Origin of the sequence: Sporolactobacillus sp. THM19-2 (assembly GCF_004153195.1) — a bacterium.
Classification (GTDB): domain Bacteria; phylum Bacillota; class Bacilli; order Bacillales; family Sporolactobacillaceae; genus Sporolactobacillus.
Genome location: NZ_SEMC01000002.1, coordinates 173,015 through 230,685 on the forward strand (window position 1 = coordinate 173,015; position 57,671 = coordinate 230,685).

General features: G+C 48.8%; 47 protein-coding genes (1 of these 47 cut by a window edge). 14 read left to right on the forward strand and 33 right to left on the reverse strand.

What is annotated here, in order from left to right; translation table 11 throughout:
- Nucleotides 1-528, forward strand: partial view of a PH domain-containing protein gene (locus tag EWH91_RS02685; protein WP_165364218.1) — the final stretch only. 912 nt of this gene lie to the left of the window's left edge; only the last 528 of its 1,440 coding nucleotides appear in the window; the start codon falls outside the window, past its left edge; it ends in the stop codon at nt 526-528.
- A 201-nt stretch (nt 529-729) separates the two neighbouring features.
- On the opposite strand, the gene EWH91_RS02690 is transcribed toward EWH91_RS02685, so the two are convergent.
- Together EWH91_RS02690 and EWH91_RS02695 are read right to left on the reverse strand one after the other, a co-directional pair.
- On the reverse strand, nt 730-1,431 hold the full coding sequence (locus EWH91_RS02690) for a uracil-DNA glycosylase (protein WP_129928479.1): 702 nt from the start codon (nt 1,429-1,431) through the stop codon (nt 730-732).
- Between the two features lie 28 nt (nt 1,432-1,459).
- A complete protein-coding gene (locus EWH91_RS02695) occupies nt 1,460-3,028 on the reverse strand; it encodes a bifunctional metallophosphatase/5'-nucleotidase (RefSeq protein WP_129928480.1) in 1,569 nt (522 codons plus the stop codon).
- 257 nt (nt 3,029-3,285) lie between these two features.
- On the opposite strand from EWH91_RS02695, the gene EWH91_RS02700 reads away from it, so the two are divergent.
- On the forward strand, nt 3,286-5,304 hold the full coding sequence (locus EWH91_RS02700; protein WP_129928481.1) for a penicillin-binding transpeptidase domain-containing protein: 2,019 nt from the start codon (nt 3,286-3,288) through the stop codon (nt 5,302-5,304).
- Nucleotides 5,305-5,541: 237 nt separating this feature from the next.
- Here the strand turns inward: EWH91_RS02700 and ptsP are convergent, their stop codons facing one another.
- From ptsP to msrA, 15 genes are all read right to left on the reverse strand, one after another.
- Nucleotides 5,542-7,260 carry a phosphoenolpyruvate--protein phosphotransferase gene (gene ptsP / locus EWH91_RS02705; RefSeq protein ID WP_129928482.1) on the reverse strand — a complete coding sequence of 573 codons (1,719 nt, stop codon included), beginning with the start codon at nt 7,258-7,260 and terminating at the stop codon, nt 5,542-5,544.
- Nucleotides 7,257-7,529 carry a phosphocarrier protein HPr gene (locus EWH91_RS02710; protein WP_129928483.1) on the reverse strand — a complete coding sequence of 91 codons (273 nt, stop codon included), beginning with the start codon at nt 7,527-7,529 and terminating at the stop codon, nt 7,257-7,259. The genes ptsP and EWH91_RS02710 overlap by 4 nt, the downstream gene beginning before the upstream one ends.
- Before the next feature lie 182 nt (nt 7,530-7,711).
- The gene (locus EWH91_RS02715; protein ID WP_129928484.1) at nt 7,712-9,628 is read right to left on the reverse strand and encodes a PTS fructose transporter subunit IIABC; all 1,917 of its coding nucleotides are present in this window, start codon (nt 9,626-9,628) and stop codon (nt 7,712-7,714) included.
- Nucleotides 9,629-9,688: 60 nt separating this feature from the next.
- The gene (gene pfkB, locus EWH91_RS02720) at nt 9,689-10,600 is read right to left on the reverse strand and encodes a 1-phosphofructokinase (RefSeq protein WP_129928485.1); all 912 of its coding nucleotides are present in this window, start codon (nt 10,598-10,600) and stop codon (nt 9,689-9,691) included.
- Nucleotides 10,601-10,873: 273 nt separating this feature from the next.
- Nucleotides 10,874-11,191: a cytochrome aa3 quinol oxidase subunit IV gene (gene qoxD / locus EWH91_RS02725; RefSeq protein ID WP_129928486.1), complete on the reverse strand. Its 318-nt coding sequence runs from the start codon at nt 11,189-11,191 to the stop codon at nt 10,874-10,876.
- A 1-nt stretch (nt 11,192) separates the two neighbouring features.
- A complete protein-coding gene (qoxC, locus tag EWH91_RS02730) occupies nt 11,193-11,822 on the reverse strand; it encodes a cytochrome aa3 quinol oxidase subunit III (RefSeq protein WP_129928487.1) in 630 nt (209 codons plus the stop codon).
- Nucleotides 11,822-13,789, reverse strand: coding sequence for a cytochrome aa3 quinol oxidase subunit I (gene qoxB / locus EWH91_RS02735; protein WP_165364219.1), 1,968 nt, complete (start codon nt 13,787-13,789; stop codon nt 11,822-11,824). Before qoxB ends, qoxC begins: the two co-directional genes overlap by 1 nt.
- A complete protein-coding gene (gene qoxA, locus EWH91_RS02740; RefSeq protein WP_129928488.1) occupies nt 13,782-14,726 on the reverse strand; it encodes a cytochrome aa3 quinol oxidase subunit II in 945 nt (314 codons plus the stop codon). The genes qoxB and qoxA overlap by 8 nt, the downstream gene beginning before the upstream one ends.
- Before the next feature lie 317 nt (nt 14,727-15,043).
- Nucleotides 15,044-16,342 carry a WxL domain-containing protein gene (locus EWH91_RS02745; RefSeq protein ID WP_129928489.1) on the reverse strand — a complete coding sequence of 433 codons (1,299 nt, stop codon included), beginning with the start codon at nt 16,340-16,342 and terminating at the stop codon, nt 15,044-15,046.
- Nucleotides 16,339-17,361 (reverse strand): WxLIP family cell surface protein, encoded by a 1,023-nt coding sequence (locus tag EWH91_RS02750; RefSeq protein ID WP_129928490.1) that lies wholly within the window; start codon nt 17,359-17,361, stop codon nt 16,339-16,341. The genes EWH91_RS02745 and EWH91_RS02750 overlap by 4 nt, the downstream gene beginning before the upstream one ends.
- A 46-nt stretch (nt 17,362-17,407) precedes the next feature.
- Complete coding sequence (locus EWH91_RS02755) at nt 17,408-18,052, reverse strand: WxL domain-containing protein (RefSeq protein ID WP_129928491.1); 645 nt, start codon at nt 18,050-18,052, stop codon at nt 17,408-17,410.
- 614 nt (nt 18,053-18,666) lie between these two features.
- Complete coding sequence (locus tag EWH91_RS02760; protein ID WP_240697236.1) at nt 18,667-19,311, reverse strand: SdpI family protein; 645 nt, start codon at nt 19,309-19,311, stop codon at nt 18,667-18,669.
- Between the two features lie 2 nt (nt 19,312-19,313).
- On the reverse strand, nt 19,314-19,580 hold the full coding sequence (locus tag EWH91_RS02765; RefSeq protein ID WP_129928493.1) for an autorepressor SdpR family transcription factor: 267 nt from the start codon (nt 19,578-19,580) through the stop codon (nt 19,314-19,316).
- Nucleotides 19,581-19,940: 360 nt separating this feature from the next.
- Complete coding sequence (locus EWH91_RS02770; protein WP_129928494.1) at nt 19,941-21,017, reverse strand: LysM peptidoglycan-binding domain-containing protein; 1,077 nt, start codon at nt 21,015-21,017, stop codon at nt 19,941-19,943.
- A 207-nt stretch (nt 21,018-21,224) separates the two neighbouring features.
- A complete protein-coding gene (gene msrA / locus EWH91_RS02775; RefSeq protein ID WP_129928495.1) occupies nt 21,225-22,172 on the reverse strand; it encodes a peptide-methionine (S)-S-oxide reductase MsrA in 948 nt (315 codons plus the stop codon).
- A 206-nt stretch (nt 22,173-22,378) separates the two neighbouring features.
- Here msrA and EWH91_RS02780 point away from each other — a divergent pair, with 206 nt between their 5' ends.
- The 5 genes from EWH91_RS02780 to EWH91_RS02800 all read left to right on the forward strand — a co-directional run bounded on the left by EWH91_RS02780 (nt 22,379) and on the right by EWH91_RS02800 (nt 28,945).
- Entirely contained in the window at nt 22,379-22,828 is a 450-nt protein-coding gene (locus tag EWH91_RS02780) for a MarR family winged helix-turn-helix transcriptional regulator (RefSeq protein ID WP_129928496.1), read from the forward strand.
- Nucleotides 22,825-26,106, forward strand: a complete 3,282-nt coding sequence (locus EWH91_RS02785; RefSeq protein ID WP_129928497.1) for an MMPL family transporter — start codon at nt 22,825-22,827, stop codon at nt 26,104-26,106. Before EWH91_RS02780 ends, EWH91_RS02785 begins: the two co-directional genes overlap by 4 nt.
- A gap of 299 nt (nt 26,107-26,405) precedes the next feature.
- Nucleotides 26,406-27,248 (forward strand): pyridoxine/pyridoxal/pyridoxamine kinase, encoded by an 843-nt coding sequence (gene pdxK / locus EWH91_RS02790; RefSeq protein ID WP_483315815.1) that lies wholly within the window; start codon nt 26,406-26,408, stop codon nt 27,246-27,248.
- A 412-nt stretch (nt 27,249-27,660) separates the two neighbouring features.
- Nucleotides 27,661-28,191 carry an isochorismatase family protein gene (locus EWH91_RS02795; protein WP_129928498.1) on the forward strand — a complete coding sequence of 177 codons (531 nt, stop codon included), beginning with the start codon at nt 27,661-27,663 and terminating at the stop codon, nt 28,189-28,191.
- A 127-nt stretch (nt 28,192-28,318) separates the two neighbouring features.
- Entirely contained in the window at nt 28,319-28,945 is a 627-nt protein-coding gene (locus EWH91_RS02800) for a fumarylacetoacetate hydrolase family protein (protein WP_129928499.1), read from the forward strand.
- Between the two features lie 16 nt (nt 28,946-28,961).
- Here the strand turns inward: EWH91_RS02800 and EWH91_RS02805 are convergent, their stop codons facing one another.
- Nucleotides 28,962-29,588 carry a TetR/AcrR family transcriptional regulator gene (locus EWH91_RS02805; protein WP_129928500.1) on the reverse strand — a complete coding sequence of 209 codons (627 nt, stop codon included), beginning with the start codon at nt 29,586-29,588 and terminating at the stop codon, nt 28,962-28,964.
- Nucleotides 29,589-29,734: 146 nt separating this feature from the next.
- Here EWH91_RS02805 and EWH91_RS02810 point away from each other — a divergent pair, with 146 nt between their 5' ends.
- From EWH91_RS02810 to EWH91_RS02820, 3 genes are all read left to right on the forward strand, one after another.
- Nucleotides 29,735-30,454 (forward strand): ABC transporter ATP-binding protein, encoded by a 720-nt coding sequence (locus EWH91_RS02810; RefSeq protein WP_129928501.1) that lies wholly within the window; start codon nt 29,735-29,737, stop codon nt 30,452-30,454.
- Nucleotides 30,451-31,656 (forward strand): ABC transporter permease, encoded by a 1,206-nt coding sequence (locus EWH91_RS02815; protein ID WP_129928502.1) that lies wholly within the window; start codon nt 30,451-30,453, stop codon nt 31,654-31,656. Before EWH91_RS02810 ends, EWH91_RS02815 begins: the two co-directional genes overlap by 4 nt.
- Before the next feature lie 365 nt (nt 31,657-32,021).
- Nucleotides 32,022-32,909 (forward strand): pentapeptide repeat-containing protein, encoded by an 888-nt coding sequence (locus EWH91_RS02820; protein ID WP_206184262.1) that lies wholly within the window; start codon nt 32,022-32,024, stop codon nt 32,907-32,909.
- A 278-nt stretch (nt 32,910-33,187) separates the two neighbouring features.
- Here EWH91_RS02820 and EWH91_RS14950 read toward each other — a convergent pair whose 3' ends face one another.
- Together EWH91_RS14950 and EWH91_RS02830 are read right to left on the reverse strand one after the other, a co-directional pair.
- Entirely contained in the window at nt 33,188-33,388 is a 201-nt protein-coding gene (locus EWH91_RS14950; protein ID WP_129928504.1) for a DUF4017 family protein, read from the reverse strand.
- A gap of 121 nt (nt 33,389-33,509) precedes the next feature.
- Complete coding sequence (locus EWH91_RS02830; RefSeq protein WP_129928505.1) at nt 33,510-34,016, reverse strand: PTS sugar transporter subunit IIA; 507 nt, start codon at nt 34,014-34,016, stop codon at nt 33,510-33,512.
- A gap of 104 nt (nt 34,017-34,120) precedes the next feature.
- On the opposite strand from EWH91_RS02830, the gene EWH91_RS02835 reads away from it, so the two are divergent.
- The gene (locus EWH91_RS02835; RefSeq protein WP_129928506.1) at nt 34,121-36,307 is read left to right on the forward strand and encodes an alpha-galactosidase; all 2,187 of its coding nucleotides are present in this window, start codon (nt 34,121-34,123) and stop codon (nt 36,305-36,307) included.
- A gap of 172 nt (nt 36,308-36,479) precedes the next feature.
- Here EWH91_RS02835 and EWH91_RS02840 read toward each other — a convergent pair whose 3' ends face one another.
- The 3 genes from EWH91_RS02840 to helD form a co-directional block, all read right to left on the reverse strand.
- Nucleotides 36,480-38,324, reverse strand: a complete 1,845-nt coding sequence (locus EWH91_RS02840; RefSeq protein ID WP_483315817.1) for an ABC-F family ATP-binding cassette domain-containing protein — start codon at nt 38,322-38,324, stop codon at nt 36,480-36,482.
- Nucleotides 38,325-38,445: 121 nt separating this feature from the next.
- Complete coding sequence (locus EWH91_RS02845; RefSeq protein ID WP_129928622.1) at nt 38,446-39,090, reverse strand: class A sortase; 645 nt, start codon at nt 39,088-39,090, stop codon at nt 38,446-38,448.
- Between the two features lie 176 nt (nt 39,091-39,266).
- Nucleotides 39,267-41,597: an RNA polymerase recycling motor HelD gene (gene helD / locus EWH91_RS02850; RefSeq protein WP_129928508.1), complete on the reverse strand. Its 2,331-nt coding sequence runs from the start codon at nt 41,595-41,597 to the stop codon at nt 39,267-39,269.
- A gap of 444 nt (nt 41,598-42,041) precedes the next feature.
- Between helD and EWH91_RS02855 the strand changes: the two genes are divergently transcribed.
- The gene (locus EWH91_RS02855; RefSeq protein ID WP_129928509.1) at nt 42,042-42,431 is read left to right on the forward strand and encodes a hypothetical protein; all 390 of its coding nucleotides are present in this window, start codon (nt 42,042-42,044) and stop codon (nt 42,429-42,431) included.
- Nucleotides 42,432-42,489: 58 nt separating this feature from the next.
- Here EWH91_RS02855 and EWH91_RS02860 read toward each other — a convergent pair whose 3' ends face one another.
- The 9 genes from EWH91_RS02860 to EWH91_RS02900 all read right to left on the reverse strand — a co-directional run bounded on the left by EWH91_RS02860 (nt 42,490) and on the right by EWH91_RS02900 (nt 53,028).
- On the reverse strand, nt 42,490-42,819 hold the full coding sequence (locus EWH91_RS02860; protein WP_129928510.1) for a CHY zinc finger protein: 330 nt from the start codon (nt 42,817-42,819) through the stop codon (nt 42,490-42,492).
- 102 nt (nt 42,820-42,921) lie between these two features.
- The gene (locus EWH91_RS02865; protein ID WP_129928511.1) at nt 42,922-44,718 is read right to left on the reverse strand and encodes a carbon starvation CstA family protein; all 1,797 of its coding nucleotides are present in this window, start codon (nt 44,716-44,718) and stop codon (nt 42,922-42,924) included.
- Between the two features lie 579 nt (nt 44,719-45,297).
- On the reverse strand, nt 45,298-45,789 hold the full coding sequence (gene ybaK / locus EWH91_RS02870; RefSeq protein WP_129928512.1) for a Cys-tRNA(Pro) deacylase: 492 nt from the start codon (nt 45,787-45,789) through the stop codon (nt 45,298-45,300).
- A 998-nt stretch (nt 45,790-46,787) separates the two neighbouring features.
- A complete protein-coding gene (locus EWH91_RS02875; protein ID WP_240697241.1) occupies nt 46,788-48,131 on the reverse strand; it encodes an aspartate aminotransferase family protein in 1,344 nt (447 codons plus the stop codon).
- A 32-nt stretch (nt 48,132-48,163) separates the two neighbouring features.
- Complete coding sequence (locus tag EWH91_RS02880; protein ID WP_129928513.1) at nt 48,164-49,633, reverse strand: APC family permease; 1,470 nt, start codon at nt 49,631-49,633, stop codon at nt 48,164-48,166.
- Between the two features lie 292 nt (nt 49,634-49,925).
- Entirely contained in the window at nt 49,926-50,954 is a 1,029-nt protein-coding gene (locus EWH91_RS02885; RefSeq protein ID WP_240697242.1) for a PTS sugar transporter subunit IIC, read from the reverse strand.
- Nucleotides 50,955-51,514: 560 nt separating this feature from the next.
- Nucleotides 51,515-51,766 (reverse strand): M15 family metallopeptidase, encoded by a 252-nt coding sequence (locus tag EWH91_RS02890; RefSeq protein ID WP_129928515.1) that lies wholly within the window; start codon nt 51,764-51,766, stop codon nt 51,515-51,517.
- Nucleotide 51,767: 1 nt separating this feature from the next.
- Complete coding sequence (locus EWH91_RS02895) at nt 51,768-51,971, reverse strand: hypothetical protein (protein ID WP_129928516.1); 204 nt, start codon at nt 51,969-51,971, stop codon at nt 51,768-51,770.
- 103 nt (nt 51,972-52,074) lie between these two features.
- The gene (locus EWH91_RS02900) at nt 52,075-53,028 is read right to left on the reverse strand and encodes a TerB family tellurite resistance protein (RefSeq protein ID WP_240697237.1); all 954 of its coding nucleotides are present in this window, start codon (nt 53,026-53,028) and stop codon (nt 52,075-52,077) included.
- Between the two features lie 225 nt (nt 53,029-53,253).
- Between EWH91_RS02900 and pepT the strand changes: the two genes are divergently transcribed.
- The gene (pepT, locus tag EWH91_RS02905; protein WP_129928518.1) at nt 53,254-54,489 is read left to right on the forward strand and encodes a peptidase T; all 1,236 of its coding nucleotides are present in this window, start codon (nt 53,254-53,256) and stop codon (nt 54,487-54,489) included.
- A gap of 97 nt (nt 54,490-54,586) precedes the next feature.
- Here pepT and EWH91_RS02910 read toward each other — a convergent pair whose 3' ends face one another.
- Nucleotides 54,587-55,984 (reverse strand): MFS transporter, encoded by a 1,398-nt coding sequence (locus EWH91_RS02910; RefSeq protein ID WP_129928519.1) that lies wholly within the window; start codon nt 55,982-55,984, stop codon nt 54,587-54,589.
- A 198-nt stretch (nt 55,985-56,182) separates the two neighbouring features.
- On the opposite strand from EWH91_RS02910, the gene EWH91_RS02915 reads away from it, so the two are divergent.
- Nucleotides 56,183-57,370 (forward strand): MGDG synthase family glycosyltransferase, encoded by a 1,188-nt coding sequence (locus EWH91_RS02915; RefSeq protein ID WP_129928520.1) that lies wholly within the window; start codon nt 56,183-56,185, stop codon nt 57,368-57,370.
- Nucleotides 57,371-57,671 lie beyond the last annotated feature (301 nt).

The following is a 57,671-nucleotide window of genomic DNA, read 5'->3' on the forward strand; positions in this document are numbered from 1 at the left end:
GACGGGGAAAACCGTGATGAGGGTTCGGTACTGGTCTATCCGTTCGTATGTATTAAACAGCTGCCGGATTTTCTGGAGGAGATCATTCCCCGGTTTGCGGGTCAAATGGATGTCAGGCGGATCCCTCTGCGGGGTATACTGTACGGGACAGCCCGGCCGCTGCTGTTTCTTACCGTTGCTGCCGGCGTCCTCACCTGGTTCTTCTCATGGGGTAAATGGCTCTGGCTGATCCTGCCGCCCATTGCCGGATGGATTTATTCCTGCTATTATTCCAGGGGCTGCCGGCTGAGGAATAACCGGTTCGTCCTGACCGGGCGCTTTTTATCGAAATCAACGGTCATTACATTGACCCGGCATCTGCAGACCTTCTCACGAAAGCGTTCCCCTCTCCAGCGACAAATCGGACTCGGTAATTTCCGGGTGATGATCCGTTCTTCTGCGCCGCGCGCCTATCGTGTGAACCAAATGGCGTCAGAAGATACTGAATCTCTTATGAACCGCCTTAGAAATCATTCTGTGAAAGACTAAAAGGCACGATTGTCCGTCTAAAGGACAAACCGTGCCTTTAGTATGTTTCGTCCTGCGATTGATTCCGGGCGCGTCTTCTCCAGTCAGAAAGAACACCCTCAGCTGCTTTAAGCCCCTCTTCAATAACAACAAAGGCGAAAGGGGTGAAAGGCCTGATCCGGACAGGATTGTACCGCCTGATCATATGTACTCCCTCGCGCCTTATCGTTTCAGCGGCACACTCGGCTCATCCATGAAGATCTGCCAGTTAATTGGTTCTTCTCCCGCCGACTCCAGGTACCTGTTTGCCCGTGAAAACGGGCGGCTGCCGAAGAAACCGTAATGTGCAGAAAACGGGCTCGGGTGCGAAGATTTGATGATGAAATGGCGTTCATTGGTAATCAGCTCCTGCTTCGCCTGGGCGTTGCGTCCCCAAAGTATGAACACAATGGGTTTCTCGCGTTCGTTCAGGTCGCGGATGACCGCATCAGTAAACTGCTCCCACCCCATACCTTTATGTGAATTAGCCGCGCCCCGCCGGACCGAAAGTACCGTATTCAGCAGCAGGACGCCCTGCCTCGCCCATTCAATCAGACAGCCATGGTGCGGAATCGGGCAGCCCAGATCATCATGCAATTCCTTGAAAATATTCCGGAGCGACGGTGGCTGAGGGACACCCGGCTTGACAGAGAAACTGAGCCCGTGCGCCTGGCCCGGTTCATGATAAGGATCCTGGCCGAGAATCACCACCTTTACTTTCTCATAAGGGGTATATTTCAGCGCGTTAAACAGATCATACATATCCGGATAAATGGTGCGTGTGCTGTATTCTTTTTTCAGAAATGACCTCAGTTTCAGATAGTAATCTTTATGAAATTCAGACTCGAGAAGAGCTTCCCAGTCATTATTTAGAATATGTTTCAACTTCCCATGCCTCCCTGAATTCAAAAGATCAGTAGATTAATTTCCAGTTATGATTCACCGTTGCCCGGACGGTTTTGCGGGCTATGATGTCATTGGCCATCAGTTCCGACACATCAATCGGGATATCCCTGACCACTGGTTTGTTCCGGAACATGAAATAATCTCCACCGCCGCCGGACCGGTAATTATTCATAACGACGTTGTAGTGGCTGTCCATCTGCACCGGTGCGCCATGGTAATCCAGTTTCACGACCCGACTGCCGGCCGGCTTTGAGATATCGATCACGTAATCGATACCTTCCCACATATCATAATTGTAATGCTGCGGTTTCGGAGTAGTAAAGCCTTCGCTGACTTCAATCGGCCCGTTACCCTGATACCTTTTAAAATAGGAAGCCGACTTCTCAAGCGCCTCCCGCATATCGCGTCCGCTGATCCGGATCACTTTCAGTGTGTTCGGATAAATGTAGTTGGCGCAAATATCACGCATGGACACATCGCGCGGGAGACCGGGCGAATCATTACGAAACAGCGCGGTCGATGAAATATCAGCACCCGAAGCCTTCATTTGCAGTTTATTAATGAATTCAATTAATGGATGATCATGTGTCCGAACGTCCATCGGATCGCGAACAAGCATATCCCCTTCAATCCGGCCGAGCGGACGGTCAAGCCAGGTTTGTGTGGCTTTTTCAAAGGGATCTGTCTGTTTCAACAGTTCTTTGTCTTCCGGGACACCGGTGACCGGCAGCAGTTCCGACTTTTTCCCGGTGACTTGCCAGCCGTCATCTCTTTTTTCCAGATCAACGGTTACTTTTCCTAAAAAAGTTCCGTTGCAGCCGGGCTGGACAATCGTTACACCATTCACTTCAGCCCCGCTGATTTTCCGGTGCTGGTGACCGGTCAAAAGCACATCAATACCGGGCACTTCCATGCACAGCTGATAACCCTGGTTTTCCCCGGTCAGTGCTTCCGTCTCTTCACCGGACGCCGGATCCCGCTCGAATCCACCGTGATAGGAGACAACGACAAGATCTGCCTTTTTCTCCCGGCGCAACCAGGGCACCCATTTCTTTGCCGCCTCCACCGGATCAGTAAAAGTCATGCCGGTGATATTTTCCGGTTTCTCCCAGTTGGGGATGTACTGGGTGATCAGTCCAAGAACGGCCACTTTACATCCATTCTGAAAAGTCCTGATGATATACGGTTTCCCGAAATAAGGCTCTTTTGTATCTGTCCTGAGCATGTTTGCTGCAAGCCAGGGAAAGGCCGAATGACGGACAGCTTCAGCCAGAACTTTTTTCCCAAAATTGAATTCATGATTCCCGACAACAGCACAGTCATAGGCCATCTGATTTTCAAGAATCACCATCGGATTCACGCGTTTTCCGTCAAAACGGGCATAATAATAAACCAGCGGCGTCCCCTGAATCAGATCGCCGTTATCAACCAGCAGCACATGCTCATGCTCTGTCCTTTCTTTTTGCACACGTGTTGCGATTTTCCCCAGTCCTGCTTCCCGGCGAGTGTTATCTGCATAATTGACCGGATAAATGCTGCCGTGTATATCACTTGTTTCAAGGATCACCAGTTCCATGTTGATTGTCGCGCCTCCATCTCAATACTTACATACTATCATTTCACGGCCGTTCTGTCGGCAGAAAATCTTATTTTCCATGCAGAAAGACGGCGTGATGAAAACAGGTCCTTGAACGTTGTGAAAAAATTGCCTGCATGTCTCTTGATTTTGCCTGCAATCATGTATCACGTATAATAGAAAAAGACGCATGTCTCTTTTGTGTGAATAAATACGACGTTTCTTTATCACCTGAGAATCTACGGAGGTGTCTCACTATGTTTCGAAGATATGCTGTCCTTGCCGCCCTGCTGTTTTCCTCATTGCTTCTGCTTTCCGGTTGTGGCGGGAATCAGCCGACGGCCCAGGACAGATTTAAGAGTTTCACCAAGGCCTGGCAGAAACAGGACTTTTCAACAATGTACCAGTTTCTTTCCAGTAAATCACAGAAATCCGTCAGTAAAAGTGCATTTGTTGATCGTTATGAACGAATATACAGTGGGATCGAAGCCGGAAAACTGAACGTCACGATCAGAAAATCGGATGATAAAGAAAAAAAGTCAGTTCCTTTTACGGCAACGCTGGAGACGGTCGCCGGTCCGGTCCGTTTCAGTCAGAAGGCATCGATGACGCAGGAGCCACGGAATGACAAGGAAAACTGGTATCTGAACTGGACGCCTTCCCTGATTCTTCCCGGGATGACCGGTGACGATAAGGTGCGCGTTCATACCTCACCGGCAAAGCGCGGTGAAATTGCCGACCGGAACGGCAGACCGCTGGCCATGAACGGAAACGCCGCACGGATCGATATCGTCCCGGGGCAGCTCCCGACAGGTGCGGACAGAGAGAAAACGCTGAATCAGCTAAGCAAGCTGCTCGGCGTTCCCCGGGAACAAATAGACAGCGCATTGAAGCAATCGTGGGTCAAGGCGGACAGTCTTGTCCCGGTCCGGACGGTCAATGCCTCGGATCTCGACCTGATTAAAAAAGCGACACAGCTGCCGGGGATCTACAAGACAAATACAGCCAGCAGAATTTATCCGGACAAACAGGCAAGCGCCCATTTAACGGGGTATGTCGGAAAGATCACGGCCGAACTGCTGAAGGCACATCCGAATGAAGGCTACAGCGAAAACTCTTACATCGGCCGGACCGGTCTTGAGCTGCTCTTTGAAAAACAGCTTCGTCAGCAGGACGGCGCTGAAATTGTCCTGACCGATGCGGCGGGTAATGAAAAAGCAACGATAGCATCAAAAGAAGCGAAAGATGGACAGAATATCCAGCTGACGATTGATAAAGACGTTCAGGACAGTCTCTACAGTCAGCTGCAGAAAGAATCAGGCACCGCAACGGCTATCAATCCGAAGACAGGTGATATTCTCGGGCTTGTCAGTGCCCCTTCCTACGATCCAAACGACTTTGTGCTCGGCATATCGCCGGACGCTTATAACAAGCTGCAGAAGGATCCGAAAAAACCGCTTCTCAACCGGTTTACTGCCGCATCTGCACCCGGGTCGACTTTTAAACCTTTTACGGCCGCGGTCGCTCTGAGCCATCAGGCCATCGATCCGAACCAGAGTGTCGCCATCAGCGGCTCGCGCTGGCAAAAAGATAAGAGCTGGGGAGATTACTATGTGACCCGGCTGGATCACGATCCGAACGTCAATCTGCGGGAAGCGCTCTTCCGTTCAGATAATATTTATTTTGCTCAGACTGCACTGAAGATCGGCGCAAAGAACTTTGCCGCCGACAGTAAAAAATACGGATTCGGCGAATCGCTGCCCATCCCTTATGCATTCAGGAAATCCACCCTGTCCGGCGACGGGAAACTGGCAAGCGAAACACTTTTGGCGAACTCCGGTTACGGCCAGGGTGAAGTCAGTGTGAATCCGCTGCATATGTCACTGATTTACTCTGCCTTTGTGAACAACGGAAGCCTGATCAAACCACGCCTCCTGATGAGTGATGAAGCACCGGAGATGTGGAAGAAAAATGTCATGTCACCGGACACCGCAAAATTAATCCATAATGATCTGATTCAGGTGATCGACAATCCGGCAGGAACAGCACGGGATGCGAAAATTAACGGACTGCCTCTTGCCGGAAAAACGGGAACACCTGAATTCAAACAGAAACAGGGTGAAAACGGACGCGAGAACGGGTGGTTTGTCGCTTACAATACCGATGATCCAAAACTCCTCGTCACAATGATCGTGGAGAATACGCAGGACCGCGGGGGCAGCCACGCCGTGACGCCAAAAGTCAAAGCTGTATTCCAGAAATACTTTAATAAATAGAAAGGGCATGAAAAATCCCCGGACAAAGTTCCGGGGATTTTTTGCAGGATGAGAAAATATAAAAATCTACGCTGCGGCCCGACCGGCACGTGACAGGCGCCGCCAGAGTCTTCTTTTTTCTCAGGCCCATTTCCCTTACAGAAAAACAAACAGGCGGCAGATCCATTGAAAAAGATCTGCCGCCTGTTTTACATACCGTTTTATCTAGCTGCCCACAAGCAGCCCGATGGGTACTTTTTATTTCATTTTTGTTTTGACATATTCAAGCACTTCGTCTGCTGTGCTCAGGTTCAGGAAGGCTTCCTTATGTTTCGCCAGCTCTTCCTGCGACAGCGTCAGAAGCTGACTTCTGGCCGGCAGTATCGACGTTGCACTCATGCTGAATTCATCAAGGCCAAGTGCAAGGAGGAGCGGAATGGCTGTGGCGTCTCCTGCCATTTCACCACACATGCCGGCCCAGTGTCCCTCTTTATGTGCCGCATCAATCACATGGCTGACCAGGCGAAGAATCGACGGGTTACACGGCTGATAGAGATAGGAGACGTGTTCGTTCATTCGGTCAGCTGCCATGGTGTACTGAATCAAGTCGTTGGTCCCAATGCTGAAGAAATCAGCTTCTTTAGCAAACTGATCGGCCAGCACGGCGGCAGCAGGGATTTCCATCATCATGCCAACCTGAAGGTCGTCAGACACTTTCGTTCCTGCAGCAACGAGCTTGTCCTTCTCTTCAAGCAGAATCTTCTTTGCCTCACGGAATTCATTGATTGTTGCAATCATCGGGAACATGATCCGCAGCTTGCCAAATGCACTGGCGCGAAGCAGGGCACGCAGCTGTGTACGGAAGATATCCTGCCGTTCAAGACAGAGACGAATGGCACGAAAGCCAAGAAACGGATTCATTTCTTCCGGCAGCGGCAAATACTTCAGTTTCTTATCCCCGCCGATGTCCAGTGTCCGGATGACAACCGGCTTGCCCTTCATTTTTTCAACAACTTCTTTGTAAGCATCGAACTGCTCATCTTCAGTCGGAAGCTGATCGCGTCCCATGTAAAGGAATTCCGTCCGATAGAGGCCAATCGCTTCACCGCCATTATTGACCACCCCGGTGACGTCCCCGGGGTTTCCGATGTTTGCCCCGAGAATGACGTGAGCGCCATCCTTCGTTTTTGTCGGTTCATTAACGAGCTTCTTCCACTCCGCCTGCTGTTCTTTATAGGCGGCAGCTTTCTGGCTGTATGCTTTGATCTCTTCATCCGTCGGATCGAGAATTACTTCGCCGTTCAGGCCGTCGACAATGGCCGTCTCACCATCTTTTGCCTTCTCAAGAACGATTTTCGTGCCGACAACGGCCGGAATTTCCATTGAACGCGACATGATCGCCGAATGCGAAGTCCGGCCGCCGACATTTGTTGCAAAGCCCTTGACGTATTTCCGGTTCAGCTGTGCGGTATCAGAAGGCGTCAGATCCTCAGCAATAATGACGGTTTCTTCTGTGATGGACGCCGGAGAAGTGAAGGATACGCCAAGCAGATGAGCGAGCAGCCGTTTCGACACATCCCGAACATCAGCGGCTCTTTCCCTCATATAGGCATTATCGCTCATGCTTTCAAAAGTCTGAATAAAGAAGGTGGATACATCCTGAAGTGCCGACTCGGCACTCAGAGAGTCGCTGTCGATTTTACTTTCAATCTGACCAACAAATTCAGGGTCACTCAGGAACATCAGATGTGCGGAAAAAACTTCTGCTTTATCCTTCCCCAGTTCCCGTTCGGCCGTAGCCTTGATTTCATTCAGTTCTTTCTTTGATATATCCAGTGCATCGTTCAGTTTTTTCTTTTCAGCTTCTTTATCTTCGACTGTCTTTCTTTCGAAGGACAGATCCGGATTTCTCAGGATAAATGTTTTGGCAATGGCGATTCCCGCTGAAGCGGCAATCCCTTTAATCTTCTCTGTCATTGTTTTTCACCCAACCCTTCAGAAATAAAAACTTCAGCAATTCCGGTCAATGCATCTTCTTCATCAGATCCTCTGGCTGTGACTTTGACGACCGCCCCCTGCTGAATACCCATAGCCATGACACCCATAATCGACTTCAGATTTGCATGCTTTCCATTACTCTCTATCGTTAAATCCGAGCTGTACTGACTGGCTTTATTTATCAGTTTCGTTGCGGGGCGCGCATGAACGCCGGATTCACTTGTTACTTTTAACAGCTGTTCTGCCATTTTTTAAAATCCCCTTTTTTGTTCGAAAAATCCGGAACAGAAGTTCTTCCGGATGTCGAACAGCTATAATCATCAAACTGTAACCGCAACAGTATTATTATAGCAACTGATCGAACGCTTTGAAAGCGAGTACATGAACTATTCCGGAATTCGTCACAATTTATGGTAAAACCGGTGAAACATCAGGCTCCGGCTGCTGCCTCTTTTTCAGAAAGTGGTTTTTTCCAGAATCCATAAATGACGGCAGTAACAACTGCACCCAGGATAATAGCCAGCAGGTACAGGAACGGGTTGCCGCTGCTGACGAGCGGAATGACAAAAATACCCCCATGTGGCGGACGCAGACCGATACCAAACAGAAGGGTCAGACCACCGGCCAGTGCAGAACCAATTGTTGAAGAGACGATGACCCGCAGGGGATCTGCCGCCCCGAACGGAATGGCTCCTTCAGAAATAAAAGCTGCACCCAGGACATAAGCGACTTTTCCCGCATCACGCTGCGTCTTCGTAAATTTACGGGCAAACAGTGTCGTCGCAAGCGCCATGCCCAATGGAGGCACCATCCCGCCGGCCATCACGGCCGCCTGCGGATAGAAATTTCCAGCGCTGATCATGGCGATGCCGAATGTGAAGGCGATCTTGTTAAAAGGTCCGCCCAGATCCACACCCATCATGCCACCAAGAAGCAGGCCGAGAATAACCAGGTTACCTGTACCCATCCCGCCGAGCCACTGGGTCATCGCTGTAACGAACAGGCTGATCGGCTGATTAATCAGGAACATCAGGCTGCCTGTGACAAAGATACCAAGCAGCGGAAAAATCAGCACCGGCTTCAGACCGTCAAGTGACTGCGGCCATTTTCTGAACAGCCACTTAATCAGCTGAACAACATATCCGGCAAGAAAACCGGCAATCAGGCCGCCGAGAAAGCCGGCATTGCTGGTAAAGGCCATCAAGCCGCCAACCATGCCTGGAGCAAGGCCGGGACGGTCGGCGATGCTCATCGCAATGAATCCGGCCAGGATCGGGATCATCAGGAACAGGGCGTTGCCATTTCCAATATAACTGAGTAAATCAGCAAAATTGTGTACGTCTGTGGCGTGGGCAATCGGCTGAAGACGGATACCCGTAAACGTAGCGATCATATAAGAAATGGCGATCAGAATCCCGCCGCCGACGACGAACGGCAGCATATACGTAATCCCGTTCATCAGATTCCTGTAAATACTTGACTGCTTCGGCTCCTCTGAAGCCACTTTTTCAGAGTGGCTCCCGTCGCCCTGATAAACCGGTGCTTTGCCTTCAAGAACGTCCTGAATCAACTCTTCCGGTTTCCGGATACCGTCTGTCACCGGTGCCTGAACAAGGGGCTTCCCTTTAAACGGTTCAATATCAATCTTGATACTGGCCGCAACAATGATCCCCTTTGCTTTGGCAATTTCATCCGGCTGCAGTTTATTCTTGATTCCTGTCGAACCATTTGTCTGCACCTTAATGGAGACGCCCATCTCCCTTGCTTTCTGCTTCAGCGCATCGGCTGCCATGTATGTATGGGCAATACCGGTCGGGCACCCTGTCACGGCAAGAATCTGATAACCCTCTTCTTTTTGCGCCGGTGCTTCTTCAGCGGCCACGTTCTTGCTCTTTGCTTCCTGGTCGTCGAACAGTCCGACGATCTCATCGGCAGTCTGCGCCTTCATCAGTTTCTCTCTGAACTCCGGACGGATGAGGAACGTGGACAGAGTCGACAGAGCTTCCAGATGGGTCGCGTTTGCTCCCTCTCCGGCAGCAATCATAAAAAAGAGATGCGCCGGTTTTCCGTCCAGCGACTGGAAGTCAATTCCTTCCTTCGATCGTCCAAAGGCTATTGCCGCTTCTTTTACAGCAGGTGTCTTTGAGTGCGGAATAGCTACCCCGTCTCCGACGCCTGTTGTACTTTGTTCTTCGCGCTTGTCAATCGCTGCACGGTAAGCCGCCGGATCATTCAGCTTCCCCGCTTTATTCAATGTTTCCGCAAGTTCGTCCAGTACATCTTTCTTCGTCGTACTTTTCAAATCCAGATTGACAGTTGCTGCCGTCAACAGATCTGTTACCTTCATACTTGTTTTTCCTTCCTCTCTTTTCTTTCTTTTATTCTCCCGTCCCGGCAAAGCCGGCGATCAGATTTTACTGATCGTAATCTGGGGCAGCACTTCATCGACTTTTTCTTTTGTTGCCAGATCGACTGAAAAAGCCGTTGCACTTCCAGTTGCCGCGCCCTTGCGAAAGGCTTTTTTAAAGTCTCCGCTGACCACATATTCCGAAAGGAAACCGGCTACAAGAGAGTCTCCTGCTCCAACGGAATTTTTCAAAACGCCTTTAGCTGGCGGGGCATACAGATACTGATCTTTGTCTATATAGATGGCCCCTTTGCCCCCCATAGACACAATCACGTGATCAATGCCCTCTTCAACCAGTTTTCTTCCATATTTCTTCACATCTTCGAATGTTTCAACTGTCACGCCGTAATATTCACCCAACTCATGGTGATTCGGTTTAACGAGAAAAGGCCGGGCTTCGACAGCCTTCCGGAACGCTTCACCGCTTGTATCAGCAACAACTTTGACCCCGCTTCTTCTTACCTTTTCCATCATTTCTTTATAGATGGTGACCGGAAGCGTTGCAGGGCGACTGCCTGAAAGAACCAGAATATCCTGATCGGTCAGCTTTTCCAGTTTTGAGAACAGGGCCGCAAGCTGCGCATCTGTGATCTCCGGAGCCACACCGTTGATTTCTGTTTCTGTGTCGCTTTTCAGTTTGACATTGATCCGCGTATCCCCGTCAACAGGGACAAAATCGGCATCGATTCCTTCATCGGCCAGTTTTTCTATGATAAATTCGCCGGTAAAGCCGCCGATAAAGCCCAGACATTCCGATGCCTCGCCTAAATGCTTCAGGACACGTGACACATTGATGCCCTTTCCTCCGGCCATCTTCCGGTCCGATATGACATGATTCAGTTCACCGGCTTTAAAATGATCAACCTGAACAAAGTAATCGATTGCCGGATTGAGCGTTACTGTATAAATCATCTGTGGATCAACCTTTCTTTTTTTCTTACCGTTAGAGAACGGATACATTTTCTATTATTATCTGCAAGTAGAGATACAGTAAACCTCATATATATCTTTTTTCATTATAGAGTTGGAAGACTTCATAATCAATCAAAAAAGATCAGATTCTGTCATAACCTGTCTGCATATAATGGAATACGCACATGTAAGACGCCCGGAAGGCCTGTTTTCAGATATAAAAAAAGAGCTGTCCCGAAGGCAACTCTTTTTCAGTATGCTTATGATCAAATTTTACAGGGCATAGGCCAGAATCCAGATTGTTCCTGCAACCACAGCGAAGGCAACAAAGAGTCCGAAAAGAAGCCCGATCAGCTGATGCACAGGCTCCGTGCCTTCTGTAACATGCATGAACATGAACAACTGGATAAAGGCCTGGAGAATAGCAAGGGCAACGATAATTGTGAGCGTCATGTAAACCGGCAGGGACAGCCCGACAGCCACCCACAGTGCGAGAAACGTCAGCGCCAGGGAAAGAATCAGACCGATTACCTGTTTCCAGGGAAAACCCGCATGTTTGTTTACTGCAGCATGATTTTCATTTTCCTGCATGTTATATCACCAGCCCCGTTAAATATACTGCCGTGAAGATGAAGATCCAGACCACATCAAGAAAGTGCCAGTACAGACCGACCATGAATGCCTTACGTGCGGTCACCGCTGTGATACCGCGCTGAGCCAGCTGGATCAGAATGCCCGTGACCCAGACAATACCCAGTGCCACGTGGCATCCGTGCGTGCCAAGCAGGACAAAGAATCCCGAAAGGAAAGCACTTGTGGAGAGGGTCGCCCCTTCGTGTACGGCGTAAACATAAAATTCGTTTGCTTCAAGGCCGATGAATACGAGACCAAGCAGGACCGTTACGGTCAGCCAGAAGATCAGGCCTTTGTTATTATGCCGCCGCAGTTCCATTGTACTCAGGCTGCAGGTAAAACTGCTGACCAGAAGAACGATGGTCTCGGCCATAACCGGTCCGATTTCGAACAGATCCTTCGCCGTCGGTCCGCCGGCCGTATGGCTCTGAAGCACGATATAGGAACCGAACAGCGTCCCAAACAGAACCAGTTCGGCCGCAAGAAACATCCAGAAGCCGACGATTCGAAGATCTCCTTCTTCCGTCGTGTATTCCAGGGGCATTTTTTTTCTGTCTTTTGCGTCTAAACTCAGAGGTGATTCACTCATCAGGATAACCTCCCCGCAGCACGTTCGGTACGTTCAATCTCATCGACCGGGATAATATGATGGTCGTTATAGACAAACGAACGTACGATCATGCAGATGATGACAGCGATCGTTCCCGGAATCGCCATCCAGTACCATTCAAAGACGAGCCCGAAGCCGGCGACAAACATAAACGCCGACATGATGAACGGTATGCCGGTATTGTTCGGCATGTGAATCGGCCTGATCGGCCGCTGTTTCGGCGCCCTGCCTGCTCTTTTATCTTCCTTCATGGCTTCAAACGGGTCACGCGTGGACACCGTTGGAATATGAACAAAGTTATATTCCGGAGCAGGCGAAGAAGTGGACCACTCGAGCGTGCGACCGTCCCATGGATCGCCTGTTGTATCCCTTTTTCCCTTAATAGCGCTAGATACAATATTCCAGGCCATCAGGATGAAGCCAAGGCCCATTCCAAATGCGCCAATTGTGATAATGAAGTTAATCGGCGCCCATCCGAGTCCCCAGGGATAGGTGTACATCCGCCGTGTCATGCCCATCAGGCCGAGGAAGTACATCGGCATGAAACAGATATTAAAGGAAATCATAAAGACCCAGAAGGACCATTTACCCTTTTTTTCATCCAGAAGATAACCGAATATCTTCGGCCACCAGTAATGCAGCGCGCAGAAAATACCGAAGACTGTACCGGCAATCAGTGTACTGTGGAAGTGAGCCACAAGGAAGTAGCTGTTGTGATATTGATAGTCGGCAGGAGCCATCGCCAGCATGACACCGGTCACTCCGCCGATCGTGAAATTCGGGATAAAGGCCAGTGCCCAGAGCATGGGTGTTGTAAATTGTATTCGCCCTTTGTTCAGGGTAAACAGCCAGTTGAATATTTTCACACCAGTTGGTATGGCAATCAGCATCGTTGATATTGAGAAGAAGGCGTTGACCGGTGCCGTATTCCCCATCGTGAAAAAGTGGTGCAGCCAGGTCAGGAAGCTCAGGATTGAAATGGCAACCATTGACCAGACCATGACCGCATAGCCGAACAATGTCTTGTGTGCAAACGTCGCTATGACTTCTGAGAATATGCCGAACACCGGCAGGAGCACGATGTAAACTTCAGGGTGCCCCCAGAACCAGAACAGATTCGCCCAGAGCATGGGCGAGCCGCCGCTGGCAATAGTAAAGAAGTGTGCCCCGAAAAGCCGGTCGATCGTCATCAGCGCGAGGGCAACGGTAAATGCCGGGAAGGCAAACATAATGATGACCGATGTAATCAGGATCGACCAGGTGAACATGGGCATTTTAAACAGAGTCATGCCCGGTGCCCTCATTTTCAGGATCGTGACCAGGAAGTTAATCCCGGTCGCAAGTGACCCGATACCGGAGATCTGCACCCCGATCAGATAATAGTTCTGTCCGACCCCCGGGTTCAGCTCCGACCCGGCATAAGGTGCATAACTTGACCATCCGGCATCCGGAGAGCCCCCAATAACAAAGGACAGGTTGAACAACATGGCCCCAAAGAAGAAGAGCCAGAAGCTCAGGGCGTTCAGAAAAGGATACGCCACATCACGGGCACCGATCTGAAGCGGCACGGCGATGTTCATCAATCCGAAAATAAACGGCATGGCAACAAAAATAATCATGATCGTCCCGTGTGTGGTAAAGACCTGATTATAGTGATCCGCGCTAAGAAAATTCATGCCCGGAAGTGCAAGCTGCGTCCGCATCATCAAAGCGTCCACACCGCCGCGGAACAGCATCAGCAGCGAGGCAATAATATACATGATGCCGATTTTCTTATGATCGACTGTGGTCAGCCATTCGTTCCACAGCCATTTCCACTTTTTAAAATATGTCAGTACAACCACGATAGCGATTGAAGCCAGAGCAATGGAGACGTCTGCCCCGTAGATCATTGGATCGCCGGTGACGAAGAACCATCCGAGAAATTCTTTAATTGATTCAATCATGGGAATGCCCACCTCCTTCGCCGTCATTCATGTCCATTCCGGGCATCGCATGATCAGCCGGTGATTTGCCGGCATCCAGCGCTTCCATCTGTGCTTTATTGTAATTTTTTTCGGCAATTGCCGGGTATGAAGAGAATTCCTGCGGCTTGACCGTATTCGGCTCAAGCAGCTGTCTGAACTTCTCCTCAGTGAGCGCCGGTTTGTATTCCTTTGTATCGCTGACCCATTTATCAAACTCGGAAGCCGACCGCGCACTGACGGTAAAGGACATGTGTGAAAATCCCCGTCCGGAGTAATTTGAGCTTCGGCCTTCATAATTGCCCGGCTTGTCGGCCTGCAGCCAGAGTTTCATCGGCATATCCGTCATGGTATACTGCTGACCGCCAAGCTCCGGCACCCAGAATGCATTCATCGCGTCATAAGCGTGCAGTCTGAATTTCACAGGTGTTCCGGCGGGAATGACCACATAGTTCACTGTCTCGATTTTCTGATTCGGATAACGGAACAGCCATTTCCACTGAACAGACATCACGTCGATAGTCAGCGCTTTGTTCTCTACTGTCTGCGGCGCAGCGGCTGTTGCTTTCGGCGCTTTGTCCAGGTCCCAGAGTGTTTTAATTGTCGGAACCGCCAGAAGGGTACAGATCACAACGGGCACAATCAGCCAGATGATTTCCAGTTTCCGGTTTCCTGTGTCGTTGGGATCATATCCCTTGCCTGATTTTCGGCCGAACCGAACCAGTACATAAATAAAGATAATAAGAACCACAGCCAGTACCAGACCCATCAAAATCAGCGACCAGACAATCAGGTGATACTGCTGACGTGCAACGGGTCCCTGAGGATTCAGTACAGCGATTTTTTCCGAACATCCGCCAAGGAGAATCAAAAGAGGTGCAAGTGCAGCCATTATCTTTAATTTGAAGGTCCTCTTCATTGTCTCTACCTTCCCCCTTCCACAATGCAAAACCATTTACTACGACCTATATATTTTGTCGATAAACATTCACATTATAGCATAAACTTTTTATGATAGTTTAATTGAATATTTATTGCAGTGATATATTTAACATTGACAAGCCATATAGGGTCAGCAGTATTAATGTTCACATATTAATCACACATTTATTATATAAGAACCATCTCAAAATATAAAGCGTTTTCATTCATCCGGACAGAACTGTTTCCTGAACAGGCCTCTGTTCCCTTTCCCCTTTCTGAACCCTGTCCGTATAAAAAAAGCTCCCCTGATCATCAGGGGGCATCAATCAACGTCCAGGTCAAAACAGAATGATAGGTTCCCGTATAGGCGTCTCCCGGGGACACATGCAGCAGCGGCCCGCTGTCATGATCCCAGGTCACCTTTTTATGCCCATGATCGACCGGACGGGTCGTCCCGCCAGCGACTTTATGGCTTTCACCATCCCCTGACCGAGCCGTTATTTGAGATGAATCACCGGCCAGCCCATAAACAGATAATGTCCCGGGCTTCAGGGATTGACCCGATGCATTCATGAGCGGGGTGGCACTTACCCAAATGGACCACTGACCTGCCGCCTCGCCGCGTAAATCCTCTAGCTCAATGACCCAGTCGGATGGGCTTTCTCTTGTAATCCACTGCGGTTCGGATGAAATCACAGTCGTTGCGAAGGTTAGCTGAGCGGGGACGTTTACAAACGACAATCCGCCGGGAACGATGCGTACGGTAACGGTCCGGGTGGCAGTGATACCGTAGCTGTCCGTTGCCTGCCAGGTGACCCGGTAATCGCCGGCCAGCCACAAGTGATCATCACTGTTCACCGTGTCTTCCGTTACGGTCACCGTCGCATCCGGAACGACATCGCCCGTCTCTTCATCAATGACCCTGACTTGCCTTAAAGGCTCGAAGGGTTCCCCATGGTTTCCGACCGGAAGAACCAGGACATGATTAGCGTCTGCGATCGAATCGATTAAATGGATCCCCATTTGGCGATACCATGTCGGCAGTGAAGCGGAGGAGGTCTGATCAAGGATCCTGCCTGTAAACATCAATTCTTTTGCCGGATTCGGCGGCAATTTTGATACGCCCATTTGATCGAGATGAATGGTCAGTGAATGCGAAATATTCACTGTACCGATTAAATTCAACAGACTGACATGTGCATAGCTCACGGAAAAGGAAACATCTCCCGTACTTTCGTCGATCTGTATCTCATCGCTGTCTACCGTTTGCGTTCCGTAACCGGTTATGAGTCCAAGCAGATTAATAATGGGATACTGATAGGACGCAGATAGATGATTTCTGAACCTGTCCGCATCATGCATCAGGTAGCGTAATTCTTCAGGAATAGTAAAATGGACCGTATAACTTATATTGGATAAATCAAGGAGGATGGCCACGTTGGCTGTTCCATCCCAGCGCAGCATGACCGTCCCTCCCGAAAAGTCATTTGGCTGGTGCGTCAGGGAAAGGGGATTCATGGCCACAGGGGAGGCGGCCGCATAACTGCTGTGTATATTCAGCGTAAAAAAAGAGAACACGGTCAGCAGAAAAAGCAAAAGAAATCTTCTCATTTATTCGTCCGTCCTTTTTTCTCTCTTTTACTCTTTCTCTGCCGTTTGCCAAGCAGGTAAAAAATGACTGCAATACATACGATGAAAACTGCGCCTCCCAGCCATTTATAGAAGGGGGCACCGGGTGACAGGCGATGCGGGGGCGCCGCTTCATCTCCCTTAATGACAAACGTCCTGTCAGCCTTCCAGCTTTGCCCGTTCGCTTCAGCGGACAGGTGTACGACATATTTTCCGGGGTGGAGACTGGCAAGATTCCGGATAATCGGCAGATCGAAATTTGAATTCGGTGCCATGCGCATATTCTTCCTGATACTGGACTGCAGGATTTTTTCAGACCCTGCCTTCATGAGCCGAGTCTTCACAGACAGGTCATGAACAATGACAGGTCTGCTGTTTTGAATGTTCACCGACACAATTTTTTGATTGTTCAGCGTTTGCTTTTTGATTGAATTGAAATGAAGGTCAGGCTGAACTGCCGTTCCCTCAGTCAGTTTCAGCCCGATGACATAAGCATATTGGTTTTGAACCAAAACGGCCGGGTGCTTTTGCGTCTCTACCGTCGAATTGTTCTTTTCAATAAAATGAATGCTTCCCAGTATCACGCCATTTTGCTTTTCTTCCGGCATAACCAGCTTAAGAGGAAGCAGTCTGGACTCCCGGCCGTTTAGAGTGACAGGCCTCACCTGCTTCACGATTGACGTCAGCGGGAATTTCATGCTTTCATCCATTTTTGCATGCTTGTCCGTATAATTGATATCGCCGTAAAGCGTGGTTGTTGCATTGATGATCGATGGAATGACCGTAATTTTCTGGTCGGATATATTGTCGATTCTCACCTGAATCGTCTGAGTCTGCTTCGGTACCATTCTTAAGTCAAAATAAGTCTGACGTTTATCTATTTGATTGTTCGGAATGATGGCAGTCACTGAAAAATGTGTTGGCGCCGCATGGGCCATATTTCCTGTAACCAGACCGATGGCAAAACAGGCAAGAACAGACAGCCATTTAATCATTTTCATCTGACGAACACCTCGTTCCCGTTTGTGACAAAACATACCCTCGGTGTTACTCAACCGGAGTATTGTTCAACGTCCAGGTGATCGTCGTCGTATAGGGTTCCCCGCTGAACGCTTCACCAGGGTTGATTTTCAGATGAACCTGATTGTATTCCCAGTTGATCGCCCAGGTTCCCATTCCCTGATGCTGATCTGCCCCGGCGCCTGCGATAACGACAGGAACCGGATTGCCGCTCGCATCCACGGTATCTGCTGTAACGGACGGGGAAACGATCGGTGGCTGCGATACGCTTCCATTCCCGTTGAGATTCTGCGACTGATCAATGACGATATTCCCCCCGTCCAATGTTTTTCCGGACGGAGTCTGCAATTTAGGGGCCTGCACCGTGACTTCCCAGCCGGTGCCCGTTCCCCGGTTATCCGTTACGGTTAAAGTCGGATGGCTTTCCGTGTTTAGCGTATAATCCTGCGGCTGTGAGGAGAGGGTCTGTGTCCCGAAGTTAAAGATATCCGGCACCTTGTCCAGCCTTAACGCTCCGGTATTTTCTCCCGAACCCCCGTTATCCTCCGGTTGGAAGGTGACTGTCGCCTGTGTGGCGGACGACTGCGGCTCTGCTGCGAAAGCCCGAGGACTAATCCCGATCACCAGGCCTGCCAGTAGTAATCCCGTGAGTATCATTTTTAGATAGCGCATCTTAAATTCCTCCTTTTGAAATCCTTTGCCCGGCATGACTCCACAGAAAGAATACACATCGGCCAAATCAAATTGTTGAGAAATGCAGATGAATTAAAGCGCTTTCATTTACTGGTTGACACTTAGGAAAAGAAGACCACACGTCTCATGAAAGGGACTGGTCATCTTTACCTAAGACTATTTTATCAATACAACATCTGATAATTATGCCCTTTTTACAAAAAGTTATGACAATTTGTTTACGCGCCTTACCATGCGCTTCTCTTACCGTATACCCTCCTTGGATCAGCAGATTTTAGACCGGGGGAGGGCATGCTGACCTGAGAGGCCGCCTGTTTCACCCGCAGCCATTTTCAGTGAAGTGGAGCTGCAATCCGTTGGGGATTTTTCGGGCGCACAGGCGTGCCCGTGCAGGCGTTGCAACGGGGTGCCCTCATTTTTCAGTCTGGGTGGCATCCCCAAATGATTGTTCGTTGATCTATCGGGTTTTTTGCAGGCGTTTATCCCCCACCCGGGCCTGTTCGTTTACCTTCATGACCTGAGGGGTACTACCCGTTCACGCGAAATAAAATGCGGTTTGTACTGAACATCTTTTGAAATCGTGCACGTGGACATCATTTGGCGGATTTCATCAGTTTCCGATAAATCCAGTAAGAATACACCAGTGGAAGAACCGCCAGGATAATCAATAACGCGATCGTCAGAATGATCGGCCATGGATCTGGCAGAAATCCAGCAATAATCAGCAGAACCCCGGCAATAATCATCACTTTTGCTCCAACGCGATGTGTCTTTTTCCAGACTGTTTCATTACTCAGTGTCCAGGGCGTCCGGATACCCAGGAAAAAATTGGGCTTCACCGATTGCGTAAAGTTACCCAGAATAATAAAAATGGCACCCAGGAGAAACTGCATCAGATGGGAAACCGGTACATCGTAGCCCATACCGCTGATCACCGCCATGACATTGATAGCAGCAAAAAACAGCATAATGGACGTCTGAATCCAGTCATAGCTTCGTGTAAAGTACTTATAATTGTGTCGATGCGGATCCACTTTCGGCAGGATAACAAAGAGCAGGTACAGTAAAACCATTGGGACCGTCAGACTGACCATCCCACTGAATTTTGAAGTGTATCGGTCAACCTGACCCGCCGCATTCCAGTGAATCGGTATCTGATTTCCAAGCTTCGGATAAAAAATCAGCCAGATAACCAAAGTAGCTGTAATGACTGCCAGTGGCAGCACATGTTTTCTCATTATTATGGCTCCTTTTTCAGAAAGTGTATTGCCCAGCCGATAAATTCCTGAAATACCGTCGTGTTCAGTGAATAGACGACAAACTGTCCCTTTTTGACAGCGTTGACCAGGCCGGCATTCTTCAACAGTTTCAAATGCTGAGAGATACTGGGCTTTGACATGTCAAAGTGACTGGAGATTTCGCCCGCTGTCAGTTCTTTTTCCTTCAGCAGATTGAGAATTTTTCGACGTGTTGGATCTGAAAGTGCCTTGAATGTTTCATTTTTCACATCTCATGCCTCACATGTTTCCTGACTTTTCTATTTATATATTTAACTATTTAGCTAAATAATAAAATAAAAAACAGCATTGCACAACTGTCATGTCGTTTTTCGGAACAGGCCTGGTGACTATTTCCCTGTACCTGCCTCCCGCGGGGAGACCGTTCAATAAAGCGAAGCTTCAACCAGTGGAAGTTTTTTGCATCCCCCGCGGATTGTTCGTTGCATCCATCGGGATTTTTGCAGGCGTTTATCCCCCACCCGGGCCTGTTCGTTTACCCTCATGACCTGAGAGGTACTGCCCGTTCATGCGGGATAAAAAAAGAGCGGTTTTTCCGCTCCTGGGTTCTATTCAATTGAACAGTTCTGTTATCCCGGGATGATCAGATGCTGCCCGGGGTAAATAACGGTCGCTGAAAGGTTATTCGCACGCATCAGACGATTTACCGTAATGCCATGCGCAGTCGCAATTTCCCACAGACTGTCCCCGCTGACAACTGTATATCGGCTGTCTGAAGTACCCGTAGTTGGACGGGCCTGGTCCGTCTGAGCAGCCGGTGCCGCACTGCCGGACAGCTTCAGTTTCTGTCCGGGGAAAATCAGATCTGTTCGCAGGCCGTTCACTGACTTGATCGCACTGACCGTCGTCCCTTTTGCGATGGCAATTGCCCACAGACTGTCTCCGCTCTTTACCGTATAGGTTGCTTCAGACGCTGAAGAAGCTTTCGCCGGCTGTGATGACGCCGGTCCGGCCTGTGAAGACGGTGCGGTGGCGCCGGATGAAGCGGTCAGCTTCAGCTTTTGTCCAGGGAAAATCAGATCCGTTCCCAGACCGTTTGCTGACTTGATCGCACCGACCGATGTTCCGTGGCTCCGGGCAATTGCCCAAAGGCTGTCCCCACTCTTAACCGTGTAGTCCGATGATGTGCTGTTTCCCGGCTTCTGATTCTGTTCGGGAGTAGAAACAGGCGTTGACGGCGCCGCGACACGGCGCGCTGTCACAAATTTCTCTTCCCAGTAATTCTGCGACCCGCCCCCGCTGAATACATTTGTTATATGTACGCCGACCGTTTCTTCGGAGCTGATCATCTGTCCGCCGCCGATGTAAATACCAACATGGTGAATCCTTCCATCACCCAGCGTATCAAAGAAGAGGAGGTCACCCGGCTGAAGAGCGGATCGATCGACTGCCGCCCCCGTTCCTGCCTGCAGCGCCGAATTTCGCGGCAGCTTCATCCCCATAACTTCCCTGAAAATGAACTGAGTAAATGATGAACAATCAAAGGCATCCGTTGAATAGGCCGGAGCAGCATACTTATAGGGTTTCCCCTGAAATTGTTCCGCTTTTCTGACAATGTCCTGGCCACTTGCAGCAAAGGCTTCCTGAGCCGTAAGTGACAGGAAAAGACCGCCTGCAAGAGCAGCAGGAACGACCAGTTTTTTCATCTGTGACTCCCTCCAGACTGACACAGTATCTGTGTGGTATAGGTTGATTAAGGCAAATGTATGATCTGCCTGATCTATCGGTTTCTGATATGAATATTTTACCACAGAATTCCATCATCCGGTCAGCCCTGGGTGGAGAAAATTCAATGGGCTCCTGAACATAAGACATGCAAACAGCAGGCAGTTGCCCGGGCATCTGCCTGATGTTCAATGAAACAGTCCCTTATATTCCCCGTATCCTGCCTCATCGAGACGTTCTTTCGGGATAAAGCGCAACGCGGCAGAATTGATGCAGTAGCGCTGGCCGCCAGGGGCCGGACCGTCATCAAAGACATGCCCGAGATGAGAGTTGCCATCCCGGCTCCGTACCTCTGTCCGTACCATCCCGAGACGCGTATCTGTTTCCGACGTCAGCCGGCTGTCACTGATTGGCCGGGTAAAACTCGGCCAGCCGCAGCCCGCATCATACTGATCGGTGCTGGAGAACAGGGGTTCCCCCGACACGATATCCACATAAATGCCTTCCCGTTTATTATTCCAGTACGCGTTTTGAAACGGCGGCTCTGTGCCTTTCTCCTGCGTCACGTGGTATTGGACCTCATTCAGCTTTTCACGAAGTTTCTGTTCATCTTTCTTCAGACTCCAGTGGTTCCGGATAAAATCCTCGCGTCCCGATCCCTGACGGTACATCCGGTAATGAAAAGGACTTTTCCGATAATAATCCTGATGCTTCTCCTCAGCCGGATAGAAAGGGCCGGCGGGGATGATTTCCGTGACAATCGGTTTGCTGAAACGTCCGCTCTCCGCAAGTTCTTTTTTTGAGCTTTCAGCTGCTTTCCGCTGCGCTTCAGAATGATAGAAAATGGCCGTTCGATAGGAGGAGCCGCGGTCGTGGAACTGTCCGCCCGGATCTGTCGGATCAATCTGCTGCCAGTAAAGTGCCAGAAGTTTCCGGTACGGATAAATATCGGAATCAAAAGTGATCTCAACTGCTTCCCGGTGCCCGGTTGTTCCTGAACAGACCTCTTCATAAGTCGGATTGACCGTTGATCCGCCTGTATAACCTGAAACGACCTTCAAGATCCCCGGTTCCTGATCAAAAGGATGCACCATACACCAGAAACAGCCGCCTGCGAACGTCGCTTTTTCAATCATATCCATCACCTCTGTATGCTTAATGTACACCTTCCCGGCCGGGTGTGCGAATGTTTTCCCTTGGTAAAGCCTGTCTTTAGCATACCCCAGGTCCGCCATTCCCTATCAAATATTAACAGTTGACACTATTAACTGCCTGCTGTTATTCTGTTTATTGTTCATACTGTTAACTATTGATATTTATTTTCATAAATGGCGGTGAGCAGATGGAACTACATTCCATAGATACACTCATTAACGAATATGAGGAACTGTCAGTTTATACGGAGAGCCGCGTCAGAGAAGCTGTCGATGACGTCATTCGAAAATACGGAATTACATTTGAACAGCTCTGCATTCTCAGGATGCTCTGCACCCGGCCCGGTATGAATTCGATCAGTATCGCCGAACGGCTGCATATTAACAAGAGCGGAGTCAGCATCCGGATCAACCGTCTGATCAACCGGAAACTGATTGAGAAAAAGAAAATTGATAATCGAAGTTTCGGCCTGTATCAGACGAATGCCGGCAAGGAGATCTATGAAAAAGCACAGGAGAAAATCCGGGCTCTGGTCAGTCATTGGATCAAAATGGTCGGTGAAAAGGATGCGGCAACATTTATTCGGATCTATCGAAAAATCAACGAAATCATTATACAATCGGGGGCTGGATCATGAAAACAATATTTAAATTGAGATGGATTCTGATCACAGTTTGGGTGGCAGCACTTGTCGCCCTCGTCCTGACTGCTCCGGACATGGGGCAACTTGTCCGTGATAAAGCAAACTACGATTTGCCGGACGAATACTCATCCAGCGTCGCTGCAGATCTGCAGAAAGAACTGGAAGGGGCAGACAGCGGGGATACCTATATTGCCGTATTCCACCGTGATCAGCCGCTGACAGAAAAAAACATGTCGGCTATTGAAAACACGATGAACCGGGTCAGGGATCAGCAGGACAGGCTTCACATTACAGGGATCACCGACAGTTTTGAAAACGGGGATCTGGAAAAGCGGCTGCTGTCGGAAAATAAGCATACCCTGATTGCTATGCTGCGGATTGATCAGGTAAAAGGCCAGACCACAGGCGATTTGCGCAAACCGATTGACCGGGAAATTCAGACTGACGGAATAGAGACTTATCTTACGGGCAGTCCTCTGATTGTCGATGATATGAGTCAGGCCGCCCAGGATGGTCTGCATAAAACAGAGGGCATCACGGTCATCTTTATCCTCGTCGTTCTTGTCCTGGTCTTTCGCTCAGCGATTGCGCCATTTGTTCCGCTGGTTACCGTCGGGGCAAGTTATGTCGCGGCTCAGGCTGTTGTTTCCTTTATGGTCAGGTATTTCAATTTTCCTGTTTCTAATTTTACACAGATTTTTATGGTCGTCGTGATGTTTGGCATCGGGACAGACTATTGTATTTTACTGATGAGCCGGTTTAAGGAAGAGCTGGCAGCAACCGGGTACGATAAACGGCAGGCGACAATGAACACGTTCAGGACGGCCGGTAAAACCGTACTCCAGAGTGGAACTCCCGTTTTTATCGCTTTCATGGCTCTGTCCTTTGTCCAGTTCTCGGTATACAAAAGTGCGGTTGCTGTCGGGGTGGGCATCATTTTCCTGCTGCTTGCCATCTTTACCCTTCTTCCGGTATTCATGATTTCCCTTGGAAGCAAACTTTTCTGGCCGATGAACAGCAGGATCAGGCAATCGAAGAGCCGGATCTGGGCGTCAGCCGGTCATCTTGCTTTTACGCGCCCGATCATCGCCCTTTTAATTATCGGCATTTTCACCATTCCGCCGATTATCGCTTACGGCGGTCAGCTGTCGTTTAACTCGCCGGAGGATATTCCCGACAAATATATGTCCAAGCAGGGCTTTAACGTCGTTTCAAAAGATTTCGGCCCGGGCAATATTTCGCCGACAACGATCTATCTGAAAAACGATGATAATATGCGCACCACCGACTACGTGGCCCTGATGGAAAAAATATCGGCGGATCTGAGTACGGTGCCGCATGTCGACAGTGTTCTGAGTGTCTCCCGGCCGTTAGGCGACAGGCTGAATGACATCTATGTGAACAATCAGGCAGACAAGATGAAGAATGGACTGAACCGGGCTTCCAGCGGGCTGGGAACCATTGGCCATGACCTGAACGACGCTTCCCGGCAGATCGACGCCTCTCAGCCGAAACTGGATTCAGCCATTTCTGACGTGGACAGGCTGCAGTCGGGCACGCAGCAAACCGCAGACGGCGTTGGCAGAATGCAGGATGCGCTGAAGCAGATTACAGATGGCATCCACTCCGGTTCTGCCGGTACGGCTGAAATCAGAAACCATGTCGCTGCAGCCAGAGGGCAGCTGAAGGAGCTGCAATCCGGTGAAGCGCAAATTCAGCAGGGCTACCAGGAGATCGCTGCCAATCTGGAGAAGATATCAGATCAGCTGAATCAGTTCTCTTCTGCCGGCCAAACACATCCGGCGATTGATACAAGTCAACTGGAAAAGCTTATGGGGTCCATTCAGACGACGATGAAGACGCTCAATGACCAGGATATTCCCGGATATATGGCAACCCATACCGACTGGAAGCAGGATCCGGCTTTTCTAAAAATTTTATCGGATCTGCAACAACTTGAAAAGTTAAACCAGCTTCCTGCTACACTGCAGGATATTGAAAAAGAGGCTCAGAGTCAGATCCTTCAACAGACAAAAAACGCTGAAACACAAATCAACGAACTGAATCATGGTATTCGCCAGCTGGCCGATGCGATGAACCGGCTGAATGCAGAGTCAGAGAAAGTCAGCGGCGGACTGGATCAGTTTCATAAGGGTCTCTCGCAGCTTGATACCGGACTCAGTCAGCTGGAGTCCGGGCTGAACCGGGCCGGCGACGGGCAGGATCAGGTGATTGCCGGGATACCTCAGGTCACCGGTGCACTGGATCAGATTGCTTCCGGCCAGGATCAGATCAAAGCCGGCTTTGGCCAGGTGCGGGGGCAGATGGGTACTCTGTCTGATGGCTTATCTCAGGGTTCAGAAGGGGCCGGCAAAATCCGTAATGGCATTAACTCGGCAAATCAGGTCGTCACCGACTGGTCGAAGCTCTCCTACAGCCAGTCAGGGATCTATGTCCCTCAGAGCATTTTTGACAACTCTGATTTCAACAAATCGCTGGATACGTACATCAGTGAGGATGGAAAAGTCGCCTCGATACAGGTGATTTCAACCCTTGATCCTTACGCTAATCAGAGTTTTGGCTATTTTAATGAACTCAAAGATGAGATTTCATCCAGCCTTAAGGGCACGAAACTGGAAAATGCCAAAATTGGCATCGGCGGTGTAGCAAGTGGCAATGCGGATACACAGCAGATGTCGGAAGAGGACTATACGCGTGTCGTGATCTTTGTTTTGATTGGTGTCTTTATGGCACTCGTGGTCGTCCTCCGATCACTCACGATGCCGCTGTATTTGATGGCTTCGCTGCTCCTGACTTATTTTGCATCACTCGGATTCGGTGAACTGATCTTCACGAAGATCTTCGATTACTCCGGTCTTAGCTGGGTCGCCCCGTTCTTTACTTTCATTGTCCTGATGGCACTCGGCATCGATTATTCGATCTTCCTGATGACGCGGTTCAACGAGTACGCGCAGCGCTCCATCAGAGAGCGTATGCTGCTCACCCTGTGGCATATGGGTGGTGTCATTTTCTCCGCAGTCATTATTTTAGGCGGAACATTCGCGGCCATGCTGCCATCCGGCATGCTTTCACTGATCGAGATTGCATCGATCGTCGTCATCGGACTGCTGCTGTACGCCTTTATCGTGCTGCCCCTCTTTGTTCCTGTTATGGTTAAACTGTTCGGGCGCGGTAACTGGTGGCCATTTTACTCCGGCAGGTCTGAAAAAATGCTGCACAGCGATACACATTCGGTAACATCCGACAACTGACAGGTCAACATGCCACCCCGATGAAAAACAGCGGGGTGGTTTTTTTTTACACGCGCCATTTAATCGGCCAATGCGCTGAAGGATTCAGCCGGAACGGGGAAGAATTCAGCCGATTGACCCCTTTTTTCAGCCGAACCGGTGATCAATTCGGCCGATTGACTCCTTTTTTCAGCCGATCCAGTGATCAATTCAGCCGATCCGCCCATTCATTCGGCCGGGTAAAGAGATCCGGCAAATTGGTTTTTCAATTTTTTTCTACTATAATAATAAAAAGAAGAGGTTTCAGGAGGTAGAAAAAAATGGTGGCACATTATAAAGCACTGACCATCGCCGGTTCGGACTCAAGCGGCGGTGCGGGTATGCAGGCAGACCTGAAGACTTTTCAGGAGCTCGGCGTATACGGCATGACGGCGCTGACCTGCGTGGTAACGATGGATCCCTTCCATCACTGGGCCCATTCGGTCACCATGCTTGATACAGATTTGCTGAAAAAGCAGCTCGATACGATTGTCTCCGGTATTGGCGTGGATGCGATGAAGACAGGCATGCTTGGGTCTCCGGAAGTGATCCGAATAGCTTCTGATACGATCGAAAAAAATCAGCTGAAAAACGTGGTTATTGATCCGGTAATGGTCTGCAAGGGCGCAGAAGAGGCCCTTCAGCCAGAACTGCAGCCGGAAAATACGTCGGCCATCCGTGACCTGCTGCTTCCTAAAGCATTGATTACCACGCCGAATCTTTATGAGGCGGCAAAACTGGCGGGAACGAAGTGGATCAGTTCGGTTGATCAAATGAAAGAAGCGGCAGCAAAACTGGTTGATCTCGGTGCAAAAAATGCACTGGTTAAGGGCGGTGCCCGTTTGCACGATACAGACCAGGCGATTGATGTCCTCTACGACGGAAAAGATTTTCATATCATTTCCGCTGAAAAAGTGGACACGCCGAATATTCACGGCGCAGGCTGTACATATGCAGCGGCGATCACTGCCGGGCTGGCACAGGGAAAATCTGTCCTTGATGCTGTAAAACTGGCCAAGGATTTTGTGACAGCCGGCATTCGTGAATCCTTCCGGCTGAACGATTATACCGGACCAACCGACCACAGTGCCTATAAAAGATCACTGAGTAAACGTGGCTTGTGAAAAAACGATTGATGAGGTTTGACGGCAAACTTGCGAGATGCCTTACTGCATGATGACGACCAGAGTATTACGTCTGACACGATAACAACCAGTGCGCTTATGGTCCGCAAGTTGCCAGTCGGACTTACGGAGTCTGGCACAGGCCAGGCTCTTTTCTTTTAGTTAAAGCTTTATTTCATTAAATTCAGAAGTTTGAAAAAGGAACAGCTGCTGAGTAAAACCGGCGGTTAAACAGGCACGTGTCACCTGTCCGATTTGATGCAGCCGGCACCGCAGGCGGGCTTTGCCAGTTTATACTGCCGGACCGACACAACGAGGCAGTTTTTGAGTTGCGGCTGACTGCTTTAATCACGAGTAACGTCAAGTATCACTTAAAGATAGCGTTAATTCATAGAAAAGCCGGTGATTATAGATGCGTGCCCTGCTTGTTATTGATGTTCAGAAAGGCTTTACTGAAAAAAGTGATGCTCAGGCAATGATGGATTGTATCAAAAAATTGATCCGTCACTTCCAGTCCAACCATGAGCCCGTGTTTTTTATTCGCCATATTGATGAGACGGAAGGAAGCCCCATTCAGGCAGGCACTCCCGGTGCTGACATTGACGCGCAACTGGCCCCCTGTGTTTTTGAATGTATCGAAAAAAAGATACCCAGTGCTTTTTACCGAACAGAATTAAACGACAAGTTGCAGGCTGCACAGGTTGACGAGGTTGTCCTCACAGGCTTTAACAGCGAATATTGCATTTTCTTTAATTCGGCAGCCGCTTTTGAACACGGCTATCGCGTGACGGTGATTGAGGAAGCCTGTTCCTCGGTAAATACCGGTAAGGATTATGGTATGGATGATTTGGATATCCCCGAATTCATTTACTCTATCCTTGATAATTCTGGTGAAGTAAACGTCATTGAGTTAGAAGATTTTCTCACGAGTTCAAAAGCGTAATTTTTCAACAGATTGATCAGGGAGAACTCGAAACTAAACGCAGGGTGGGGAGAAATACTAAGCCACTGGGGCGCCTGCAGCCTGCCAGTCGGCAAATTTTTCTCACCATGCAGAAAGAAGGCTGTTGATGAATCACATTCGCAATATCTATTGTGTCGGCCGAAACTATGTCCTTCATGCCAAGGAACTGAATAATACCGTTCCCGGATCCCCCATGTTTTTTTCTAAGCCGACACACGCTGCCGTCACGGCGGTCGGACAAACCATCACCTTACCCGGAGATCAGGGCAGTGTACACTACGAAGCCGAATGGGTCATCCGAATCGGCAAGGCTTACTCATCCGGCATGCACGCCGACGACCTGATCGACGGCATGGCGCTCGGTGTCGACTTTACACTGCGTGACGTGCAGACGGCATTGAAAAAGAAGGGTTATCCCTGGCTCGCCGCCAAGGGCTTCCTTCATTCAGCCGTACTGACACCTTTTACAGACTTTCCCGGGTTAGCTGAAAGTGCACAGACTGATTTTTCCCTGGAGATCAATGGATTGAACGTCCAGCGCGGGAATATCGGTCAGATGATTTTTGACCCGCAGACCCTGATTGATTTCTGCGGCACGCAGTATGGTCTTAGCGAAGGAGACATTCTGTTTACCGGGACTCCCGCCGGTGTCGGGAAAGTGAAAAGCGGGGACGCCTTCTGCCTCAGGTGGGGAAAAGATGTCCTCGGAACCTTTAAAATCGCACTGACGTGAGGCATAAGCAGACGATTCACTGTTCATGTTCGATCTGAAAGCCCATACTCTGCAGGGGACCCCGGGTCATCACCATAAAAATTCGGCCGGCCATATCTTCTGCGGAAATACACATATGATGCTGAAACCACCAGCCGATCAGGCCGATCATACCTGATGAAATAAATACAGGAAGAATTTCGAGTGTCGTCTGATCCGTCTCTTTGTTTTTCAATATCATTCCCTGTACTTCAGCCTGAAATTTTTTTATAAATCGCTGCTGCATCCGGTTGCGAAAGTTCGGAATTCCTTCATTGAACATCATCGCACGGAAAAAGCGCTCATTTTTTTGGAAATAATCGAAGATACTCCGGGCAAAACGAATGATCCTTTCCGGCACAATTTTCCCATTGGAAAAATAGTGCACTGGCTGAAAGTTGCTGAGTGTTTCCGTGAGTCCTTCTTCGATTACTTTATCCAGCAGATCATACTTATCCTGATAGTGCAGATAAAATGTCCCGCGTCCGATGTTTGCCGCCGCGGTAATATCTTTGACCGTGATCTGATTAAAATTTTTCTGCAGCAGAAGATCAAGAAAATGTGAACGGATCGCGGCTCTTGTCTTTATGGCCCGCCTGTCCTTTGATTCAATTGACAGAATCATCACCCCTTTACAGGACTTATTTTGCAGAAGTGTCTACTAATGATCATTTTATCCAAAATAGGTCATTGAACGTTCCTTACAAACATTTTATCATAGTTATTGAACATCGTGTTCAGTAACCAGGATTACTTAAAGGATGTGATGGTATGACCTACCCGGTCAAAGGTGAACATCTGTTCAAACATTATAAAAAACAGGTCGTCCTCGATGATGTGTCGTTGACTCTCCAGGAGGGTGAGATATATGGACTGATTGGTCCGTCGGGCGCAGGAAAAACGACACTGGTGCGTATTCTGCTTGGCCTTGAAAAAGCAGATAAAGGCGCAGTGGAACTGTTCGAACAGCGTCCGACACTTGGCGCGTTCCGTTCACTCGGCTATATGGCACAGTCAGACGCACTGTATAATGAACTGAATGCCTGGCAGAATCTGGATTTTTTTGCTTCCATTCAGGGCATGCACGGTAAAGAGAAGAAGCGAAGAATTCTTGAAGTCGCAAAACAGGTCGGGCTGAGTCAGGACCTGAAGAAGACCGTCGGGGACTTTTCCGGCGGGATGAAACGGCGTCTGTCACTGGCTGCCGCACTCGTTCATCAGCCGCGGCTCTATCTGCTTGATGAACCGACCGTCGGGCTCGATCCGATGATCCGGCGCGACATCTGGACCCTTTTCCATTACCTTCGCAGTAAAGGGGCCACGATGATTGTCACCACGCATGTGATGGATGAGGTCTCCCAGTGCGATCGGGTCGGCCTGCTGAGCGGTGGGCATCTGATCGCTGAAGGAGCGCCGAAAGAACTGACCGCCCGATACGGCGTAAAAACTGTTGAGGACGTCTTTCTGGCAGAGGAGGGGGCAAAAAAATGAATAACCTGATCGCTATGTCCAGAAGAATCATCCGGCAGATCATGCGTGACAAAAGGACACTCGCCCTGCTGATTCTGGCTCCGCTCCTGATTCTGACGCTTGTCTGGTTCATCTTCGGAGCAAAAACATCCGAACCGAATCTTGCGATCATTAACTATCATTCATCCGATCTGCTTCCCGCCTTCAAGGAAGCAGATTACGAGAGGATGAGCCCGCTCGAAGCCCGCCAGGCACTGGCTGATAAAAAGATTGATGCCTATGTCGACCTGAAACATCCGGTGGCCGTCCATCTCGAGGGAAGTGATCCATCCCGCAACGGGCTTGCCATGAGCCAAATTCGGAAGTCGATGCAGGAGGTGCAGAAAATCACTGTGCAATCCATGCAGGACCAGCTGACTCAGATCATTCAGAGCCAGCAACAGGGCATTCAGGCACAACAGCAGGTAATCAGGCAGATGACGATAGCCCTGCAGCAACGGGCACCTTCCGTACTGGCACGTATCCAGCAGGAAGCCCCGCAGCCGGATCAGCCGGCCAAAGCGGATGCCCCGGAAAAAGCCAGTCTCGATATCACTTACCTGCATGGCAGTGAGGATCTGAACACCTTCGATTCTTTCGGCCCGGCCATGGTCGGTATCTTTGTCTTTTTGTTCATCTTCATGATCGGCGGCGTCTCCTTTCTGCGCGAACGAACAACCGGTACTCTGGACCGTCTGATGGCTTCACCCATCAAAAACTACCAGATTATCTGGGGTTATATGATTGGATTCGGCCTGTTCGTCATCATTCAGTCTTTCATTCTGACCGCTTTTCTGGTCTATGTATTGAAAATCTATAACATCGGGAGCCTGACAGATGTCCTGATTATTGTATTTATCCTGTCGTTCAGTGCCCTTTCGCTCAGTATTTTGCTTTCAACTGCAGCAAAGAACGAGCTGCAGATGTTCCAGTTTATTCCACTTGTGATTGTCCCGCAGGTATTTTTGTCCGGCCTGTTTCCGATTGATACCCTTCCAGGCTGGGTTCAGGCGATCGGTGCGTTGATGCCGGTCACCTATTCCACTCGGGCACTCAGAAACATCATGATCCGCGGAACCGGATTCGATGGCTGGTGGCTCGACGGGCTGGTACTGGTTGCTTTTTCCGTGGTCTTCATTACACTCAATATTTTCGCCATGCGTCGATCACGGCCCCTGGCATGAAGAAAAACCTGCCAGCTGAACCATCGTTCTATTCGCCATAAGTGAAAGAAAAACCGGGCAAAAAATGTCCGGTCCTTTTTAGGTTAGAGGAAATCCCTTATTTTGTACTCCTGGCCATGTATCCCTCGGATGATATAAAGGCGTTGATTTCTCACGACTGTGAATCACCGTCTCTCCCCACCTGGCATCTTGTATGAAACAACCGAAGATTCAACCTTGACGGGCTGCTCTCATGCAGATAAACAATTAATTGTAGTGAGATACAACCAACAGTTGCGGTATGTATATTAAGTTCAAGAAAGATATTGGCTATAATAGTCACATAAAATCAAGCCAAGAACTTGAGAGGCAAGGTGGACCATATGGTGACAACAAACGAAATCGGCGAGAAAATCGCCGTAGCAAGAAAGCTGAAGAACTTCTCGCAGGCGCAGCTTTCCGAGCAACTGGCAGTAAGCGCACAAGCGGTCGGTAAATGGGAACGCGGTGAATCCATGCCGGATATCATGACATTCCAGCGCATGGCAACGATTCTTGGCACTGACCTTAATTACTTTGTCAGGGAGAACGATTCCGTCCCCGAAACCGAGCCGATTTTATCGACCATAGCTGCGGAAGAAAAGGATACTCCTGAAAAGCCGGACTGGAATCTGTCCGGAGGGAATTGGATTGACGCGGACTTTTCCGGACTACACGGACTCGCCGAAAAGTTCAACGGGTCTAATATTGAAAAGTGCCGCTTTCTCAAGTCTGACTTAGCCGGGCTGGTCTTAAAAGGTAACAACATCAGGGGCAGCGATTTTTCCCGCTCCGACCTCAGCGGTTGCAAATTTGCCCACACAAACATTAATCAAGATACATTCATTGGCTGTGATTTTACTCGGAGCTCTTTTTTCCATAGTAAAGTATCTGACTGCGACTTTTCCATGGCGAATTTGACGGGCGTTGTAAGCAAGTGGAGTCATTTCAAGAAAGTAAATCTAAATGGCACGGTCCTGTACAGAACCAAATTCGAATATAGCCAACTGACCGACAACACATTCACTGGAGAGATAACTGAATGTTCCTTCGAAAACTGCGATTTCGCACGGGTCATCTTTGATGGCGCGATTCTTCGCCAGTGCTTTTTTAAAAATGCCAAACTTAAGCGAGCAACATTTGTCAACTGCCAGGTAGATCGACTGACCTATGCATTCATGAAAACCTGCAAAGCGGATTTGACCGATGTAACGGTTACAGAAGATAAAAAATAACAGAAACTTTTTCGGTAAACACCTCCGCTTTCTGAAGGCTTTTTTACTGACATTTATTAATGTCCGGAAAATAATGGCCGCAAAAGTCCGTCGTTTGACGGGAACTGTGTCTATCCACAAATCTTTTGAGTGAAGCAGATCGGATGACGCTGCCAAAAATAGTCCTGGGCAAAAACTGTTCACGACCAGCACTCTGATATTCGCCATTACATCAATGAAAAACCTTTGAGGTACCCCAAAATTCAACCCTTTTTATCTTGAAAAAAAGTCCGCTCGGATCAGGCGGATTTTTTGCCGTTCCTTATTTTTATGATTAAGGATACACCCAGCATGATGGCTAGCAGAGGAAGTGCGTATATCTGGAAAACAACTAATTTCCAGGTATATATGTTGTTCTCGGGACTTGTACCAATCGAAGAAAGCGGGCACAATAACGAAACGGCAATATAAATAACAAGGGGGATTAGCCAGTACTTCATGAGGACAACACCTCTGGTTACAGTATAAAGGAAATGCTATCCGGGCGGAAACGCATAAATGATGCGCGATCACGCATATTTTATGCGGGGTCACGCATCATTTCCGCATCTATAAAGAGCATTATGAACGAATGAAGATGCGTCCCTGATCGATGACCACCTTTTCCTCTTTCTTTAAATTCGTAAAAACAACCGGTGAAATGGGTGACAGACCGCGTTTTTCGATGAGATGGAAGTCGACATGCATCAGCGGATCGCCAGTGAGGACCCGGGAACCGTCGTGCACCAGAGGGTCAAATCCTTCCCCTTTCAGAGTAACCGTTTCCAGGCCGACATGAATCAGCAGTTCATGCCCATCATTTGCTCTGAGTGAAAGCGCATGCCGGGTAGGAAACAGACTGGTCACGACGCCGTTAACCGGTGAACGGACAATATCCTCCTCCGGAATGATCGCAAACCCATCCCCCATCATTTTTTGTGCAAAGGCCGGATCAGGCACCTCCGTAATGGGTATGACTTTGCCCGACAAAGGGGGAAGAACATCACCTGCATGGGCGATTTCCTCCTGCAGAACGGCGCTTTTTTTCCGTTGCCGTTTTGTTTGAAACAGCTTCTTCCATAGTGACATGCGGCTCACCTCATCGACCTGTTTTTTTCAGTTAAGCGCTTAACATTCTATATTCATCATAATAATATTTAGAGAACAGTTCAAGAAAAATTGCGGGTGATCAAATGATCCAATACGATGGAGAAACCATGCGCTTTCATCTGCAGGGAAGAGGCAGCAGTTATGTTCTGCAGATTGTGAACGGCTGCCTGCTTCACCTGTACTGGGGAAGGAGATTACAGGCTGCCCGGGGAAGCAGCCCGATTGTTTTTACACCGCGTTCCTTTGCGCCCTATCATGATCCTGCACGTCGCGGATTCTCACTGAGCACACTGCCATTGGAATATCCGGTATACGGTAACGGTGATTTCAGACATCCGGCATATCAGGTACGGCTCAGAGACGGGTCCACCATAACCGATCTTCAGTACTGTTCACACCAGATCTATTGGGGAAAAAAGAAACTGCCCGGACTTCCGGCTACTTACGTGCAGGACGATCAGGAGGCAGAAACGCTGGAAATTACACTCAGGGACCCGGTATCGGGACTTGCCGCCATCTTGTCGTATACTGTCTTCCGCGACTACGACGCCATTGCCCGCTCTGTCCTTTTCCTCAATGAGAGCGAGGCACCCATGGATCTGCTTCGGGCATTAAGTGTGTGTCTGGATTTCCGCGACGACCGGTTCGACAGTCTGACTTTTTACGGAGGGCATACGTACGAACGCAATATCAATCGCCGGCCGCTCGCTCCCGGTAAGTGGATCGTGGACAGCGTGCGCGGGGCAAGCAGTCCGCAGCACGATCCGTTTTTCGCCCTGGTTCGCCCTGAGACGACAGAAGATCAGGGGGAGGCCTATGGATTCAGTCTGGTGTACAGTGGCAATTTTTCAGCCGAAATGGAAGTCGATTCCTACCATACCGTGCGGGCGTCACTTGGAATCAATCCCTTCGATTTCAGCTGGAGACTGGATCCCGGTGAATCCTTCCAGACGCCCGAAGCCGTTCTGGTGTATTCCGTCCGTGGCCTCGGCGGGATGTCGCGTACTTACCATGATCTTTACCGGTCGCGTCTTTCCCGCGGTACATTTCGTGATCAGATTCGACCGATCCTGATGAACAGCTGGGAAGCGATGTATTTTAAAGTAGATGAGGAAAAAATTCTGAAACTGGCTCAGGAAGCAGCTACGCTCGGTATTGAGCTTTTTGTGCTGGATGATGGCTGGTTCGGGCGCCGCGACAATGATCGCCGTTCTCTTGGGGACTGGACCGTTGACCGGCGCAAACTGCCGCACGGCCTCGCCTGGCTTTCAGCACGCATTCATCGGATGGGGCTGAAATTCGGTCTGTGGTTTGAGCCGGAAATGGTTTCCCCGGACAGCGAACTGTACCGGAAACACCCGGACTGGTGTCTGCATGTACCTGGACGCCCGAGATCATTGAGCCGCTATCAGCTTATTCTGGACCTGTCCCGGGAAGATGTGCGCGACGAACTGGTCCGTTCCGTGGCAGGCGTGCTCTCCGGAGCTGAGATTGATTATGTGAAATGGGACATGAACCGCCATATGACGGAAATTGGTTCGGCACGGCTCCCGCCCGAGAGGCAGCGCGAAACAGCGCATCGCTATATGCTGGGGTTGTATGCGATTCTCGAAAAGCTGACCGGACGCTTTCCGAATATCCTGTTTGAAAACTGCTCCAGCGGCGGCGGCCGTTTCGATCCCGGCATGCTGTACTACATGCCGCAGACCTGGGCGAGCGACAATACGGATGCGATCAGCCGTTTAAGCATTCAATACGGAACAAGCGTTGTCTATCCACCGATTACTACAGGCGCGCATGTCTCTTCCGTCCCCAATCACCAGGTTCGCCGGGTCACACCGCTCAGCACGCGGGGACTCGTCGCCATGTCGGGAAATCTTGGCTATGAACTGGATCTTGGCAGGCTATCTGATGCGGAGAAACTGGAGATTCGCAGACAGATAGTCTTTTATAAAGAAATCCGTCCACTGATTCAATTCGGAACTTTTTACCGGATTGTCAATCCCTTTGCGGAAAAGGACGCCGCCTGGTGCTTTGTCTCACCGGACCAAAAGCAGGCGGTCGGCTTCTACTTCCGGGTCATGGCCGACCCGTCTCACACACTCCGGGTTTTTCGGTTCAAAGGACTGGACCCAAAACTTTTCTATGAAAATATCGTCACCGGCGATGTTTTTGGCGGTGACGAACTGATGTCCTCCGGTTTGAACGTCCCTGATGAAAAGGGAGACTTCAAGAGTTATGTATGGCGATTCAGGAAAAAGGAAGGTTGAAGCTGCACGGTTAGGGCGGGCTGCGTCATCGAGAAAACGCCCCTTCGTGTGAAACAAAAACAAGACGCGAAGAGGCTTTTAAACAGATGAAAATCGTATCTGATTCACATCATGGTTTTAGAAACAAAACAATCTATGCCCTGTGTTCCGATGATAAAGCGACATGATTCCCTTACTCTTTTTCCAGTGCCTCAACTTTAATCGATAACTCTTCCCAGCGGTTCATGGCCTGATCAAGCTGCTTCTCAACTTCCTGCTGCTGCGCATAGAGTTCCTGCGCCCTGGCTGCATCACTGCCGGCGCCGGCAACTGCTTTTTTCAGCTCATCCGCCTTCTTTTCAAGCTCTGCGATCCGGTCCTCAATCCCGTTCCATTCCTGCTGTTCTTTCCAGGTCAGTTTTTTCTTTTTCTGCGCGGGCCGGGCAGGGGCGGGTTTCGCTTTTTCTCTGAAAGTCTCCGCGGCTCCCCGCTCTTTTTTACGTACTTTCACGTATTCCGTGTAATCCCCTTCGAACCGGCGAATCGAACCGTCCCCTTCGAAAGCGATCAGTCGGTCAGCAATGCGGTCAAGAAAATAACGGTCGTGGGATACGGCAAGAATTGTCCCCGGAAACTGGAGCAGATAATCTTCCAGCACCGTCAGTGTTTCCGTATCCAGATCATTAGTCGGTTCATCCAGAAACAGGACGTTTGGCTCAGACATCAGCACACGCAAAAGATAAAGGCGTTTGCGCTCACCACCGGAAAGTTTGCGGATGAATGTATGCTGACGCGGGCGAGAAAAGAGAAAGCGTTCCAGCATCTGCGCCGCAGTGATCTGCTGTCCGTCAGCAGTGCGCAGAACCTGCGCCACCTCTTTTATATAATCAATCACGGTCAGGTCTTGATTCATCTCCGCATGATTCTGAGTATAATAGCCGATTTTCACGGTCTGGCCGATGTCGACCGTTCCGGCATCCGGCTTCTCCCGTCCGGCGAGCAGATTCAGCAGGGTCGTCTTGCCGCTTCCGTTCGGACCGATGATGCCCAGGCGTTCGCCAGGCGTAACGAGCAGATTAAAATCATGGAAAAGAGTGCGGCCGTCGAATGATTTTGTCAGTTTTTTAGCCTCTATGACCTTTTTACCGAGCCTTGCTGATCCAATAGACAGATCTACATGCTGCTTCTGTTCCGGCCCTTTTTCTTCCTGCATCTGATGGACGCGTTCGACGCGCGCTTTCTGCTTGGTCGAGCGTGCTTTCGCCCCGCGCTGCAGCCAGGCAAGTTCGCGGCGCAGCTGGTTCTGGTGCTTTGCTTCATCTATTGAAGCCTGCTCCTCACGTTCTGCCTTCTTCTCCAGAAAAAGCTCGTAATTTCCTTCATATATATAGAGTTTGCCATGATCCAGCTCAAAAATGCGCTTCGTCACGCGGTTAAGAAAATAACGGTCGTGGGTCACCATCAGAAGGGCGCCGGGATACCGGGTCAATTCTTCTTCGAGCCAGTCGATCGTATCATTATCCAGATGGTTAGTCGGCTCATCAAGAATCAGCAGATCCGCAGGCTGGATCAGCGTCCGTGCCAGAGCCACACGTTTCTTCTGTCCGCCCGACAGTTCAGCCGCCGGTTTCTGAAAATCAGTGATACCCAGGCGGGTGAGTATATGTTTTGCTGAAGCTTCCGCCTCCCATGCCCCCGCCGCATCCATCTTCTGCTGCTCCATCAATAATTTTTCCTGCAGTGACGGATTGTCAGGATTTCCGGCCAGACTGGCGAGTGCCCGTTCGTAATGGCGCAGCGTCACCATAATGGGGGACGCGCCGCCATAAATATAATCGATTGCCGTTACGCCAGGTTCAAATGCAGGCGACTGCGTCAGATACGCCAGGTGAAACCTGTTAGCATGGCGTATCGTCCCTGCTTCAGCAGAATCCACGCCGGCGATCACATTCAGCAGCGTTGATTTGCCTGTTCCGTTCACGCCAATCAGGCCGATCCGTTCGCCTTCTGAGATAGAAAAAGAGATATGATCAAACAGCGTCTGATCACCATACGTTTTATATAAGTTTTCCACATCGAGAATACTCAAATGCAATCATCCTGTTCTGAATTTCTGATCTACTGAAAAAAACAGACTTCCGAAACCTGCCAAAACATGCCTATCCATTATGCGGCGTCACGCGTATCAATTTTCCCTGGACGACCAGCCATCTGTCGGTTTGCGTTGTCCGGTCACAGGTGATCAGTGTCATTCTCTTCTCCCGAGTCTCATGGATCACCTTCACCTTCGATTCCTCGTCAGAAATCGTACGATGCGACGTGACTTTATACACATAGTCATTTTTCAGATCGGTCATCACGACCAGTGCTCCATTTTTTATCTGGAGCAGCGGACCGAAAAGCAGGCTTTGCCGACGCATATGGTGCCCGGCCAGGGGATAGTTACCTTCACCCATCTTCTGATCAGGCCGCATCGTTGTCGCCCCGACGAGCAGATTGGTACTGGTTGTCCCTTTTAAAATCGGCAAATTGATTCCGACACTGTCGACCCGAATCTGACCAATAACTGCTTTGGAGTTGGCGTTCATCCCCGCTTTAACCGTTTCATAAAAAGTCGGATGCTGAATTTTGCTGAAGTCAAAGCTGGCATCCCGCTGATTATTTTTATTTAACTGATCAGCCGACATCTGTTCTGCATCAAAATAGGAGGACAGGATGCTGATTAACCCCACTTTCAGAAATGGAGAAGTGATCAGAAGACCACCGGCTACGATTAATATAATAATGAAGAACCTTCGCCACATCATCAACCCGCCTTTTAAAAAAGCCCCTGATCAAATCTTACCATGATCAGGGGCCAAATGTTATTTATTATGAGGAATGGATTCGTTTTTGTCCGTTCTTTCTCTTTATTCCTGAGTACATCGCCCGGGCTCCGCCAATCAGGGATAGAGCAACCCCAGTCCGCCCGGCCGGCCGCTTACTCCCGAATAATCCGGCGGACAAAATGTTCCTCAGAGACATGGCTCAAAAACGGCGTCTCTCTCCCTGAACACAGCAGGACCAGCTCATGCATCGCCCGGGTGCAGGCGGTATAGAAAACGGTCCGCTCATTTTCCCGGTGAAAATTCTCCGCTGATGCATCATAAATGATCGCCGCGTCAAACTCGATGCCTTTTGCAAGATAAGCCGGAATGATAATGAACCCCTTCTCAAACTGATAGGTCGCCTGAGTGACCAGCCGGACATCGGTCCGAGGTTCAAGCAGATCATAAGCTTCGCGGCATTCCTTCATCGTCTTGCCGATCAGGGCAATACTTTCAAACCCTTCTGCCCGCAAAGCATCAATTTTCCTGAGCACCGTTTCCCTCTTAAGGTGTTCAGGAAGCCGAATCAGTTCCGGAAGCTTTCCACTCCGCTCAAATGGTTCGATTCGTTCACCGCCCGGAACAATATCACGGGCAAATTCCATAATTTCTTTTGTCGAACGGTAACTGCGCAGAAGCTTCAGCTTTCGCACTTCCTCTGCAGGATACAGCTTCTCCGATAACATCGTTTCTCCCGCAAAGCTCTGGGTATAAACTGCCTGATTCATATCGCCGAGAATGGTCATACTGGCGTGCGGGAAGGCCGCCTGCAGATAAGCGAGCTGAACAGGTGAGTAGTCCTGCGCCTCATCAATGATCAGATGTCGGATCTCATGATTACCCTTTCGTCCCTGTACTTTTTCCTTCAGATACAGGTAAGGTACAGCATCTTCCCACGGGCAGTCGCCCTCCTCAAAACGCATCCTCGTCTGGCGGCAGATCTCCTTCCAGTGTTCAGGAACACGCCCCTTTTCCTGCTTTCGATAGAAAATTTCTGAATAGATCTTCTGGCTGTTCACAAAATCCAGCCGTTTTACCCATCTGCGGATGGGTTTAATTCGCCGGTTCATAACGATTTTGCGCAGCATCGCTTCTTCACGGTCATAGTCGTCAAATGTATCCTCACTAAACTGCTTCTTCTGCTGCAGTTTCTCAAAGACTTGTGCATAATCCGCTTTATCCAGTAATCCGCCTTCTTCAAGGACCCAGTCTTTTCTGCGCTCTTTTTTAGCGAAGACATTAACCCGGCGAAGCAGCCAGTCCCGTACATCTTCAAGACGGTTTAAGATTGCCGTATCATGCGGCAGAGCGTAAAAATAGCGCCGGATGTCCTCTCCGGAAACAATCACCTGATTGCGAAACATGACATCGCGGAAAATCATTCCATCGCTTTTGAGTGTTTCCAGCCACTGATCAATCAGCGCCGTGTAAGCCGGTGAGGCTTTAAAGCGAATACCCTCCGTCTTGACGCGGCTCGCCTGACCGTCTTCCATTGTCATACAGGACTCCGTCTGGTCAAATGGATTTTCCATCTGCAGATCGCGTCCGATCCGATCCTGAATAAAATCTTTGAACGTGGTCTGTACCACATTTTCTTCTCCGAGTTCAGGGAGTACATTGGAAATAAAGCTCGTAAAAAGCGGATTAGGTGAAAATAATAGCATGTTATCGGAACGCAGCGTTTTACGGTTACGGTACAGAAGGAAAGCAACCCTTTGCAGTGCAGCCGATGTTTTTCCGCTTCCCGCTGCGCCCTGGACGATCAGATAACGATCCTGTTCATTGCGTATGATCTGATTCTGCTCTTTCTGTATCGTCGCCACAATCGTCTTCATATGGGAGGAGGCGCGACTGCCGAGCAGTGTCTGAAGCAGCGTATCGCCAATCGTCAGGCCAGTATCAAACATCCCTTTGATCCGGCCATTATGAATAATAAACTGACGCTTCAGTTCCATCTTTCCTTTGATTTCACCATCAAGCGACTGATAGTGAGCCGGACCCGGCGCATAATCATAATACATACTGGATATTGGCGCCCGCCAGTCATAAATCAGAAAGTCCTCATCACGTCCATCCATGAGCGACCCCATACCGATATACAGGGATTCTGTCTTTTCTTCACCTTCTTCATGAAAATCGATCCTTCCGAAGTAGGGAGATTCCTGGAGCCGGTATAACGTCTTCAGCTGGCGGGTCATCTGACCGTGGCGTCGTTCACGTTCTGACAGCAGCTCGGCCTGCTGCTTGATGCTGGCCTGCGTTTCATACACATCATCTGTTTCATCCAGATTGACCGTGACATCTTCAAAAAAATTCTTCCGGATATCAACAATCCCGTGGGTAACCTGTTCTTTGTTTCCAGTGATTTTTGAAATCTTCTCTCCGATGACGTCGCGCACTTCATTGACCCGGTTCTGTTCTCTTTTCTGCTCATCCTGCCCCATTTCATGACACCTCTTTATTATATATATCATCTTCTGTTTTTTTATTTTCTACTTGACATATTAATGTATTTGTGTTATGTTAAAAATTGGTCTGGCTAATCGATCAGTTAACTTTCAATTTTTTTCACTATAACACGATCAGCCGGAACTTTCAACGCATTCAGGTCCGCACACCCCGAAGAAGGGGCAGAATCATACTTTAACAGCATGATTATCATAATAAAGATACATTTTACAGGAAACGTAAAATGAGCTACTCTAGAATCAGACACAATTGAGATACATTTATTTGACCCTCAAACGCTTAATCAAACGATGAATACTTGACTTCACAAAAATTTTAAATAAAGGATATTGCCTGAGGCATTGCCTTTGGCTCATACTATGATTAACAGATCATGTCTGTTCGATACGGATGATGACTGACAGAAAGGGGAGCGCCAAATGAAAACAATCAGCAGTATACAGGAGCTCAGAGATGCTGAGGTCGACGTTGACAAGTTTAAGGATCATTATCCTAATACGTACTACCGTCTGCTCCATCTGGTGAATTTCACCCGCCAGCTGCAGTTTAAATACGAATATCTTTGTGGCCTGATTCGGGGTAATGACCAATACGCCGAGCATTTTGCCCCTCACTTTGTTCAGCGATCGATCATTGATCTATATAAAAGTGAAATTGAAAAAATCCACAAACACCCTGAAGGACTTGCGGCACTCGAAAAAGTGATGGATGCCCATCGTGAGATTGGCTACGAAAACTTCTGTTTGCTCGTACGGGGAAAGACGCCTGAAGAGATCAAAGGCCTTTACGGAATCAGAAGATATGTATAATCGTATAATCAATAGAACCCTTCGATGGAGGGCTTCTTTTTTTCTAAGATAAGCCCTGTCATTCCATTTCAAAATATAACGGATAATGAAGGGCACATCCAGGATTAAATGCGGCTCCGCAGGAAGGACAATGTGCCTGACAGCCCAGATACTCGCGGATCGTCATCTCGTATTTACAGGAGCCGCACATGACGGCATGTTGATCAAACGACTCAGGCGGCCAGGGCTGCGCTTTATGACCCGCCAGTTCCTCATGGCACGAGTAACATGAATAATATTCACCACAGCATTTGAATTTAATGGCCACAATATCGAGCAGTGAATGATAATGCCTGCAGCGTGTTTCGTTGTCTGTGTTCACCCCATGGACCTGAATCTGTTCAGCCAAACCGCCCGCTTCCTTTCCCGGGTTTTCACCCTATATTATTGTAACGCAAACAGCAAAAAAGCGGGACACCCATCCGGGCACCCCACTTTTTTCTCTTCTTTTTCAGCCGGCCGTTGCTTTATCTGCCTGAAGGCGCGGCCCACGCCACATCTCCAGCCATTTTTTTACCGCTGTAATCATGATCACAAGTCCGAGAATGAGCATGATGATTGACAGTACCGCATTGAGTACGTTGAATCCGGCCGCCTCGGGATTTAGATAAACATTGGTGATCATCCAGTAGCCGGCTACGTTAACCGTGACATACAGATAAGCGAGCGGAATCAGACAGGTCAGCATATAGCGCCGTTTCGTTGCAATTTTCAGGACGAATGTGCCGCCGACAATCAGACCGATTGAGGCCATCAGCTGATTGGATACGCCGAACAGGACCCAGATCGACCCGATATCTCCCGAATAGACCAGATAACCCCAGAAAAGACAAGCGAGCAAACTGGCAAAAATGGAGCCCGGAAGCCAGTTCACATTTTTCAGTGGTTTATAAAATTCACCGAAGAAGTCCTGAATCAGATAACGTGCTACACGCGTTCCCGCATCGATGGCAGTAAGAATAAATACGGCCTCGAACAGAATCACAAACTGGAAGAAGTATGGCGCAAGATGACTGAACCACTGAATACTGGTAAAAATATAGGTCATACCGACAGCAAGCGTGACTGCGCCGCCGGTACGCCCCTCCAGCGCGAGACCAATCTCCTGATTCAGCTGCGGAAGGTTGACCACATTCATGCCCAGTGATTGGAATACCTCAGGCGCTGAATTGATGGCGAAATAGTCTGCAGGATGCAAGGCGGTCGCAGCAATCAAAGCCATGACACCTACCAGACATTCAACCAGCATAGCACCAAAACCGACCATTTTGATATCCGTCCAGCGATCAAGCATCTTTGGCGTGGTTCCGGAACTGATGAAGGCGTGAAATCCGGAAATCGCACCACATGCGATCGTGATCGAAATAAACGGCCAGACAGGACCGCCGATGACCGGACCGCCACCTCCGGTAAATTCAGTCAGGGCAGGCATGCGGATGAGCGGATTAATCATAAAAACACCGATAATAAGTGCAGCAAACACACCAATTTTCATAAATGAGCTTAAATAATCACGCGGAGTAAGAAGCAGCCAGACCGGGAGTGCCGCAGCGAAAAAGGCGTACACCGGCAGAATAATGGACAGCGTCTGCGTGTCCAGTGTCAGGAAATGCCCGAGTGCTGTGTCCTGAATATATGGTCCGACAAAAACGGCAAGCATAATTAGAAGAAAGCCGACCGTTGATGCGATCTTCAGATTACCCGTTTTTCGATAATAAAGACCGACGCCCATCGCGATCGGGATGGTCATGGCGACAGTGAACGTCCCCCATGGATTACGAGTCAGGGCATTCAATACAACCATGGACAGACCGGCCATCGTGATCGTGATGATGAACAGCATCGCCAGTCCCGTACAAAACCCGGCGACAGGACCCATTTCCGTTTTCGCCACTTTCGACAGCGATTTCCCCTGATGGCGCATCGAAGCGTACAAAACAACCATGTCGTGCACCGCACCGCCGATCACTGCTCCGATCAGCAGCCATAACAGTCCCGGCAGATAACCGAACTGAGCGGCCAGAACCGGTCCAACAAGAGGACCCGCTGCCGCAATAGCCGCAAAGTGATGCCCGAAGACAACCCAGCGGTTGGTGGGCACATAGTCTTTACCGTCCGCAAGGGCATGTGCCGGCGTCATGGTCCTGTCGTTCAGGCGCAGGACTCTGTTTGCCATAAACACCCCATACAGACGATAAGCGATTGCCAGAATACAGATCGATCCAATAACGATAGTTATCGCATTCATTGACTCTCCTCTTTTCTTTTGGCTCTGCTTTGAATGATTGAGTACGTGCTGATCAGTTGCAGGTGTTGTTCTCCACTGATATCCCTGAATATCATCATTTAAAGGAGCAGAGCTTTTTCATTTTACTTTTCAGAAAGTATAAAGTTTTAAATAAAAAACATTAGAAAAATGAAGCTTCCGGCGGCGTCTGCGACTTGCCAGTACACAGGCTTTTCTTCATCATTACAGTAAGATCCGCCGGGACATGTTATATAACTATTTAATTTGTTATATAACAGTTCCTGTATGCATTCAGCGGCACCCCTCCCCTGTATGGCGTCATGTCTTCATTATTCGTTAAGCAAACTGTTCCATTTGTCACACTTATGTCACATTTATTATTTTATCATGTATACGCTTTCACTTGCATCTTTTAAATGATGTATTTAAGTTATGGCACCCTGTTGAATGTATGATGTCAGAAGTATAAGCATCAGAAATCCGGACGTAAAAAACCGTCTCCGATTTGTTACAGGGACGGTTATTCTCGCGGGCCTATCGCCCATTCATCGGCAAAACAGATAGCCGGATACACTTCACTTATTCACTTTTAACAATATGATGGTATGAACCATGGGTGGCTTTCAAAAGATCAGCCGGCAGAAGGATGATCTGCGTCCCTTTTTTTCCGCCGCTGACGGCAATATGATCCATGGCTTCGGCGGAAGCGTCAATAATGGTCGGATAGGCTTTTTTCATACCGACCGGTGAACAGCCGCCGCGGACATAGCCTGTATACTTTTCAATATCCTTCACATGAATCATTTCAATCTTCTTTTCACCAACACTCACAGCCGCTTTCTTCAGATCCAGTTCAGCTGCTACGGGAACGACAAAGACATACAGCTCACCGCTGTGCCCCTGAGTGACCAGTGTCTTATAGACATTTTTCGGGTCCTCTCCGCATTTTTTCGCAACTGAAATACCATCGATCAAACCATCACTGATATCATAGGTTTCAATACGATAGTCAATGTGTTCGGTATCTAACAGGCGCATAGCATTCGTTTTTTTGGTTCTTTTTTTTGCCATGTTTTAAGCCTCTCTTTCTTTAGCCCGACCTCAACCCGGGGTAGTGATCGATCCCATTTTCTCTATACGTATTATCATAGCACATCCGGCAAATCCACCACAGATTCATGCAAATGGAGCCTTTTACGATGTTGATTTTTTTCGTCACGCTAATCTAAGCGGCGCAGCTTTTCCAGATGGTCTACTATTTGCCTTCTGATTCGGTGGGATTTTTTCATGATTTTTACAGTGAACCGCAAATGGGCTGAAAAAAGGCAGACGAGTCCCCGGTTTTTTAAATAGCTGATGCGCCAGGGTTAGCCGCATGTGAATCACTTTTCAGACGGTAACCCCTTTTTATTTTTTCCGGTTGCTTTTCTTTGATACGTCCCAGGGTCATCGCCAGCATCATGCAGAGAGCGAGCCCTGCAGCGGATATACCTTTTTTTCGTCACTCACTAACGATACGGTTCACCGTGACGCGGCAAATAGTAAAATAAGCGGAGATCTTTCGGTTAGAGGCAGAACGGAAATCTTTCCGGGGGTATATAAGGGAAGGTTTTCCGCTTATGCCAGGCAAAAAGCTCCATTTTCCCGTTTTTTCAGTCAACAGGCGGAATCTCTCTGCCTATTCCAGCAATTCGTGAATTTAATGACTCAGTAAGCGGAATTTTTCCGCCTATTCATCGGATCAGGTGCTTAGCCGGATCCCCAACCGATAAAAGCGGATCCCAGGTCACTTTCCTCCTGTATTTTTCAGATGGGGGGTAAATCGTCTCTGAATTTTGACCTTACGACGGCAGATTCGCCCTCTGTTTCGGGAAAAAATAATTTCAGAAGGCCTTATCATCCCTTTTGACATCGCAATGAGCGCTAATGGCAAAAAAAGGGATGTCCACCATCAGGCAGACATCCCTTACCCCCCTATATTCTTCTCTCTGTGTAACAGACTCCGGCATCGCAAAAAGAGAATGATCTGCCACTGGCTTCATCTAGATTTGTCTGCCTTTTACTGCCTTTTACCAGCCAATCTTTCCTGTATCTGTCGGCATTTCTACAGAACCGTTCTCCACGGCCGTGAACGCATCGTCCAACACCTGTAGAGCCTGATTCAACTGTTCTCTGCTGATTACTAAAGGTGGCTGAAATCTTAATATATTTCCAACAAGCGTGATGATGACCACTCCATGATCAAAAGCATAGTAGATGACTTTTGTCGCAGCATCATTGTCCGGCTCTTTAGTCTCCGGATCCTTAACCAGTTCGATGCCCCCATTCAGTCCCCACATGCGAATATCGCCAATCATTGGATGCCTGGTTTGCATTTCTTTAAATCTTTGTTTGACGTACTCGCCATCTTCAGCAGATTTTTCAACCAGATGTTCATCTTTAATGACATCCAGGGTTGCTAATGCAGCTGCTGCACAAACCGGGTTGCCGGAAGTGGTAAATAGATGAGCCGGAGCATCCAGACTCTCCATAACCTCCTTTTTGCCAACAATAGCACTCAGGGGAAGCCCGGAAGCCAGTGATTTACCCACCGACATTAAGTCGGGTTCAATGTCTTTGTACTGCTGAATGCCCCACATTTTTCCTGTTCTCCCGAGTCCCTGATTCACTTCATCGACAGCAAACAGGATTCCGTGATCATGACAGAATTTATAAACGAGCTGCATATATTCTTCGGGAGCTTTAACGATTCCGCCATCGCCCTGAACAGGTTCAATCAGGACACAGGCCGTTTCATCGGCCGGGAGAAATGACTCAAAGGGACGTTTAAAGCCATCAAAATACCGCATCGCCACATCATGTTCACTTTCGCCTGGATAACGGCGGTAAAGATCCGGATAGGGAACGTGAACCACACCCGGCAGCATCGGCCCCATTTTTCTGGTCATATTTAAACTGGTTCCTGATAATGTTTGCGAACCATAGGTCGAGCCATGATATGACCCCATATAGGACACGATATACTGTCGACCCGTGTATGCACGGGCAAATTTGATAATGGCATCATTTGCATCGGAACCTGAATTACCAAAGCTGACCATTTTTGGCGAATTGCCGGGGGCAACCTCAGCTAATCTCTTCGATAACTCGATCTCAGGAACATGATGAAAATAGGCCGGCGTGTAGTGGATCAACTTTTTCGCCTGATCTGTGATTGCCCTGACCACTTTTTCGTGAGTGTGGCCAACGTTAACGGCCGACGCACTGGCTAAGAGATCAATATACTTATTGCCGCTGACATCCACTAATGTGGCTCCGTGGGCATGATCAATCACCAGATTATAGTAATTGATTCGCGCGGAACGGGCATAATATTTGTTTTCCTCATCAATTAATTCAGATGCTTTTTCCAGATTACTCAGCAAATGCATTAAATCACCGATTCTTAATAGTCTTTAATCAGTTTTCGTTCCTGTTCCTTTTGCCTGTCAGTTGTTGCCGTTGAATGGTTCATTCCATAAGCAAAATAAATAATCATTCCTAAAACGAACCAGAGAAGTGCGTAAGTTTTCGCTTGTACATCAAGTCCCCAGAATACGGCCAGAGATCCTAAAAATCCAAGAGCCGGAAGAACCGGATAGAATGGCATCCGAAAACCGGGTACAGGAATATCCTTACCTTCACGGGGACGAAGCGCATAGACACCAACCGAAACGAACATAAATGCGATCAACGTACCGGCGGAAATCAGTTGAGCCAGGAAGGTGAATGGGAAGAACGCGCCCAGCAGGATACCGACAATGGTCAATACAACGAGTGTTCGATTTGGTAAATTATGGCTCAATTTTCCAAGCCATTTTGGCAGTAACCCGTCACGGCCAAAGGAGTAAATTAATCGTGAACCGGCAAGCATCATGCCAATTAAGGCCGTAAACATACCCACAACGGCAACGGCCTGAACAACCGCAGCAACAATTTCATGGCCACTTTGACGGAGTGCCCAGCCAACGGGTTCAGCGTTGTTGGCATAGTCTGTATAGCGGAACATGCCGACAAGAACTAAAGCAACGGCAACGAAGAGGACGACGGCAATAGCGAGCGAGCCTAAAATCCCCCGCGGCATCGTCTTTTGCGGATTCTTTGCTTCTGCCGAGTTTGCCGCAATCGAGTCAAAGCCGATGTATGCCAGGAAGATGACGGAAACCCCGGCATAAATTCCCTGCCATCCACCGAATGCAGAGCCATCAGGGTTGACATGATAATCTGGAATAAAGGGTACATAGTTCTCCAGATGAATAGCCGTTGCACCCACAGCAACGAAAACCAGGATGGCGATAACTTTCAAAACAACCAGTGTGTTTTCAACACGGGCGGTCTGCGATGCACCCATTGAAAGCAGGGCAGCAACGAGGAGAATAGCAATGATGGCGATCAAATCCATGAAGCCGCCGTTCGTACCCGTTGAGGCAGCGGAAAGACCGGTTGGTAACTTAATTCCTAATGGCGATATCAGGCCCTGGAAGTTCGCCGATAATCCGGAGGCAACGAACGCCACGGCAATAAAATATTCAGCGAGCAGCGCCCAACCTGCGATCCAGCCCCAGAATTCACCAAAAACAATGTTAATCCATGAGTATGCTGAACCTGCAAACGGCATCGCTGCAGCCATTTCGGCGTAGGCAAAAGCAACCATCCCGGCAACGATTGCTGCAGCTAAGAAAGATAACGCAACGGCCGGGCCGGCATGTTCGGCAGCAGCAATTCCCGGTAAGGTAAAAATAGATGTGGAAACAATGGTACCCACACCCAGAGCCAGGAAGTCTTTTGTTGTCAGACTTCGAATAAGGTGAGAGTCCTTGTCCTGATAGACGCGCGGATCCTCTTTACGAAACATTTTTTCTCTAATACTGCTCATTCATTTCACTCCAACTAATTAAACGTTTTATGATTCAAAACAAATTTTCACTCCATAATCAGGGTGAAAACCCTGTTTTTACTGGTAAGACAAATTTGATGAGGTCACCAGCCATACCCCTTATTCTCATATCTCTCTTTTTATCTCTGAATATTTTGTCTTTTTAACTGCAGTCCTGTAAATAGCCGTACAATTGCTTCATCCAGTCTGTCTCTGTATCAATCAGTCGGACTGCCATTTTTTTATTCTGTGCTATCCTTTATTCTTTCTCTCTTTAGTAGATTTCATACCGTTACTGTACTTCAAGGTGCAGATCATTCTGTTTAACCCAGCCAGCCACTTTGATCGCATGATACAGAAGGATCGTGATGACTGCCGGAATGAGGATACCTGCAACGATAAAGACCATTAATCCTCTGACGCCCTGAGTGGCAAGGATATTCAGCGGAGCGATCAGTGAACTGAGTCCCAGTCCGCCAAGTTCATAAGGTACCTTGAAGTTGAGCATCATGGTGGCGATAGGTGCGCTGACAACAGCAGCGACAAAAGGTGGAATGATCAGTTTCGGATTTTTAACAAGATTCGGGAATTGAACTTTTGGTGTGACAAGTGCCTGAGCGAAAAATCCGCCGAAATCATTTTCCCTGAATGACATCACCGTGAAGCCGACAAATTGTACTGTGCAGCCGATCAGTGCGGCGGCAGCGGAAGTAGAGTCAAGTTGCAGGGCAATCGCAAGGGCTGCTGATGAAGCCGGGGACATCAGGAAGATGCTCCATACAAGTGAAATAACCATTGAAGCAATCAGTGGTGAGCCCTGGACAGAATTGGTGATCTGTCCGCTGACCCAATTCAGTGACGGGGTGACAACCGCGGCGAGGCCGACACCACAGATGCCGCCGACCAGCATGGAGAAGAAGGGAATGGCCATGATATCAAATTTCGTTTTGCCTGTTACTTTTTTACCAACATAAACAGCGATTGCAGCTGCCATCACCCCACTGACCGGCTGACCAGTCGTAATGACAAACTGCTGTGGTGCCGTTGATACCAGGTGGATGGCATTGGATCCAACTGCCGCACAGGCCATCGCTGAGAAAAGAGTCAGTGTATTGCTCTTCAGCGCATAAGCAACACCGGCGCCAAGTGCCGGGGCGAGCAGCACTTTCGCTGCACCGCCAATCGTTTCAAACGGGGCAAATCCTGAGAACTTCGCCATCGTTTCAAACAGGAGACCCACACCAAGTGTAACCAGGATGGCGTAGGCGATCCCGCCGGATACGGCGTACATTCGATCCATAAAATAGTCTTTAAAACTCATTTCCCTCGCAGGCTCTTTCTTTTTTGATCCCGCTGTCCTTTCTGCTGTTTCTGATTTCGTTTGTTTAGCATCCTTCATCCTTTTTCTCTCCCTGATATTTTCTATTTTTTTGAATATTCAATCTTAGGGGTTGCCTTTCAAAAAATAAGTCAACTAAACTCTTTCTCTTTCCGGAAATGAGTGAATAAAAAAACCCATCCGCTCGTTTCTGGATAGGCGCCTGTTTTGCGATTGCCTGAGCGCCCGTTCTTTGGAGATGCTAAGCTGGACTCAAACAATGCCATTTCAATTGAATGGTTTGTGTTTCAGTCCTTATGTGCGCAAGCGCAAAATAATTCGAATCAAGCCTTTCACTCGTATGCTGTTCATGGCCGGACCCATATTCTCACTTCCTTAAAAAATTTGTTTTTTTGTGGTTGACAATGATACTAACAGAGTTTGTTCAGGTTGTAAATAGCTAAATTCATCTTTTTCATAAAATTTTCTGTGAAATGCAAATTGCTGTATTCTGTCCGGAAAATGGCTTCAGGTCGCGCTGAATGGCTTTCGCTTTTGTAAGATTATCTGTCATATCCGTTCAGCCCGGCACGTCCGTGCAGCGAATCTGTATCCTGTGTACAGGCAAAGGTCTGATCGCCGTACGAATAGTGCCACCATTCTGTCGGATTTGGCGTAAATTCCGCATTCTTTATCACCTTCCTGTGAAAAAGGCGATGATCCCTTACCTGCCGCTCCTTTTTCGAAAGTTCCATTTTCGTCTCAAAATCGTCCGAATGGGCACGCTGCGTCAAATCGTCGCATGCCGTGCCCATTTCAACCCGCCCACCGCTGCGCTTTGAGCGATCCGCCAGCGTCACTCAGAACAAGAAATAACGGCTCAGGCAGCCGATCAGCTATATCAATCAGTTTTTGCCACAGTTTTTCTGAAAAACAGGTTCCGAAGCGTTCCGGGCAGGTGCTGAAGAAAACAAGAAGGGAAAACGTTGATTCCAGGAGCGGGACATGCCATTGATCCATGCGGTTAGCCTGCAGCGCCAGACAGGTCTCTTTATCTTTTTATGATCATTCACCCGTATCTCAAACTGTTCCCTGAATAACAGGCTGGACCAATCGGTTGCATTCAGGCACGGGCTGCCATAATCTGTTCGTAAGCTTCCTTGACAGCCTCAATCTTTTTATTCGCCTTCCGGACCGTTTCTTCTGAAGCCCCGCGGCTGATCAGCAGGTCCGGATGATTCTTCTTGATGAGGTGCCGATAACTTTTTCTGATGACCTCATTTGAATCGTCTGCACTGCAGCCAAGCAGTCTGTAGCAGGAAGCCAGATCCGGCCCGCTTTCCCGCAACCCTGCCCTGTCAAAAAACTCCGCTTTAATCTGTTCATAAACCCCATCAAGGCCAAAAACACCTGCCACGCTGCGGATCATAGTCTCTTCTTCTGAAGTGAACCGGCCATCTGCAGCAGCAACTGCAACAAGTGCGGTCAATGTATCCGTCAGAATATCCCGCCGCCCGGCGACAGACCGGTACAGCTGCTCTGCGACATCCTCAACTCGTCCGGATGAATACCGGGATTCATTAAATATTTTCATGATCCGGCGAAGTTCCTGATGATTCGGCCGGAAAGCTCCACGGACAATCCGGTCAACCTGGGCAATTTCATCCTCGGTGACCACGCCGTCACTTTTAGCTGCTCTGGCAAACAGGGTAGTGATCAGTCCGATCTGCCGGCTGATTCCATCTTCCCGGATTCGGTAAAACCGTCCGTCTTCGCCATAGATAAATGATCGGCCGCAGTCCGGACAGGTCCATTTTCCAGGGATGTCATCAATAATCACATCACTTCCGCAATACGGGCACGTACCGGATACACCTCTTCGCCAGCGCATGTCCGACCTGTTCCCTCTGCCCGGGAAAACCCTTCTCTTCTTTGCCGCCGGAATGATCAGCACAATGACAGGCGCGATCCATTCAAAAAGGAAGCCGAGGATAAACCATATGATGATGTTCCTGCCTTTGGCTGAAGCGATCACGGCTGCAATCACCGCAGATATCAATCTCGTGATGAATTCCATCAATCCAAACCCCTTCTCTGATGCCATGTCCCGAATCTGTATACAAACAATATATCAGAATTTTCGGCGCGGCATGCACAAAATTGCCGCATACCTGTCCGGAAATACGGATTTAAAGGGTGGTGAGCCTCTTTATTTCTTTAACCGGGTGATCTTCCGGCTCGTGTAGAAAGCGTCCAGTCGTGATAAGATAACGTTAGTAACGAAAAAAGGGAGTTGGGTCTGGTGAAGGAAGAGATCATTAAACGCTTTACTTCGTATGTGAAAGTAAATACACAGTCAAACGACGATCAACCGGGCTGTCCGTCGACACCCGGCCAGCTTGTTCTCGCCCGCAGGTTGGTGGATGAGCTTCATGAAATTGGCATGGCTGACGTCACTATGGATAAAAATGGTTATGTCATGGCCACTCTGCCGGCAAACTCCGATAAAAAAGTGCCGACGATTGGATTCATGTCCCATGTGGACACGGCAACTGACTTTACCGGGGAAGGTGTCCAACCTCAGATCGTCGAAGACTACGACGGAACGGATATTGTTTTAAACAAAGATAAAGGAGTCGTGCTGAGTCCGAAAACATTCCCTGAGCTGAAGAAATATGTCGGACATATGCTGATTACAACCGACGGGACTACTCTGCTCGGTGCCGATGACAAATCAGGGATATCCGAAATTATGACCGCTATGGACTACCTGCTGCACCATCCGGAAATCAAACACGGTAAGGTACGTGTCGCCTTCACGCCCGACGAAGAGATCGGACGCGGCCCGCATAAATTCGATGTCGCTGCATTCGGTGCTAAGCTGGCCTATACCGTCGACGGAGGCGCGCTCGGCGGCCTGGAATATGAAAATTTCAACGCAGCCGAGGCCAGACTGACGTTCAACGGCAGCAATGTCCATCCGGGTTCAGCCAAGGGCAAGATGGTGAACTCAATAAAGATAGCGATTGCGTTCCAGAACCAGATTCCGGAGGATGAAGCACCGGAAAAGACAGAAGGCTATGAAGGATTTTACCACCTGCTTTCATTTACCGGTGATGTGGAACAGTCGAAACTGATCTATATTATCCGTGATTTTGACAAGAAAAAATTTGCCGCAAAAAAGGCCTTTATTCAGGAAACAGTCAGGAAAATACAGAAGAAATATGGCGACTCTGTGGTTAATCTCCAGCTTAAAGATCAATATTACAACATGAAGGAAAAAGTTGAGGAACATAAGGAAGTCTTCGACGTCGCTTATCAGGCATTAAAGAATCTCGACATCGAGCCCCAGGTGCTGCCGATCCGCGGCGGTACAGACGGGGCCCAGATCTCCTACATGGGGCTTCCCACGCCGAACCTGTTTACCGGCGGAGAAAATTTCCATGGCAAATATGAATACATCTCTGTTGATAATATGGTTAAAGCCACTCAGACCATCATCGAAATCATCCGCCTGTTTGCCGAAAAAGCAAAATAATCGAGGATTGAAAAACTCCCGGGGACGAGATCAGCGGCCCGGGAGTCTTTCTTTATAACGAGAAGATATAACCGTTCAGCAAACAAGCAGTTTTTTTTCAGGCATTTCTCCCGCGTCTCTTTAATGTTTGCTTCACCGAGCGGATGTCACGCACATTATAGCGGGCCATGATGTAGTAGCAAAGCGCAGAGGGAATCAATGGCAGCTGAAGCAGCGTCATTGTTAAAATATAGTCACCAGGCGAATGGAGGTAAATGGACAACACCGCGAGAAGGGCACCCATTCCAAGATTACCTGCTGTTCTGCCGAGACTGTTCGCCAGGTTGGCGATGCTGAAAACTGCACCACGATGTTCCGGCAGGTTGACATCTGTGATCAGTGCCAGCCAGTTCGGCGTATTAGCCGACTGTGCGGCAGACGCAAGAAAAGAAATCAGAAACAGTAGCAGGATCCACGGATTGAATAACAGCTGACCAATCAGGCTGACAAACAGCTGCAGCGAATTGGTTGTATCCGGCAGTGATAATTGATCGATCGGATAAATAAATAATAGAATATACAAAGGCATGGTCAAAAGAACAAGTGCAGCGGTAAGTAAGGCCCGTGCCTTATAACTCCTGCGCTGAAGCACGTCGCCAAGATAGCCGAAAAAGGAGGAGAGGGTCCCGCCGATCTGAAAAATTCCGAACAGGAACGCAGCGACAATCATGGCTGTCTTGTGCCCGTATCCGATTTCTTCAATTTTCGATATATAGAGAGTCGGCAGCCAGATCAGACTTCCGGTGGCAATATTCATAAAAAAACCCTGGAGAAAAAGCAGGAGATTGCTCCTTTTGCCGAGCATCGTCATCACCTGGCCCAGACTAATCCGATAAGCATAGTTCTGCCCGCCTTTCATCATCGCCTGCAGCTCAGGTTCTGTACTTCCAAATTTTGGTTCATCAACAAAAAAATATAACACAACCAGCAGCATGCCGATCAGAGCGAGGATCTCAAAGGGGAGGCGCCAGCTCGACATAGTCGAAATAATCGAAGCAATCAGGGCACCGGCAATCCCGCCGAAGCCCTGTGACATCCCCCACAGACTGAGGACTGTCCCGCGCGACCGGTAGGGTACGTAATCCGTCAGCGCACTGAAACCGATGGACGCCACGCAGCCCAGGCCGATACCGGTAATAATCTGGTAGATCAGCAGCTGAATAAACGAACCGCTGAACGCCGTCAGAAAGACACCGACTACCCAGATCAGTGTGCCAACAATAATCAATCTTTTTCGATGGTATTTTCCGGAAAGATAGCCCCAGAAAAGTGAGGAAAAGGATGTGGCAAGAATATTCACTGCCGAAATGACTCCCATTGATGAGATCGCCACATTCAGATCCCGGGAAATGTTTGAAAAAAGCGGAGGAAACAAACCAATCACGATATTGTCAAACGCCGCGAGGCTGACATATACCGATATCGCATAAATATTTCTTACTCTCTGCATTGACATCAAAAGCGTCTCCTTACCGTTAAATCGCATGAAATACTGCTGTTTATCACAATATGTTAAGCTTTGACTATTAAAGATTTACAAATACATCACGAAAAAAAATTGTTTCTTGTCCCAGTTTATCATACAATGTATTCTAGACAGAAAAGACTGCTTGTCCAGCGTGCCAGTCCAAATGTTAGAGAAAGGATATCTTCGATGATCAAAAACATACTCATCATTTCTTCTAATTACACCGGTCATGGCCACAAGAGCATTACCGAAGCCCTGAGCGAGAAATTTGACATTGTACCGGATGTAAACATTCACGTTGTCGACGGCTTTTCACTGGGCGGCAATACGCTGCTCAAGGTTGGCAAAATGTACGGTCCGATTACCAGAACGTCGGAACAGCTGTGGAAGGTAATATGGGATTATACATCCGTCAAATCATCCTTCGTTAATCATCTGATTGAACTTAAGATAAAAACGAGATTTCTGGAACTTCTGGACAAGGTCAGGCCGGATCTGATCCTGACGGTCCATCCGAACTTTAACGGCTCGGTCCTGAATATCCTTGAGAAAAACCATATTCATATCCCTTTTGTTACGCTGATTGCCGACCTTGTCAGTATTACGTCGTTCTGGGCGGATCCGCGGGCAGATTATATCATCAGTCCGACAGAGGAAGCCAAAGCCAAATGTATTGAATTCGGCGTCCCGGCGGATAAGATTAAAGTGTTCGGCTTTCCGGTCCGCTCACGCTTCTACAACCCCTCCCGCGTCACCGGAAATGACCAGTACGCGCCGAATAAACCGCTGAATGCACTGATTATGAGTGGCGGCGAAGGGGTCGGTAATATGGGCCGGATGGCAAAAACACTTATCAAAGCATTCGGATTCAACATTACCATCGTGGCCGGGCGTAATGAAAAATTACAGGCACACCTGAAAAAGTCGCTTGGCAAGAAATATGGTGACAAGGTGAAAATTTACGGCTTTACGCAGAATATCCAGGATTTGATCGCCGCCTCGGATATCGCTTTTATCCGCAGCAGCCCGAACGTGATGATGGAGGCGGTTTCATGCAATACGCCGATCGTCATCACCGGTGCACTCCCCGGACAGGAAGCCGGAAATCCAAGATTTGCGGAAAAGTATCACCTGGCTATCACCTGTCATTCAACGCGCGACCTTGTTCCGACAATCAATGAATTGCTAGAAAACAATGTCGCCATGCTTCGGCAGATCAAAAAGTCACAGCGGGAATACGTAGATCCACAGAGTCCGGAAAATATTGTAAATTTCATTTTGAATATCCCGGACGATGAATTACAGCCGGCCGGTGTGTCTCATGACCATGACGTCACACCGTCATCCGTGAATAAAATCAAATATGAATCCTGAAACAGGTCAGACAGACCAGAGTAAAGAGCAGATTGCGCCCTCTTTGAGGTAGCTTTCTGCTCTTTTTTATTTGCTATTATAAGACTGTACAAACTTTTGCAAAAGACTGAACGGTGAAACGTATAAGGCATATTAAACTCGGAATCTGCCACACCCGGTCTTCTGTCTAAATGCCGAACCCTTGAGAACAGAGCCGGCATTTATTAGATCCGTGGCAAACGGAACCAGTGGCTCCTTACAACAAAGAGGACGCCTGCTTCAAAATAAACAGGTGTCCTCTTATTTTTTGTGATAAATGATC

What these genes read in the sequence shown, in the direction of transcription:
- qoxD (WP_129928486.1), bottom strand. Translation starts at nt 11,191, where the DNA reads ATGCAGGAAAATGAAAATCATGCTGCAGTAAACAAACATGCGGGTTTT.
- EWH91_RS02815 (WP_129928502.1), top strand. Translation starts at nt 30,451, where the DNA reads ATGAATAACCTGATCGCTATGTCCAGAAGAATCATCCGGCAGATCATG.
- EWH91_RS02785 (WP_129928497.1), top strand. Translation starts at nt 22,825, where the DNA reads ATGAAAACAATATTTAAATTGAGATGGATTCTGATCACAGTTTGGGTG.
- EWH91_RS02715 (WP_129928484.1), bottom strand. Translation starts at nt 9,628, where the DNA reads ATGAAGGTAACAGATCTGTTGACGGCAGCAACTGTCAATCTGGATTTG.
- EWH91_RS02880 (WP_129928513.1), bottom strand. Translation starts at nt 49,633, where the DNA reads ATGAGCAGTATTAGAGAAAAAATGTTTCGTAAAGAGGATCCGCGCGTC.
- pfkB (WP_129928485.1), bottom strand. Translation starts at nt 10,600, where the DNA reads ATGATTTATACAGTAACGCTCAATCCGGCAATCGATTACTTTGTTCAG.
- qoxB (WP_165364219.1), bottom strand. Translation starts at nt 13,789, where the DNA reads ATGATTGAATCAATTAAAGAATTTCTCGGATGGTTCTTCGTCACCGGC.
- EWH91_RS02760 (WP_240697236.1), bottom strand. Translation starts at nt 19,311, where the DNA reads ATGAGAAAACATGTGCTGCCACTGGCAGTCATTACAGCTACTTTGGTT.
- EWH91_RS02890 (WP_129928515.1), bottom strand. Translation starts at nt 51,766, where the DNA reads ATGGGCACGGCATGCGACGATTTGACGCAGCGTGCCCATTCGGACGAT.
- EWH91_RS02745 (WP_129928489.1), bottom strand. Translation starts at nt 16,342, where the DNA reads ATGAGAAGATTTCTTTTGCTTTTTCTGCTGACCGTGTTCTCTTTTTTT.
- msrA (WP_129928495.1), bottom strand. Translation starts at nt 22,172, where the DNA reads ATGATTGAAAAAGCGACGTTCGCAGGCGGCTGTTTCTGGTGTATGGTG.
- EWH91_RS02910 (WP_129928519.1), bottom strand. Translation starts at nt 55,984, where the DNA reads ATGTCAATGCAGAGAGTAAGAAATATTTATGCGATATCGGTATATGTC.
- EWH91_RS02805 (WP_129928500.1), bottom strand. Translation starts at nt 29,588, where the DNA reads ATGATTCTGTCAATTGAATCAAAGGACAGGCGGGCCATAAAGACAAGA.
- EWH91_RS02810 (WP_129928501.1), top strand. Translation starts at nt 29,735, where the DNA reads ATGACCTACCCGGTCAAAGGTGAACATCTGTTCAAACATTATAAAAAA.
- EWH91_RS02915 (WP_129928520.1), top strand. Translation starts at nt 56,183, where the DNA reads ATGATCAAAAACATACTCATCATTTCTTCTAATTACACCGGTCATGGC.
- qoxA (WP_129928488.1), bottom strand. Translation starts at nt 14,726, where the DNA reads ATGAAGAGGACCTTCAAATTAAAGATAATGGCTGCACTTGCACCTCTT.
- EWH91_RS02750 (WP_129928490.1), bottom strand. Translation starts at nt 17,361, where the DNA reads ATGAAAATGATTAAATGGCTGTCTGTTCTTGCCTGTTTTGCCATCGGT.
- EWH91_RS02900 (WP_240697237.1), bottom strand. Translation starts at nt 53,028, where the DNA reads ATGGAATTCATCACGAGATTGATATCTGCGGTGATTGCAGCCGTGATC.
- EWH91_RS02865 (WP_129928511.1), bottom strand. Translation starts at nt 44,718, where the DNA reads ATGAATGCGATAACTATCGTTATTGGATCGATCTGTATTCTGGCAATC.
- pdxK (WP_483315815.1), top strand. Translation starts at nt 26,406, where the DNA reads ATGGTGGCACATTATAAAGCACTGACCATCGCCGGTTCGGACTCAAGC.
- helD (WP_129928508.1), bottom strand. Translation starts at nt 41,597, where the DNA reads ATGGGGCAGGATGAGCAGAAAAGAGAACAGAACCGGGTCAATGAAGTG.
- ybaK (WP_129928512.1), bottom strand. Translation starts at nt 45,789, where the DNA reads ATGGCAAAAAAAAGAACCAAAAAAACGAATGCTATGCGCCTGTTAGAT.
- EWH91_RS02755 (WP_129928491.1), bottom strand. Translation starts at nt 18,052, where the DNA reads ATGCGCTATCTAAAAATGATACTCACGGGATTACTACTGGCAGGCCTG.
- EWH91_RS02845 (WP_129928622.1), bottom strand. Translation starts at nt 39,090, where the DNA reads ATGTGGCGAAGGTTCTTCATTATTATATTAATCGTAGCCGGTGGTCTT.
- qoxC (WP_129928487.1), bottom strand. Translation starts at nt 11,822, where the DNA reads ATGAGTGAATCACCTCTGAGTTTAGACGCAAAAGACAGAAAAAAAATG.
- EWH91_RS02885 (WP_240697242.1), bottom strand. Translation starts at nt 50,954, where the DNA reads ATGAGTTTTAAAGACTATTTTATGGATCGAATGTACGCCGTATCCGGC.
- EWH91_RS02830 (WP_129928505.1), bottom strand. Translation starts at nt 34,016, where the DNA reads ATGTCACTATGGAAGAAGCTGTTTCAAACAAAACGGCAACGGAAAAAA.
- EWH91_RS02710 (WP_129928483.1), bottom strand. Translation starts at nt 7,529, where the DNA reads ATGGCAGAACAGCTGTTAAAAGTAACAAGTGAATCCGGCGTTCATGCG.
- EWH91_RS02835 (WP_129928506.1), top strand. Translation starts at nt 34,121, where the DNA reads ATGATCCAATACGATGGAGAAACCATGCGCTTTCATCTGCAGGGAAGA.
- EWH91_RS14950 (WP_129928504.1), bottom strand. Translation starts at nt 33,388, where the DNA reads ATGAAGTACTGGCTAATCCCCCTTGTTATTTATATTGCCGTTTCGTTA.
- EWH91_RS02895 (WP_129928516.1), bottom strand. Translation starts at nt 51,971, where the DNA reads ATGGATCAATGGCATGTCCCGCTCCTGGAATCAACGTTTTCCCTTCTT.
- EWH91_RS02795 (WP_129928498.1), top strand. Translation starts at nt 27,661, where the DNA reads ATGCGTGCCCTGCTTGTTATTGATGTTCAGAAAGGCTTTACTGAAAAA.
- EWH91_RS02800 (WP_129928499.1), top strand. Translation starts at nt 28,319, where the DNA reads ATGAATCACATTCGCAATATCTATTGTGTCGGCCGAAACTATGTCCTT.
- EWH91_RS02695 (WP_129928480.1), bottom strand. Translation starts at nt 3,028, where the DNA reads ATGGAACTGGTGATCCTTGAAACAAGTGATATACACGGCAGCATTTAT.
- EWH91_RS02700 (WP_129928481.1), top strand. Translation starts at nt 3,286, where the DNA reads ATGTTTCGAAGATATGCTGTCCTTGCCGCCCTGCTGTTTTCCTCATTG.
- EWH91_RS02780 (WP_129928496.1), top strand. Translation starts at nt 22,379, where the DNA reads ATGGAACTACATTCCATAGATACACTCATTAACGAATATGAGGAACTG.
- EWH91_RS02855 (WP_129928509.1), top strand. Translation starts at nt 42,042, where the DNA reads ATGAAAACAATCAGCAGTATACAGGAGCTCAGAGATGCTGAGGTCGAC.
- EWH91_RS02770 (WP_129928494.1), bottom strand. Translation starts at nt 21,017, where the DNA reads ATGAAAAAACTGGTCGTTCCTGCTGCTCTTGCAGGCGGTCTTTTCCTG.
- ptsP (WP_129928482.1), bottom strand. Translation starts at nt 7,260, where the DNA reads ATGACAGAGAAGATTAAAGGGATTGCCGCTTCAGCGGGAATCGCCATT.